We start from the raw sequence: 57,671 nt of genomic DNA, 5'->3' as shown, positions 1-57,671 counted from the left end.
GCGCCAGCCTAACATCCAGGCGTCGTCGATCAGGATTTTAGCGAAGCCTTCGTCATAGGCGTTGCCGGATAACGCGGCATCGCCCTGATAACGGTAATGGGTCAGTCCGGCATCCAGTGCCAGGCCTGAGGTCAGTGGCAGATACCAGCCGGCAAAACCACTCAGTTCGGAATGCGCGCTGTTATTTCGCTGGTCGATATTCGAACCCCATACGCCGCCATACAGGCCCAGATCATTGTGGTAAGTCAGTCCGGCCTGGCCAACGACCTGGCCACGTGACTGGCTGATACCGTCTTTCAGATATTCACTGCCAATACCAATGTCGGCGTTAAAGTCGGCATGGCTCGCGGCGCTGAGCGCCAGGGCAAACGGAATGGCTGCAAAGGGTGCACGTAACATGGATTCAAACTTAGTCAGAAAAAACAGGTCGCTATCATACGCAATTTTTCTCACTTTGTGTGGTGTCTCCGGCTGATTGACCCAAGTTTACTTTTTCAGCCCGCAGCAGGGGCTGTGCGGTGCTGACGTTATGTCTGGCTGTTGCCCGGGCTGCTGTTGAGTGTGGCCGGATACCAGCGTTCTATGGCGCGCCGGTGCAGCAGGGTTTTGCTGTGCGTGTTATCCGGCGCCCAGCCCGGCATGCTGCGGACGGCGGATAATAAAAAATCAAACAGGGTCAGATGACGGCGCAGGATGCGCTGATGGCGATGCGGTAACATCGGGTTAAAAAAGCTGTGGTAGCGCAACAGATGGCGCGGGTTTTTACGCAGCCACAACCAGGACCCCATTTCCAGTGTCAGGGGCAGATACAGGCCGTCTGGCTGGCGCGCACAATAATCGTCGTAGAGATAATCCCAGATATCACCATGGGTGGTGTAGGCGTGGGCCTGGGGCTCAAACAAATAAACGTCATGACTGGGGTAGGTGTGTTCGAAGAGCTGCGTCAGCGCATAGGCCTCTGCAATACTGGGCCAGGGATCGAGGCTTTTGGCGTAGGGAAACCAGATCCGGTCTTTGGAGCCAAAGCCGGAATGGCAATCCAGGCTGATGCAGTGTTTTTGTTGTGTTAATACACGACGCATGGTTTCCGTGAGCGCCTGGTTTTCGGTCTCCATCGGCGCGCCTTTTTTGCCCCGGTACCAGGGCAGGTGTTTGCTGAGCCGCTGACCACCAACCAGCAGGGTATTGTGTTGCGCTTCAACCGGGGCGTTACGCATCAGGTCGACGCCATTCGGGTTGGCGCGGGTGTTGCGCCACATGCCACCGGGGTTTACCAGCGGTATCATCACCAGCCGTACCTGGGCGAGCTGTTCATGTATTGCCGGGTCCCATTCCAGCCGCCGTAATAAGGTGCGCAAAAACGACAGGATCACCTGAGTGCCGATGCGTTCAATGCCGTGCACTCCGCCGATCAGTACCAGAGTTGGTGCCAGTGGCGCATCTGAGCCGGTTTCCAGCACATAAAACGGCAGTGTTAAACTGGCGGGCAGCTGGGCATCATCGAAGGAGATGTCAGCTGCGACACTGACCCGCAAATGTTGATGACCGGTGTCGATCAGTTTTTCCAGCTCGAATAATTCGGGTAATGCACGTTTTATCTGGTAAATGCGTTGAATCACAGGTCTCTGGTCCTTACTCTTCGCTGTGCCGTCGGCAGCATCCCACTATCACATCAGTGAAGAGTAACAATTTGATGAAATCGTTTTCCCAGCCTCCCGTCAGTCAGCCGGAACAACTGCGTATCCGCCGCTGGTTCGTCACGTTATGGCCATACCTGATGGAATACCGCTGGCGGGTGGTGGCGGCTTTGTTGTGCCTGGTGGCGGCCAAACTGGCCAGTGTGGGTATGCCGTTTCTGCTGAAATATCAGGTTGATCACTTATCCGGGCTGCAACAGACGGCGGCCGATAACTGGTGGTTATGGTTTCCGCTGGGGCTGTTATTAGCCTATGGCGCAGTGCGCTTTTTTAATGTGTTGCTCGGGGAAATCCGTGACCTGTTGTTTGGCCGGGTTACCGAGCGGGCCATGCGCCGTATGTCGCTGCGCTTGTTCCGCCATTTGCACAGCCTGAGTCTGAATTTTCACCTCGACCGGCAGACCGGCGCGTTGCAGCGTGATATTGAACGCGGCACCAGTGGTATTAGTTTTTTAATGCGCTTTTTTGTTTTTAATATCGGCCCGACCCTGCTGGAGCTGGTGATGGTGATCGGTGTGTTATTGATTAATTATCCGCCGGTCTTTGCGCTGATTACCTTGCTGGCCGTGGTGTTGTACGTCGCTTACACGGTCAAAATGACCGAATGGCGGACTCATTATGTGCGTCAGGCGGCGCAGGCAGATTCCACCACACATGCCCGGGCGCTCGACAGTTTATTAAATTATGAGACGGTGAAATATTTCACCGCCGAACAACGTGAAGCCAGTGCTTATGACGAAGCCCTGGCTGGCTGGGAACAGGCACGCCGTAAAAATCGCTTAACTCTGTTTGGATTAAACGCGGGCCAGGCGCTGATCATATCGCTGGCGATGTTAGCCATGCTGATGTTTGCCGCTTATTACGTGGTGGTGGGTGAGATGACGTTGGGTGACTTTACCCTGGTGAACGCGTTTATGTTTCAGTTGTTTCTGCCGCTGAATTTTCTCGGGTTTGTCTACCGCGAAATTAAAGCATCGATGGCCAATATCGAGCGCATGTTTGAACTGCTGGATGAAACGCCGGCTGTTGCTGATAACGGCACTGAGCCGTTGCGGATTGGCGCTGGTGAAGTCCGGTTTGACCACATCAGCTTTGCTTACCATGCCGGGCGGCCAATATTGCAACAGCTGGAGCTGACCATTGAAGCGGGTAAAACACTGGCGGTGGTTGGCTCCAGCGGTGCCGGGAAATCGACCCTGACAAAATTATTATTCCGCTTTTATGAGGTTGGCAGCGGCGCTATCCGTATTGATGGTCAGCCGATTGATCAGGTGCCTCAGGACGAATTACGCCGTCAGCTGGGGATTGTGCCGCAGGATACCGTGTTGTTTAACGACACGTTAAAAAATAACCTGCTGTATGCCAAACCCGATGCCAGCGACGCTGAATTGCAGCAGGTGATTCGCCTGGCGCATCTGGAAACTTTGCTGGCTCAGGCGGAACAGGGCTGGGATACCCGGGTCGGTGAGCGCGGTCTGAAATTGTCCGGGGGTGAAAAACAACGTATCGCCATTGCCCGTATGTTGTTAAAGAAACCGGCCATTATGGTCTTTGACGAAGCCACATCGTCACTGGATTCACATACCGAGCGCGGCATTATGGAAGCCATTCGTCAGGTGTCCGCCGGACATACGGCGCTGATTATTGCCCACCGGTTGTCGACGGTGGTGGACGCTGACCGTATTGCTGTACTGGAACAGGGTCAGGTGGTGGAGCAGGGCAGCCACAGTGAGCTGATGGCGCGCCAGGGACGCTATTACCAGCTGTGGCAAATGCAGAAGGAAACGGATAAATGAAACTGTTAATTGTTGATGCGATGAATCTGATACGCCGTATTTATGCGGCGGCGCCGGAAGGCGAACTGCAGATAGAAGCTACCCAAAGCCGTTGTTTAAGCGCCATTGCCCGCAATGCCGAACAATTCCAGGCCACTCATGTGGTGATGGTGTTTGAGCAGAAATGCCAGACCTGGCGCCACGAATTATGGCCGGACTACAAGCTGAACCGACCGCCGATGCCACAGCCGCTGGCGGATCAGCTGGAAGCGGTAACGGCCTATTTCCGCAGTAACGGTTTACCCTGCCTAGATCTGGCTGGCTGGGAAGCCGATGACGTAATTGCCACGCTGGCCGATAAAGCGGCGTTTGCCGGTGTGCCGGTGATGATTTTATCGACCGATAAAGGTTTTTGTCAGTTAGTGAATGGCCGTATTCAGGTACGTAATCACTTTGATCGTTTCAGTTACGACGAGCTGATGGTGGAACAGAAGTTTGCGTTACGGCCGGAGCAGCTGGTGGATTATTGGGCGCTGACCGGTGACAGCACCAATCATCTGCCCGGAGTGGAAGGGATTGGTCCAAAAACCGCAGGTCATTTATTGGATCAGTACGGCTCGCTGGATCATATTCTGGTGCAGCTTGATACGCTTGAACAATCGGCGAATAAAAAGGCGGCCCATAAGCTGCGTCAGCACTGGCAGAGTGCGTTATTAACCCGCATTCTCGCCCGCTTGCGGCTGGATGTGCCGCTGGGGATTAATCTGCATGATTTGCGCTGGCAGGCGCGTTCCTGACAAATTGCGCTCCGTCATTGTCGCCGCCCGGGCTTTTCTCTAGAATCCGCCCGCTTTTCTTTTTTCAGTGGGTTAACTATGAGTATCGATGCAGTATTGGCAGAAATTAATGATTTTCTCGGCTGTGAAACGCCGGACAGCTGGGTGGCCGAGGCTCTGAAACAGCCGGAAATTCTGCTGATCGATCACGCTAACTGTGAAAAAAAAGCCGCCACAACCGCCATGAACCTGCTGTACAAACACATTGAACGTGACGACTTATTAAAAAAGATGAGTCAGCTGGCACGCGAAGAGCTGCTGCACTTTGAGCAGGTGGTTAACATTATGAAGGAGCGCGGTATTCGTTATCGCCATCTGTCGTCATCACGTTATGCGTCGGGGTTGCGCGATGCCGTGCGTAAGGGTGATGCCACCGCTGAGCTGGTGGACGTGTTGATTGTCGGGGCTTTTATCGAAGCGCGTTCGTGTGAGCGATTCGCCAAACTGGCGCCGTTTCTGGATGACAAACTGGAAAAGTTTTACCGCTCGCTGCTACGTTCCGAAGGACGCCATTATCAGGACTACCTGGGTCTGGCAGCGCAATACGCCGGTCAGCCAATTGACGACCGGGTGGCGCTGTTCCGTGAGCTGGAGCAACAGCTGATTGAATCCGAAGATGATGAATTCCGCTTTCACAGCGGTGTTCCGGCGCAGGCCAGCTGACGTGTTGCGTCAGTCGCGGCTGGCGCGGATGATTTTCAGGCAGACATCGGTAATTTCCTGATATTCCTGTTCGTCGATGACCCGGGCATCCAGGTCGCGGCGAGCCTGTGACAGCCGGGCTTCGGCATCTTTTAAATCAGTAAAACGACGGTTGGCTTCCAGTGCGGATAATACGGTGGCAGACGTCATTGTCACGAATCTCCATTCAGGGCTTGAACAACACGCTCCAGCTTAGAGTAATCTGACGGCTGTGCAATATCTGAGCAGTACACTTTTTGAGCCATTTTTCCCATTGCTGACAAATCCGCTAATCCGGCTGCGCAGATCTGATATGGTTTTTGTCAGTTGTGCTGGGTATGATCGCGCGCCTGATAGTTATTGGTTCAATGTTTTATGAGCACCTCCTGCATTCTTGCCCCGGATTCCCTTAATGAATGGACGCTGGCCGACCCGACCAGCCGCCATGGGCATACGCTACATGGTTACCATCGCAGCGGTGATGTAAGGCAAACACCGGTGCATTTTCTGCACGGTAATGGTTTTTCGGCATTAACCCTCAGTGGTGTGGCTGCGGGGTTGCCCGATGACTGGCCGTTATGGCTGACCGATGTGCCCGGTCATGGTGGTTCACAACAACCGAAGCATCGTATGCCCGACTGGCCGGCGATGGCATTATCGGTTGCCCAGGCACTGCGCCAGAACCTTGCTGATCAGGGCCCGGCCATTGGCATTGGCCATTCGATGGGTGGGGTGATCACACTGCTGGCGGCGGCACGCCAGCCACAATTATTTAAGCGCATCATTTTACTCGACCCGGTGTTATTTTCACCGGAACTGATTCTTGGTCAGCAAGTGATGCGGGTCACCGGCGCCTGGAAACGCAGCGCGCTGGTTCGTTCGGTCAGTAATCGTCGCCAGCGCTGGCCGTCGGCAGCGGATATGTTGCGGGATCTGCAGCAGAAAACGTTATACCGTCACTGGCAAACGGAAGTACTGCAGGCATTTGTCGACAGCGGTAGCTTTGATTGTCAGGGCGAACGGCAACTGAGTTGCGATCCGCGCTGGGAAGGCGCTATTTTTGGCTCTTATCCGCGTGGTTTATGGCATGCGGTGCGTCACGTCAAAGTACCGGTGGATATTCTGGTGGCGGATAACAGTTACGGCTTTATTCGCAAATCAGCACGCCGGGCAGCCAGGGTAAATGATCATATTCGCTGGCAGCGTTTTGGCCATAGCCACTGCTTCCCGATGGAACAGCCCGCAGAAACCAGCGAACGTATCCTGGCGATTATCAACGACGGCCGCGTTTAACGGGCATTGGCCACTCCGGCGTTGGTGCCGATTGCGCCAAAACTGACAACATGACTTTTTTGTTGGGCGACCGATAATAAAACCGGCACTGTAAAACCTTTGTCAAACAATAAGGGGTAGGCTATGGTGGCTTAACCCTGACAATAAGAGAGAAACGAGTAACATCTTATGAACATGGAGATTCAGGCGGCACTGGATGTCGCTGATGAAACCGATTCATTTCTGCAGATTACGGATGTGATCTACGACAAGGAAGCAGATTTCGGCTACGACGCCCTGAGTCATTCGGAAAAAGTGGTTTTTTGTATCGACCACTTGTTACGGGAAATGGAAAACGGCGGTTTTGTGCAGTTTATCCATCATGAAGCGGGCGCCAAAACGGACGACACCCTGTTGGCACTGGAAGCCATTAAAGCCAAAGAAACCCATAAATTACTCGATCGGCTGGTCGATTTTTTTAGTGACCGCCGGGTGCCTGCCGATGAAGATGAACGGATTGAGTTGTTCGATCATATCGAAAGTGAACACGCAGACGACATTGCCGAACTGGATGATCGTTTTTACGATGCCGGTGAAAATCTGGTCGAGATGACGTTACGCTTCGTTGCCAAAAACCTGAAAGACTTTCGCTGATTCCGCCACCGCGGATGCTCAGCCCGATGTGGCTGAGCCTGATGGCCTGTGGAGGTCTGATGCACTGGATTCGTACCCGGATAGCCAGTTTCCGCTATGCCTTCAGTGGGGTGGCGCAGTTGTTCCGACACGAAACCCATGCGCAGCTGCATTTGCTGGCGGCGCTGCTGGTGATTGTTGCCGGATTGATCACCGGGCTGGCGCGCTGGGAGTGGCTGGCACTGATATTAAGCATTGCTCTGGTAATGGCAGCTGAAGGACTTAATACCGCACTGGAAGCGCTGGCCGATGCGCTGCATCCGCAGCACCATCCGCTGATCGGTAAGGCCAAAGATATCGCTGCTGGCGCGGTCTTGCTGACGGCGCTGGCATCCCTGGTTGTCGCCTCTCTTGTTTTTTTACCACACTGGTTGTAGCGTGTCGGACGGAAGTCGTTTGGCACAACCCGCGCTTGCATTTCCCGTCGGCGGACACTATAAAACGGCTCCCAGCTAATTGATAAAAACAAACATAAAGGAATCTCCCATGTTGCGTATTCTCCTGAGCCTGGCGTTATTGTTGCCGTTGTCGTTTAGTGCGACAGCCAAAGAAGTCTCTGGTGTTGATGTTGCCGATACCCTGAAGGCCGCCGGTACCTCCCTTTCCCTGAACGGCGTTGGTGTCCGTACCAAATTTTTCATGGACATGTATGTCGCTGCTTTATACCTGCCTGCCAGTGGCCAGAGCGCTGCCGATATTATTGCCGCGGATGAACCGATGGCGATTCGTCTGCATATTGTCTCCGGTATGATCAATCCGAAGCGGATGTCGGACTCTACCCGTGATGGCTTTGTGCGTTCAACCGGTGGTAAAACGGCAGAAATTGAAGACGATATCGAAGAGCTGATCAGCGCTTTCCAGGATGCTGTTGATGAAGGCGATACCTTTGATCTGGTGTATGAACCTCAATCCGGTGTCACTGTGTACCGCAATGGTGAAGCCAAATCGAATGTTAAAGGGCTGAAGTTCAAACAGGCGCTGTTTGGCATCTGGTTATCTGATGACCCGGTTCAGGACAGTCTGAAAGACGACATGCTGAACAGCTGATGTGATAAAAACTCCGCGTCGTACGACCCGGAGTTTTTTTACAAATGTATGACTGTGTAAAAATTGATCGCGGACATTTCGGCTATACTCTCTGGCGTGTCATACTGGTGCGGGTAAATCAGATAGGGACGTTATGAGCGCTGAGCACTATCCGCCGGATCTGCTGCAGGACCGGTTACCTTTATTAGTGGTTGATGATGATGAGTCGGTTCTGAAAGTGACCCGGCTGGTGTTGTCTCGTTTCCGCTATGATGAGCGTAGTCTGGAAATTCTTGAAGCTCAGAGTGCTGCCGAAGCCCGTCAGATTCTCACCCAGCGGCCGGATATTGCCGTGTTGTTGCTGGATGTGGTGATGGAAACCGATGACGCGGGTTTGCGTCTGGTGGAAGCGATCCGTACCCAGCTCGATAATCATAATGTGCGTATCATTTTGCGTACCGGCCAGCCCGGTTATGCGCCCCAGCACGAAGTGATCCGCGATTACGATATTAACGATTACCTGTCCAAATCCGATGCTACTCAGGGACGGCTGTTTTTTTCCCTGACCACGGCGCTGCGCAATTATCACGATATTATTAAAGCTCAGTATCTTGGCCGCCAGGTCGCTCGCGCGGATAAAGCTTCCCAGGCAAAAACCCAGTTTCTGGCTCATATGAGTCATGAAATCCGGACGCCGTTAAATGGCCTGGCGGGGACCGTACAGTTATTGGCGGATACAACCCTGGACGATGAACAGCAACAGCTGCTGGATAACCTGAAATACACCACCGAAGCATTGATGGGGATCGTAAACGATGTGCTGGATGTATCGAAGATAGAAGCCGGTAAGCTGGAATTACATCCGCAGCCATTCGAGCTGGCTGAGCTGGTGAATAAAGTCGGTGCTATTTTTTCTGCCAATATGCAGCTTAAGTCCGTCAGCTTTCATACCGATATTGCCACCGGGCTGCCACGTTTTGTTCAGGGTGATGCGTTACGTATTCAGCAGATCCTGATGAACTACCTCAGTAACGCGTTTAAGTTTACCGCCGAGGGCGGCACTATTACTCTGCGCTTGTCGCCGGCGGTGGCCGGACGTATCCGGTTTGAGGTGATTGATAACGGCGTCGGTATTAACGCTGATCGTCTGACCCATATTTTTGATGCCTACGAGCAGGAGAATGCAACCATTGCCGGGCAGTTTGGCGGGACCGGACTGGGGCTCAGTTTATGTCGCAGTCTGGCTGAGCTGATGGGAGGTGAAGTTGGAGTGGAGAGTCATGAGGGCGATGGCAGTTGTTTCTGGCTGGAACTGGCGCTGGCGGATGCCGGGGCGCTGGACGAGAGCAAGCCAGCAGAGGTGTTATCGCTGAGTGGTAAATACCTGATGTTATGTGAAGACGATGCCACCAGCCGTAAAGTGCTGGCACATATGCTCAGTAAAACCGGAGCGGATGTACAGGCTTTTGATGACGGTTTGCCGTTATTGCAACATGATTTCAGCCTGGCGGATGTCATCATTCTGGATTGTCAAATGCCGCTAAAGGATGGCTTCAGTACCGCCCGGGAACTGCGTAGCCGGGGTTACCTGGGGCCGGTTATTGCGCTCACGGCGGCGGTGACTCAACAAGAAATACAACAGTGTCTGGCCGCTGGTATGGATCAGGTGCTGGCCAAACCGGTGCAGGCCGAGACACTTTATCAGCAACTGGCTGAGCTGCTGAACCCTGCACCGAACTGATCTCGATCTTTCCCTGCCGTGGCTGTCCGGCAAAACGATCTGATCCGGGTTGTTTTTTAAACTAAACTCAGAGTCAGGTGACGGTTGCGGATGGAGCTGGCTATGAAAATTGGTGTGCCCCGGGAAATTAAAAACCACGAATATCGTGTCGGACTGACGCCCAACAGTGTGCGGGAGCTGGTACATCATGGTCATGAAGTGCTGGTGGAGCAGGGCGCGGGTGCAGCCATCGGTTTCAGTGATGATGCGTATCTGGCCAGCGGTGCGCTGATGCTGGAGCGGGCGGCCGATGTATATCGTACGGCGCAGCTGATTGTCAAAGTCAAAGAACCGCAAACTGAAGAAATTCCTCTGCTGCAGCCGCAGCAAACGTTATTTACCTTTCTCCACCTGGCACCGGACCCGCAGTTGACCCGGGCATTGCAGCACAGTGGTGTGATTGCTATCGCCTATGAAACGGTAACAGACCGCAGCGGGAGGCTGCCACTACTGGCGCCGATGTCTGAAATAGCCGGGCGTATCGCGGTACAGGCCGGCGCCCGGAGTCTGGAGATGGAAGCCGGCGGTCGCGGTGTGTTGTTATCCGGAGCACCTGGCGTACCCGCCGGTAACGTTGTGGTGATTGGTGGCGGCGTTGTCGGCCGTAACGCGGTATCGATTGCCTGCGGTATGGGCGCCGATGTGACTGTGCTGGATACTTCGATGCAGACCTTGCGTGAACTTGATCAGCAATTTGGCAATCGCATTCAGACACTGAACTCTACACGCACGGCACTGGATGAAGTATTGCCTCAGGCGGACCTGGTGATTGGGGCTGTGCTTATTCCGGGCGCCGCGGCGCCAAAGTTGGTTAACCGCAATCATCTGGAGTCGATGAAGTCCGGCAGTGTGATTGTTGACGTGGCTATCGATCAGGGCGGTTGCGTGGAAACCGCCCGGCCAACCACCCACAGCGCCCCTACCTTTGTTGAAGAAGGGGTGGTGCATTATTGTGTGGCCAACATGCCGGGCGCAGTGGCCCGTACCTCAACCCAGGCGCTGAACAATGCCACGTTGCCATTTGTGCTGGCGCTGGCCGATAAGGGCACGCGCCAGGCGTTGCTGGATGACCCGTTTTTATTGCAGGGGCTGAATATCTGGTGCGGCCAGTTAACCAGTGCCGAAGTGGCGGCCAGTCAGCAGGTTGATTATTCTTCCCGTGAGTCGCTGTTGTCCTCTTAACGGATGAAACCGGATCGGTTTGAATAATGGTGGCTAAAAAAATAGTCGCGAAAAAGCCCGCCTTGTCGGTGGCGGGCAGTTATGCTGAAAGCTGCGTTTTGTTACTCTAACGGTCGGTTAATTCATCGGCCAGGAAACGCATGTTTCGCTTATACCATTCCAACGATCTTGAAGTTCTGCGCGGCATCTTAGTTAAACTGATGGCCGAGCAACCGCCCACACCTTTCGAACAGGAAGCCATTCTGGTTCAGAGTCAGGGGATGGCGCACTGGCTTAAACTGCAGTTAGCCGATGGCCTGGGCATTGCTGCTCAGCTTGATTTTCCACTGCCATCCAGCTTTGTCTGGACCGTATTTAACCAGCTGAAACCGGAATTACCACAACGCTCGCATTTTGAAAAACAGGCGATGGCGTGGAAATTAATGCGTTTATTACCGCAGTTAATGCAACAGCCTGTATACCAGCCAATTGCCCATTATCTGGATAACGACCATGACGGTCTGCGTTGTTACCAGCTGGCACATAAAATTGCCGATGTCTTTGACCAATATCTGGTGTACCGGCCCGACTGGTTATTAAGCTGGGAAAGCGGAGATGATTCAGTAACCGACACGGATGTTTCGCGTCATCCCTGGCAACCGCATTTATGGCGGGAATTAATTAATGACAGTCAGCAGCTGGGTCATTCACTCGATCACCGGGCGCGGTTATTACAACAGCTGAGCCAGCTGGTGGAGCAACAGCCGCAGCAGCTGGAAAATTTGCCAAAACGCTTGTTTGTGTTTGGTATTGCGGCGTTGCCCGGCAGTTATTGGGATGTGCTACAGGCCATCGCTGCAAAAACCGATGTGCACTTTTTTTTATTAAATCCGTGTAAAAATTTCTGGGGCGATATTATTGATGATCGCCGGCGTTTACAGATTTTAAAAAAACAACCTCAGGCTGCCGATTATTTTGATCGTGGTAACCCGTTACTGGCATCCTGGGGAAAGCTCGGACGCGAGTTTTTAACCCTGGTACATGACAGTGACATCAGCGATATCGAAGCCTGGGTGACGACGGATCAGCCGGCAACGCTGTTGCAACATATTCAGCAGGACATTCTGCAGTTGCAGGATAAACAGCAGGCCGCTTTCAGCGCTGCAGCATTACAGCACAGTCAATTTAAAACGCCGGTTGCTGCGGATGACGACAGCATTCGTTTTGTTTCTGCTCACAGTGCCTTGCGGGAGGTGCAGCAGTTACACGATCAGTTGTTATCCTGGTTCAGCCGCGACCCGCAACTCAAACCGCGCGATGTGGTGGTCATGGTGCCGGATATCGACCAGTACGCCCCCTATATTGATGCGGTGTTTTCGTCAGTCCATGACAGTACCCGTATTCCCTGGGCCATTGCTGACCAGTCGATGGCCCAGGAAAATCCGCTGATCGAAGCCTGGTTATCGTTACTGGCGTTGCCCGATAGCCGCTTGTTGGTCACCGATGTGCAGGACTGGCTGGATGTGGCCGCGATTCGCCGTCGTTTTGAGTTCAGCGATGATGACGTTGAACAATTAAAAGACTGGCTGCTGCGGGCGGAAATCCGCTGGGGACTGGATGGCGAACATCGTCAGCGTCTGGGATTACCGGCTTTTGAGCAGAACAGCTGGCGTAAAGGATTGCGGCAATTAATGCTGGGTCTGATGTTGCCGGATGACGCTGGCCAGTGGCAGCAGGATGTCCCGGTTCCCGCCGTTGAAGGTGCGGCTGCGGAGCTGCTGGGAAAACTGATGGTACTGATCGATACCCTGGAATACTGGCAACAGCAGCTGACAACAGAACGGACGGCAGCGGACTGGCAACAGCAGCTGCTGGATTTAATCGATGCTTTTTGTCTGCCCGATCTGAATGACAGCGCCTCATTGCAGAAAATCCGCGATGCCATTGGCCGCTGGCAGGAAAGTTTACTGGATGCAGGGTTTAACGCCCGGTTAACTCATGTGGTGGTACGCAGCTGGTTTAACGAACAGTTGGGGCAGCAGGGCGGCTGGCAGCGTTTTCTGGCCGGGCCGGTTAACTTCTGTACCCTGATGCCGATGCGTTCTATTCCGTTTAAAGCCGTGTGTATGTTGGGCATGAACGACGAAGATTATCCTCGCCGGGTAACACCGGTCGGGTTTGATCTGATGGTGTCGGGTAATAGCCGTCGTGGTGATCGTTCCCGCCGTGACGACGACCGTTATTTATTCCTTGAGGCGGTGTGTTCGGCGCAGCAGTTTTTATACATCAGTTACCGTGGTCGTGATGCACGGGAAAACAATGAATTACAACCCTCGGTGCTGGTCAGCGAATTACAGGATTATATTTGTGATGGCTACACGCTGACAGAGTGGCAGGCATTACCACATACCAGCAGCCGGCAAAAACTTCACCAACACTTGTTGCATGAATTACCACTGCAACCGTTTAATGCCACGCAGTTCAGCAGTTATCAACCGATCTGGGCGGCCGTCAGCAACAGCCGCGAGCAAACGGACGTCGCCGACTTTGTGTCCCGGGCGCTGAGCATTCCGGCAGAACTGGATCGCCAGGAAATCCTCTGGGACGATGTTAAGCAGGCGTTATTAAATCCGGCCCGTTTTTTTGTTCGTCGCCGGTTGCGCTGTGGGCTGGATTTATTCTGGCAATCACAACAAACGGAAGAACCGTTTGTTCCTGACGGCCTGGAATTATTCCAGTTACGCGAGCGCTGGCTGGAGGATTTTCAGGTACAACACGAAGACCGGTTTTTATCCCGGCAGCAGGCACTGGGTAAATTGCCGGTTAATAATCTTGGCCGGGTCTGGGCTGAGCAGATTGAGCAACAATTATTACCGCTGGGACACACTCTGCAGGCCGAGTGTGATCAGCCGCTGGAAGCCCGGGCGCTGCAGCTGACTCTGGCGGAAGGTCGGGTGATTGGCGAATTACAACAGGCATTTCTGCAGGCAGCCGGGCAGCAGCAACTGATTTTTCATCGCGTGGGTGGTGTGCGCGGGCAACATTTATTATCGGCCTGGCTGGATCTGGTGATGGCCAGTGCCGCGGGAGCCAGTGAGGTACGCCAGGCGGTTATTTATGGTCTGGATAAAAAAAGTGGCGCTGTTATTCAGTACCGGCTGCGGGCTCCGGCCGTCCACGAAGCGCAGGCACTGGTGCAGCGAGCGGTGGACGATTACTGGCAATGCTGGCAACAACCACTGGATTTTATAATTGATGTGTTATGGGAACATCAGCAGTTAATGGCTTCGGGTAAATACGACCAGGCGGATGAACAGCAACAGGCGCGGGAAAAATTATTGCAACAGCATCTGAATAATGAATATTCGCCGTTAGCGGATATTTACCTGCAGCGTTGTTTGCCGCACCTGACTTCACAGTTACAGCAGCCGGAATTTTTTCAGCGCTGGCTGGAGCAATACGACGTGTATGTCAGCTCCATGGCGCAACACCTGCTGGATGACTCGCCAGCCGGTCAGGCTCCGGGAGGTGTCAAGGCATGAAAACACTGAATATTGCGGCTTTCCCGGTGACCGGCCAGGCGCTGATTGAAGCCAGTGCCGGTACCGGTAAAACCTTTACCATTACCGCGTTATACAATCGTTTGTTGCTTGGCCATAACAGTCCACTGCCTCGTCTGGGGTGTGATCAGATTCTGGTGGTGACTTTTACCCGGGCGGCGACGGAAGAATTACGTGGCCGTATCCGTGAGCGGCTGCGCCTCAGTTTTGAAGATTGTTTGCGTCTGGCGGCGGGCAGCGAGGCGCAGGATCCTGCGTTTGCGGCGCTGATCGCTGAGCTGGACGACGCCGAACCGGAAGCATTAAGCCGCTGGCTGCAAGCCAACCTGGCGCAGATGGATGAGGCCGCCGTGTTTACTATTCACGGCTTTTGCCAGCGCATGCTGAAGCAGTTCGCGTTTGATTCCGGTGTGATGTTTGATTCAGAGCTGGTGCTGGATGCTGATGATTATCTGCAACAGGCCTGCGAAGACATCTGGCGTCAGGGGGGCTATCACCTGACGCCGTCTCAGGGACGTTATTGGCTCAACCGCTATGCCGGACCAGAGGCGCTGTTGGCCCGTTTCCGCAACTGGTTATCGCGGCCACAGCTGCAATTTATTCCGTCACCGGAGCATGGCAGTTTTGAAACCCGCTGGCAGCAGCTGCAACAGCAGTTTGAGGCGGTTAAACAAAGCTGGCAGCAGTTGGGCGACAGTGCTGTGGGCGATCTGATCAGTGCATCCGGGGTTGATAAACGCTCTTATAGCACGCGCAATTTACCGCGCTGGCTGGCCCTGGTGAGTGGCTATCTGAACGACGGCTTCCGGTTGCCGGTCGTTAAGGAACTGGAAAAGTTCTGTGCTTCTGTGTTGCAGCAGAAAACCAAAAAAGGGCAGGCGCCACAACAGCCGTTATTTGAGCAAATCGAGCAGTTTTATCAGCAGGCCGAAGCGCTGGCGCTGCAGCTGGATATGCAATTGTTTGAACAGGTGCGTGAGCGCTATTTCCTGTTATTGGAACAGGCCTCAGCACTGACTCCGGACGATTTATTACGCCTGCTCGCCAGTGCCCTGCAGGGGCCGCAGGGGCAGCACCTGGCGCAGCAGATCCGCGCCTGTTACCCGGTTGCCATGATCGACGAATTTCAGGATACCGACCCGCAGCAATATCAGATTTTTAATGCGATTTACCCTCCCGGTGACAGCTGTGATGGCTCGGGGCAGGGTTATGGCCTGACCATGATTGGTGACCCGAAACAGGCGATTTATGGTTTTCGCGGGGCGGATATTTTTACCTATATGCAGGCCCGGCGACAGCTGCCCGAAACGCGCCATTTTACTCTGGGTACTAACTGGCGCAGCCATTCGCAGCTGATTGCGGCGGTTAATCATGTCTGGCAATGCCACCCGAATCCGTTTGTGTTTGCCGCTGATATCGGTTTTCACCCGGTAGCGGCGGCGGGCAACAATGATGGTGGTGGTTTGCGTCAGCAGCAGGTGGATCAATCCTGGCAGCCGCTGCAACCATTACAGTTCTGGCTGCAGCCTGAGCCCGTCAGCCGTGTGCAGGCGCAACAACAGGCGGCCGCACAGTGTGCCCGTCAGATCGCCAGCCTGATCTATGACGATCAGCAGCGGCTCGGAGATCGACCGGTGGCCGCCGGCGACATTGCAGTGCTGGTACGCAGCCGCCGTCAGGCTGGCTGGATCCGCGATGCGCTGAGCGCCGAACAGGTCGGCAGTGTATTCCTGACCCGTGACAGTGTTTATGACAGCCAGGAAGCGCGGGATGTGCTGGCCTGGCTGAATGCCGTGCAACAACCGGCGGATGAACGTGCGGTGCGCACCGCGCTGGCAACCGTGACTCAGGGATTGAGCGCAACCGAGCTGGATCGTCTGTTAAACGACGAGCAGGCCTGGGAACAACAACTGGAACACATGGTGCGTTATCAGCAACTCTGGCAACAGCGCGGCATTATGGCGGCTATCATGGCCTGGCTGGAAACTCCGCTGACGGATACGGATGACAGTGCGCTGGCGGTGTCTCTGCGCCAGCACCCGGATGGCGAGCGGCGGCTGACCAACCTGATACACCTGGGAGAATTGTTGCAAACGGCAGCACGTCGCATTCGTGGCAGTCAGGGGCTGATTCGCTGGTTCAGCGAACGTGTACTGGACCTGCAGCGCAGCGGCGACGAGGCTCAGTTGCGGCTGGAAACCGATGCCAATCTGGTGACTATCGTTACCATTCACAAGTCGAAAGGACTGGAGTATCCGCTGGTCTTTCTGCCGTTTTTGTGGGACGACAGTTATATTCCGGCGCGCCAGACCGAAGCTCAGTATTATCAGGGTTACGACGATGACCGGCCTGCGGCTATGGTGCTGGATCTGGCGCCGGACGAGGATGCCAAAGCGCTGGCGATCCGCGATATTAAAGCGGAATATCTGCGCTTATTGTATGTCGCCCTGACCCGGGCAAAATTTGGCTGTTATATCTGGCTGGCCAATGCCCGTGATGGCCGGCGCAACAAGGCGTTAATTGAACACACCGCGCTGGGCTATTTACTTGGCCTGGACGCTGAGCCGGACTGGCAGGCGCTGCAGCAACAACTGAGTCATGAGGCGATTGCCGTTGCGCCGTTTTGTGCAACCGATTACCCGGGCAGTGCTGCGGCCCGGGGAGCTGTGCCGGCGGTGGTGGCACAGTCATTCAGTGGCCGGTTATGGGACAGCTGGCGGGTCACCAGTTACAGCCAGCTGACCGCCCATTCGGCCGGTCACCCGGTTCACGAAAGTACAACTCCCGACTGGCAGGACCCGGATTTACAACAGCTGGACTGGGAAGTTCAGGCAGCGGGGGTTCAGCCGCGGCCGGAAAACACCACCTCCGGCTTGCCCGCAGCGTTACCTCCAGCCCTGAGTTTCCCCAAAGGTGCCAACCCGGGTACCTGTTTACACGCCATGCTGGAACACTGGGATTTTCGTGATGCCGCCGAGTTACAGCGTATCTGTGCCGAGCAGTTAACCTATTTTTCCATTAACGCCGGGCTGGAGGATGTCTGCCAGTGGCTGCAGCAGGTGGTTAACACGCCGCTGTATGTTGGCGCTCCTGAAGGCACACAGTGTTTTACTCTGGCGCAGCTGGAACGGTCGCAGCGGTTGGATGAAATGGAGTTTCACCTGCCACTGCCCGACACCACCCAGCCACTGACTGCAGCGGCGGTGAATCGCCTGATGGCGGGCAAGCAGCTGCAGTTTGATGCGGTCAGTGGTTATTTAAAAGGATTTATTGATTTAATTTTTTGCCATAACGGGCGTTATTATGTCGCCGATTATAAGTCCAACCATCTGGGTTATCAGGCTCAGGATTATGTTGCCGAGTCTCTGAATCAGGCCATGGAAGAGCACCATTACGATATCCAGGCCTGGATTTATACCCTGGCCCTGGACCGCTTATTACGCCAGCGTTTGCCGGACTATCAGCCGCAGCAACACCTTGGCGGTGTGTTTTATTTTTATCTGCGCGGCATGATCCGTGAATTCGGCGATCAGCCCGCAGGCAGTTTGCAGCAGGACAGCGCAGATGACCTGTTTACCGACAGCGATACCGGTGCAGACGCCGAGCGACTGCAGCAACATGCCGGGGTGTACTATGCAGCGGTTGATTTTGATGCGCTACAGCGCTGGCAACAGACTTTGCTGCCGGAGGTTGGCTGATGCTGCGGATTAATGACGTGAACGCCGACCGTGGCCTGGCCGGGTTACAGCACACCTGTAGACAGTTGCAGCAGGACAATAAATTGCGTGCCATCGACCTGCAACTGGCGCAGCAGCTGTTAAGTTACCAGCCAGATGCCAGTGATGAGGTTGCCCGGCTGCTGTATCTCAGTGGCGTGTTACTCAGTGTGGCACTGGCAAAAGGTCAGGTGTGTCTGCCGTTGCAGCAGTGTCCGCTGGCCGAACTGGCGATTCACTGGCCAAAATCCCAGCGGCTGGTGACGCAGCTGGGGGAGTGTGACTGTGTTTATGTCCGGCATACGCCGGCTGACGAGTTGCTGTGGTGTAATCAGCCGCTGGTACTCGATGTGTGCCAGCCTCAGCCCCGGCTCTATCTGGCGCGCTATTTCTTTTACGAACGGGGTGTTTATCAGGCGATCCGGAGCCGTTTGCAGGCCGGTCATGATCTTTGCGATGCCGCTGAGTCAGCGGTATTACAACAGGCACTGACGGAGTTATTTGTCGCCAGTGAGCGGATTGACTGGCAAAAGGTTGCGGCGGCAACGGCCTGCCTGCAGGGGTTTGCGGTGATCACCGGTGGCCCGGGTACCGGTAAAACCACCACGGTTACCCGTCTGCTCAGTGCCTTGCTGAGTATCAAGCCCGCGATGCACATCGCTCTGGCAGCGCCCACCGGTAAGGCCGCTGCGCGAATGACCGAGTCGATCCGAAACGCCAAACTGGCCGCGCGTGATGGCCGCTTGTTGCCCCACGGTGAGCAGATTCCGGATAACAGCTTCACCTTGCACCGTCTGTTAGGCTGGAGCCCGCGCGGATTTCGTTATCATGCCGGTCACCCTTTACCGTACGATTGTATCGTGGTCGACGAAGCATCGATGATTGACTTGCCGATGATGTACCATCTGATGCAGGCGTTATCGCCGCAGTGCCGGCTGATTCTGCTGGGTGATCGTGATCAGCTGGCCTCGGTTGAAGCGGGCAGTGTGCTGGCTGATTTATGTGATGCCGGCCATGAACACGGCCCGGCGCCCCAATTTGCTGCGCGGCTGCAGCAGGTGTGTGGTGAAGACCTGAGTGGTTTTATCGAACAACGCGACCAGGACTGTGGTATCCAGAATGCGATCGCCCAGCTGCGTGTGTCGCATCGGTTTGACGCCAACAGTGGTATTGGTCAGCTGGCCGCTGCCGTTAACCGGGGTGATTATCAGCAGGCCCTGGATTGTTTCCGCCGTTTTGATGATATTGAGGTCAACTGGCATGACGAAAACAGCCGGCTGACGGTTAATAATGACCACTGGCAACTGGCGGTGAATCAGGGTTACCGCGATTATTGCCGCGCTGTACAGCAGGGTGACAGTGCAGAGATTCTGGAACGGTTTAATGATTTTCAGGTGTTATGTGCCACCCGCCAGGGCAGTTTTGGGGTGGAGGAAATCAATCGCCGTATCGAACGGCTGTTGCGTCCTCAGCTGGACCGGCAGCAGCAATACGATGGTGTAATGTATCCTGGTCGGGCGATTATGATCAGTCGCAACGATTATGACCTGGGTCTGTTTAACGGTGATATCGGGGTTGTGGTGGCGGTCACAGAAGCCGGGCGTGAGCCACGGCTGAAAGTGGCTTTTCGCAGCAGCGATGGTGAGTTGCGGCTGTTATTGCCGAGCCGCTTACCCGATCACGAAACCGCTTTTGCCATGACTGTCCATAAAAGTCAGGGGTCCGAGTTTGGTTCGGTCTTTCTGATGTTGCCGGCAGACTGGCAAAGTGTGATTACCCGCGAACTGATTTACACCGCTATTACCCGGGCGAAACAGCGTTTTCGTTTATTGACCAGTCTGCGCAGCTGGAAAACCGGCGTGGCCAGTCGGGTGGTACGTGCCAGTGGTTTGCGCGACCAGTTATGGCTGAGTGAATGAAACCGTGATGGATGCGGCGCAGGCCGGATCTGACGATGAAGAAACAGGAGCAGGATTTTGACCGCAAAAAGGGTGCTACGGACGTTATTAAAAACCAGTGTTTATCTGGTGCTGGTGATTTCTGTGTTGCTGGGACTGGTGCTGACGGCCGGGCCTATGTTTGCCATTCGTTACGCCGAAGACTGGTATGCCGGGCAATATCCGGGACAAACGCTGCAAATTGCCGACTGGGATCTGCAATTATTGCAGGGGCGCCTGGCGCTGCTGGATATCGCCGTACATCAGCCCGATGGTGGCAGCATTTCGCAATTGCAGCGCTTAACGCTGGAGCAGATACAGCTTAGCTGGCAATACCGGCCATTGCTGGAGTCGCGCTTCAGTGGTGACCTGAGTTTGTCGGGGTTGCAGCTGGAAGCCAGTGACCTGCCGCCAGTGGCATTAGGGGGCTTGCAGCTGGAGGGGATTCGTGCTGATCAGTGGCAGCAACAACTGCAGCAGCTGACACTTTCCGGGCTGCGCCTGGGCGCTGCCGAGCAGCCGCTGCTGACGCTGGAGAGTTACCAGATTGAACACCTTAAGGCTGATCCTCAGGCACAACGCTTCAGCACCGGATTGCACGGTTATCGCGGTCTGGTGGCACAGTTGGAAAAACAGGCTGACGGAACGCTTCGTGGCCTGAGTCCGGCAGGCCACACGCCTCCGGCCGCTGCGCCGTCGGCGGCAGAACACAGCCGGGAGAAGGCAGCGACGACACCGGTGGCCGATGCGCCGTTCAGTGACGGTGATGCTGCCAGCCTAGTAGCCGCCGGGCAGCCAGCCGACGGCGGTGTGCCGATACAGAGTCAGGCCCGTGGGCCCGTTGCAGACGATGTGGATGCTGCTCAGCAGGCCGCCAGTGACGAAAACGAACGGGTCGCCGAGGTGGTCGCTACTGCGGCGGAGGAAAAAACAGCCGACACCACTCCAGAGCTGATTATCGCTGGTATCCGTCAGCTCGGGCAGGAATCACAGCTGCACTTTCACGACGCCAGTGTGACGCCCGCGGCTGAGCTGAGTTTACAGATAAAGACACTGAAGATTGGTCAGATCAACAGTGCCGATCTGACCCAGCCGGTGTTGCTGGAGCTGGAAGCGGCACTGGATGATTACAATCAGCTGCTGGCTGAAGGCACTCTGGCGCTGGTTGAAGGTTATCCGCAAGGGCGGATGGTGGTCGAAATTCGTCAGCTCAACCTGGTGGCGTTTAACGGTTACCTGGCTCAGGCCATGGGTTATCAGGTACATAAAGGATCGTTGCAGCTGGAGGCCGATGTGCGGGTGGACCAGGCTCAGCTGGATGGCAGCAGCAAACTGTTATTGCGCAACAGCAAATTTGTACCGGTTGATGAAGACACCATCGACCGCCTTAGTAAGCAGATTTCTATGCCGGTGGAAACGGCCTTGTCATTATTAAAAGACGATAACAACAATATCCGCTTAAAAGTGCCGTTAACCGGCCGGGTGGATGATCCGGATGTCGGGCTGGATGATCTGACCTCGCAGCTCAGCACCCTGGCATTAAAACAGGCGGCCGGTTATTACCTGAGGCAGGCGTTACAGCCTTATGGCACATTAATTTCGTTATCCAGTTATGCCGGTGATTACCTGCTGGCGATCCGCCTCGACGACTTACGTTACCAGCCATTGCAGGCAGAAGTGAGCGAAGAGCAGGGCGAATACCTGAATAAAGTGGCCGAAATGATGCTGAAAAAACCTGCGCTGGAGCTGCAGGTATGTGGCTTTGCCAGCCACAGCGAAGCCCAGAGCCTGGCAGACAATCCTCAGGCCGGGCTGAAAAACTGGCAACAGCTGGCGCTCAGCCGGGCGCTGTTGGTGAAAAGCTGGTTTAAACAACATCACCCTCAGGCGCTGGAACGGGTAACAACCTGCCAGCCTCAGCAGGGAGATGAGGCGGTGGTCAGTCTGGGGTTTTAAACACTACCCGCCGGGCTTTGTAGCAATCACGGCAGATGGCTTATAGCGCCCGGTTTGGTTGCCAGTCAGCGCCAGAAATTGCCGGGTGCTGCAAAATAATTACTGCCAAAAACGAAACAGTCTGTTTTATTTTGTGTTTGGTGTCCGTTACTCTGAATGGGTGGATTTTTTCCGCTGCTGAAAAGCCGGGGTGTCGGATGCCACTCAAAAAAGAATCTGCACGTTAATCCAGTCGTTGGTTTTGTCTCCGCACTTAACGGAATGACGGGGCTGGAGTCAATCCGACGAACTACAAAGCAGCGGGTTTTCGGCTGCTTATAAATGGCCCGTTTTATGCTCTGAAACAGCGGGGCTATTTGGTCCGGACCCCGGGCCAGGCGTATGCTAGCGCTAATGTATTACCGCATAACGTCCCGGGTCGCTGGCCCGGACAATAATAAAACGGGAGCCTGTATGTCCGATATACGTCCACAATACACGCCGGAAAAAGTACCGGCTGAACCGCTGTTTGATCGCAATCACCTGATCATCCTGATCGATGTGATTGTGTTTGCCGTGTTATACAACAGCCTGCCGTTTGACCCGAAAGTGGTGACCGGCCTGAGCATTCTGGTGTTTATCGCCATTCTCTGGCTGACCGAAGCCATTCACGTCAGTATCACTGCATTACTGGTGCCGTTGCTGGCGGTGGCGTTTGATGTCTTCGATACGCCGAAGGCGCTGTCGAATTTTGCCAACCCGATTATCTTTTTATTCCTGGGGGGCTTTGCCCTGGCCTCAGCGTTACACGCCCAGAAGCTGGATGCAGCTATTGCCAATAAAGTATTACATCTGGCACAGGGCAATCTGATGCTGGCTTTGCTGATGTTGTTTGGGGTGGCTGCCGGTTTGTCGATGTGGATCAGTAATACCGCAACGACGGCGATGATGTTGCCACTGGTACTGGGGATTCTCAGCCAGCTTGATCCGGTAAAACAAAAGCCAACCTATTTGTTTGCGTTATTAGGGGTAGCGTACAGCGCCAGTATCGGTGGTATTGCGACCATGGTGGGCAGTCCGCCGAATGCGATTGCCGCAGCTCAGACCGGGCTGGACTTCTTTGGCTGGATGAAACTGGCCGCACCGGTGGCTCTGATGTTGTTGCCGGTCGCTATTGCTGTGCTCTACTGGGTGACCAAACCGGATTTAAAATACCGCTTTGATGCTGAACATCAAGTGATGGAATGGACGCCGGCGCGGATAATGACACTGGCTATTTTTGCCTTTACTGCGTTGTGCTGGATTTTCAGTGGCAGCCTGAATCAGCTGCTCGGCGGCCTCGCTAAAATTGACAGTATTATTGCCATTAATGCCATTATTCTGCTGGCGCTGTTTGGCGTGGTGCGCTGGCGTGATATCGAACGGACTACCGACTGGGGGGTGTTGTTATTGTTTGGTGGTGGTTTGTGTTTAAGTGCGGTATTAAAAGCCACCGGTACCAGTGTTTTTCTGGCAGAAACCATGGGTGCATTTTTACATCAGGCCGGTGTGCTGGTGGCACTGTTAAGTGTGGTTACCTTTGTTGTCTTCCTGACGGAATTTGCCAGTAATACCGCCAGTGCAGCCTTGCTGGTACCGGTATTTGCTGCGGTAGCTGAAAGCCTGGGAGTGTCTCCGCTGGTGTTATCGACCGTTATTGCGGTGTCCGCTTCCTGTGCTTTTATGTTGCCGGTTGCCACACCACCAAACGCCATCGTGTTTGGCTCCGGTCATGTCGATCAGAAAGATATGATGCGGGTAGGTGTGCGCCTGAATCTGGTCTGTATTGTTCTGATTACTTTTTACGCCTGGTTGTTCTGGTGAAACCGGGTGCCCAGGCCTGTGACTGAAACCGCCTGCGGGCGGTTTTCCTGGGAGGTTATTTCTCTGGCATCTGAGTTATTCCCCTGGTGCCTTGCCGGCTAACGAACTCAGGCCAAATTTCTTACTTAAAATTTTGTCCAGCCATTCCAGTGGTAACCAGCGCCGCATCAGCGGCAGAGCCCGGCTGCCGTTGCCAATGCGGATCACCGCATCCGGTCGACTCAGTAACTGGGCCATCAGCTCAGTTGCAAACAGTTTGGCGGGTGTTGGGTTGTCCTGCGAGGCGGTGGCGCGGGCAGCAATGGATTGCTTCAGTGGCGCATAAATCGATTGTTCGGTGATTAAATCGCCCAGGTTTGCCAGCGAATTTTCACCAAATTTTGATTCGATGGCGCCGGGTTGTACTGTTACAACGCGGATATTAAACGGTGCCAGCTCCATCCGCAGAGCATCCGATAACGCATGCAGTGCTGCCTTGGTGGCACAATAAGCCCCGGAAAACGGCGTCGTTAATATGCCGGATACCGAACCGATATTCACCACCTGGGCATTACCACTGGCGCGCAGCAGCGGTAATAATGCTTTGGTTAACGCCATCGGCGCAAACACGTTGGTGGCAAACTGACGCTGCAGGTCGTCGGCGGATAATTCCACCACCGGGCCCATCGCAGCGTAACCGGCATTGTTTATCAGACAATCCAGCTGGCCGTGTTGTTGCTGTATTTGTTCGGCCGCCGCACTGATCTCGTCAGCGTTATTAACGTCCATTTTGACAAGCGTCAGATGCTCAGCAGTCAGATTGCTCAGGGCGTCGGTGTTCCGTGCCGCAGCGTAGACGTGAAAACCATGGTGCAAAAACGCTTCGGTCAATGCCCGGCCAATACCACTGGAGCATCCGGTAATTAAAACAGTGCGTGGCTTCATGCTGATTCCTTGCGGGTTAAAATCATGTCGGCTTAATTTAAATCGTGGCAACCCGGTTAAACCAGGGTTGTGCCTGTTCCAGCTGTTGAGCCAGTTGCAGCAGGGTGACTTCATCTCCCATCGGTGCCATAAACTGCACTCCTAATGGCAGATTGTTGGCACTCCAGTGTAACGGCACTGACATCGCTGGTGCACCGGTGAGATTCGCCAGCTGAGTAAACGGCAGCTTTTCCAGGTTGTCCATGGCCATCTGTTTCACCATGCCGGTTTTCAGTAATAATTTGTGCAGACCAAAAGCGTTGACCAGTTTCATGCCGGCTTTTTCAAACGCTGGTGGTTCAAACGCCCCAATTGCCACCGGTTCAGAAGCCAGGGTTGGGGTTAATAACAGATCAAACCGCTGGTGATACATGGCCATGGTCTGAGCAAACTGATTCCAGCGGCGTTTGGCACTGACAAAGTCGCCGGCGGAAATATTTTTGCCAATGTAGCCGATGGTTTTTGTTGCGTCTTCGACATCCAGATTGCCAAAGCCGGTGCCTAACAGTTGTGCGGCGTAGTCCATATCGGCGGCAACGTGGCCGAAATACATGGTCAGGTAGCTGTCGGCCAGTGCTTCGGTATCAAACTGCAGTTGTACTTCTTCGACCTGATGGCCCAGTTGCTGTAACAACGTGACGCTGTGCTCAACGGCTTTTACCGCTTCGGCATCAACCGCTTTGCCGACAAACGACTGGCTGGTAAAACCGATTTTTAACGGCCGCAGCGGTTGTTGCAGTGCCTGCAGGTAAGAGGCCGGTTTCGCCATCGGGTACGGGCTGGAGGCGTCCGGGCCAGCGATCACATCCAGCATGGCGGCACTGTCGCGCACGCTGCGGGTTAACACGTGCTCCACGGCTGCGCCATCCCATAATTCTGAGAAATACGGTCCGGTCGGAGTGCGGCCACGGCTGGGTTTTAAGCCGAATAAACCACAACAGGCCGCCGGAATACGAATTGAGCCGCCACCGTCGCCGCCTGAGGCCATTGGCACAATCCCGGCTGCCACGGCCGCACCTGAGCCACCGCTGGAGCCACCCGGAGTGTGGGCGGTATTCCAGGGGTTACGGCTGGCGCCAAAGGCTTTGGGTTCGGTGACGCCCATTAAACCGAATTCCGGAGTGTTGGTTTTGCCAAAAATCACCACGCCGCTGTTTTTATAACGCCGGGTCAGTTCGCTGTCGCTGGGAGAAATCTGCCCTTTGAAGGCATTGCTGCCGTTGCTCATCGGCGTTCCTTCCAGCGCACACAGCAGATCTTTTAATAAAAACGGCACGCCGGTAAAGGGGCCATCGGGCAGGCCGGCACGAATCTGTTGCCGGGCGAAATCGTATAACGGCGTGACGATGGCGTTGATTGCAGGGTTAACCACCTCGGCGCGCTGAATGGCCGCCTGTAACAGTTCTTCGGCGCTGACGTCGCCGCTTTTGACCAGCTGTGCCAGACCCATGGCATCGTAACTCTGGTAATCATCCTGGCTCAGCAGTTTGTGTGGTCGGGCAGAGGAGGGGGCAGCGGAACTGTCCATGGCGATACCTTATCATTATTGTTAACTGGCTGAGATTCTATCAGTGCCACACAATAAAACCATGGTTCCGGTTGCTGTTTTAACGGCGTTGTTGTCAGTGGTTGCGTTGACTGATATGGCTGCCGTCCGGACGGATGGCAAGAAAGTGCAGGCTTTGTTGTTGTAACCAGTCCTGCGCCTGTTGTTGCTTCAGCATCGCAATGGTGGAGAAGCTGCCAGCCAACAGGCAGCTGGGAGCCAGTACGGTGACGGATGCCCAATAGTCCACCGGCCAGCCGCTGCTGGGGTTAAGCAGGTGACAATAACGCCGGCCCTGATGGTCAAAATAACGCTCATAATCGCCGCTGGTGGCCATGCCCCCTTCATAGACCGGTAACTGCGCAAACGCCTTGTCCGGATCGCGCGGATGGCGTACCCCCAGTAACCAGGGAGAACCATCCGGTTTAGGCCCCAGTACCAACAGATCGCCGCCTAAGTCCACCACACCTGAGTGAATGCCATGCTGGCGGCACAGTGCTGCGGCCCGGTCGGCAGCGTATTCTTTACCAATGCCGCCGAAGTCTATTTCCATCTCGGCGGGCATCAGCAACTGGTGCTGTTCGTTATGTTGCAGTAGCTGACAGCGGTCAAAACCAACCCGCGGCAGCAGCGTCTGCAGCTGCTGAGGGTCGGGCAGGCGGGCGTTACGGAAATCCCATTGCTGGCGCAGGACGCCGGAACTGATGTCAAACAGACCATCACTTTGTTGCCAGCAAACCCGGGCGTAATTCAGTAAATAGGCGGTTTCGGCATCGATATTACAGGTTTGGCCGGCGCGCTGATTCAGTTCGCTGAGGACGGAATCGTCGCGGTAACGGCTGTATTTTTGCTCGATCCGGCGCACTTCCTGCTCGACGGCTGCGGCAGCCCGCCGGCATTGTGTATTGTCGCCCAGCAGGTGAAGCTGGCAGGGGGAAGCCATGGCGCTGAAATGGAAGTGCTGAATCTTCATCGTGGCTTGCTCATTGCGCCTTAATAGCGGTATTCAACGCCCAGACTGAGCAGGGTATAGCTTAACAATGAGGGCGTTTCATCAGCGCTGCGCTGCACCAGCGACAGGGTTTCGTCGGCAAAATAATATTGGCCGTCGAGACTGACGATCCAGTTATTCCAGCGTACCCGGCCTTCCAGTCCCAGCGTAATCGCGCCGTAGTTGGAGAGGCGTGCATCTGAGCTGTAAAATTCACCACCGGGATAACGCTCCAGCGTATAAAAATCGGCTTCACTCTGGCGGTAATAGCGCAGTTGCGGAATCAGTTGCCAGCCGACACCGTTGTCCTGACGAATCTGTTGTGCCCAGCGGCCGCTGACGGTGTGAGACCAGATACCCCAGTCATCCGCATAAAAGCGGTAGTCAGCATGCAGTGCGGCACCATCGCCAACGTTCAGAAAATGGCGGTACTGAAAATTGATGGTGAACTGATCACGCTCACCGGGGCGCTGGTCGTAGGTTTTATACGGATCGGATAAATAGCCCGATAAATGGGTCAGGCCCACACCCAGTTGCATGACCCGGTTTTTGTCCAGGATCTGACTGACGCCCTGATAGACAGACACACTGCGTTTGTTTTTACGGTCAAACGCCTGACGTGCCGGGTATTGGTCCTGATCGCTGGGCGATAAGGTGTCGTAGGAGGCACTGATGGCGGCCATCAGGGTGGTGTGTTTATCGAATAATTCCAGGGTGCCGTCGCCGCCCAAAGCCAGCGACTGATAGTCATTTTCCAAAGACAGTGCGGCGTTGCCTGCCAGCGTGCCCTGGCTGAAATAACGTCGCGGAGAGGCTTTGATGTCCAGTCGTTGTTCGTCGATGGTGGCGCCAGACGTCACCAGCACACTTTTACCATCCTGCTGGTAGGTTTGCAGCGGCGACGCCCCCGACAGGGTTTCGTACTGCAACTCACCATCCAGATACCAGTCTTCACCCAACGGCCGGGCGTGGCGGAACTGATGGACATTGATATCGTAGCGCCGGGTTTCCGGGGTAAAGGTCCGTGCTCTGGGATTATCGCTTTCGCTGTAATGGCTGTAGCGATAAGCCATAACTTTTTCTTCCGGGCGGGCTTCTGCCTGAGCCAGCAGCGGCAAAGAGGCGGCAGCCAGAGCGGCTAAGGCGTTGGTTTTATGACTCATCCATTGTTACTCGTCGGTTAATTGCAGCCGCAGCCACCACCAGCGGCCTGGCCGCCACCGGACGAACCTTCCTTGCTGAAATACACATGGTTATCGAGCGAGCTTTTCAGAGGATCGATCTGCCAGGCCATCACCTCCTGCGATAAGTTACCCCGTTCCCAGGGTTTAACCTGAGCGCAGCCGCTGGCCAGTACCACAATGGTGATGATTGCAAAGACACGCATGGCTTATTGCTCCAGCAGTACGCTGACCTGACGGCGGATTTTTTTCATATCCGACGGTTTGAAGCCCGCGTGTACGGCGCGCAACTTGCCCTGTTTGTCGATCAGGTAGGAAGTTGGCATACCGCGTACCTGATACCGTTGGGGGGAGTCGCCCTGGCTGTCATGCAGCGTTGGGTAGCTGACCGGGAATTGTTTCAGAAACTGGCGTGCGTCTTTGATGTCTTCGTCGAGGTTGATGGCGAGCACCTCAAACGGCTGGTCTTGCAGCTGCTGGCGCAGGTCGTTCAGCAACGGCAGGGACTTGCGACACGGGCCACACCAGGATGCCCAGAAATCCAGATACACCACCTTGCCGCGGTATTGCGACAGACTGAGGGTGCCTTTCTGGGTCAGCAACGGCAGCTTAAACCCCGGTGCCGGATCTCCCAGTTCCAGCGCCTGGCTGAGCGGGGCTAACAATAACGACAGTAGCAGGACAAAAATTCGCACGATAATTCCTTATTCAGTTCAGCTGAAGATATCAAACGCCGTAAAGTTTAGCGGATAGTTGGTACTGATGGGGCGATCATGAATGCCCATCAGCTGGCGCAGGGCATTATTAACATGGTGAGGCCCGAGAATATCACCATTCACATCGGCAAGACCGGTCTGGCGATTGATCTTCTGAGCGCGGAAATCAGTGCTGGAGGCCCCAAATACCCGGCCGCCGGTACTGTAACCCTGTGGATGTAATACCATCACGCTGCTGATGGGCCAGTGGTCTTTGCCATTGCCGGAGTTGTAATACGGGGTACGGCCAAAATCTGAGCCGATGACGATGGTGGTACGGTCGGCAATACCGGCGTATTCCAGTGTTTTTTGCAGGAAATGAACGCCTTCCAGTAAATCGCCTAAACGCGGATACGCGTTGGCATCGTGGTTGCCGTGCGTATCAAAACCACCGACATTGAGGTTGGCACTGGCTGCCAGGTTGGCCTTAAATGCAGCACTGACCACTTCCGCCTGGCTTTTTAAGGAGCGGGCGCGGTCGGTGTTCCAGTGCTCGTCGCGCGAGACGTTCTGCTTAATGTCTTCCAGGTGAACGGTCAGTGCCCCCAGATTGCTGTCGCTGCTGCGTACGGTAAATAACTGGCTTAACTGGGCCCGTCGTTGTGGCAAGGCTTCGCGGTTTTGCTGGCGCTGTAAACGCGCCTGTTGCGCTTGCCGGATCTGGCCATAGATATCGGTTTGCTGATCACGGGAGCGGTAGTTCACGCCGTGAACAAAGCCGTCGCCGGCATCGGTATAACGCCGGTTCGGGTCGGCAATTTCACTGATAAACCCCGCACTGTTAGCCCGTGCCCGGGCGACTAATGAGTCGGTAAAATCGTAACCGCCGTTGCTGATAAAGGCCATTGGCAGTGTCGGAGACACGGCCGCTGCGTATAACGCGCTGATTGACGGGTAGCCGATCTCATCATTGCCTGACCAGGTTACCCGGCTGCCGGTATCGTGATTGTTGGTGCCGTTATCGATGCCGTTGATGACCGTGAGGCGGTCGCCATAACCGCGGAAAAACTGATCAAACTGCTGTTCAATGCGGCTGCGTACGGCGTCGTCATTGGAGACAAACTCGGGGATGGCACTCCAGCGGATCTGGCCAAACTGTTTGTTGTTATCCAGTGCGACGGAATTGGTTGACCCCTGATGACGGCTGGAATTATCGCTGTAAGCCTGGTTCAGGCCTTTGGGGTCGCAGATGGAGGTCGGGTCCCAGCCGCCGCCGGCATTGACCACCACCAGATACTGTCCGGGAGCGGTTGCCGCCTGAGCGCGGGCGCTGAAGGCCGGCAGGTTGGTGGTGATTCCGGTGGCGGCCAGCAGCTGTAAGAATTGACGTCGTTTCATGGCAGCCTCCTTATTGGTACACAAAGCGGTAGTCGGATAATAGATAGGTCAGCACAGCGACCCAGCTGCGTACCACGTAGTTGTTGTCATCGGTGATACGCTGGCGCCGGTCTGCAGGCGCAACATCGCTGTTATTGCTGGTGTCCTCAAAGGCTGCAGCGGTGCGGCCATCCTCACGGAAGTCGCGGGTCGCCTGGCATGGGTTACTTCTGGGCCAGGGGTCGAAGTCGTTAGGGGAAGCCATCATGATCTGGCCCTGATTAAAAACGTCCATAAACAGCTGATAGCTGGCATTCAGCTCGGCACTGTTGTCGCTCAGCTGTTCGCCTAATAAGGTCCAGTGCAGGTGTTGCAGATTGCGTCTGATCGCGGCGATGGCCACGGCATCGGGGGCACCGTTTTCGTTCAGTGGGCTGCTGCTGGTTTCGACATAGGGGAATAACCGCCGTTTGCTGTTATGCCAGCTGAAGTCGTAAGGTACCGCGCGGCAGGCCATTTCCACCGCCATGCGATTCTGGATGGCCACCATCAGACCGCTGGGTTCACGGATACGCTCAATAATCGAGTCCGAGTCCATGCCGCCTAACATCAGGCGATTACTTTCGTAACGCAAATCGTCCCAGACAATGCCCAGTGTGGCACGCAATTTCCGCTGCAGTTGTTCCGGGCTGAGGAACTGGCTGGAACCGATGTGCAGGTTGGCTGGCCGGGCCGTGGTATTCACCGCAGCAGCACGGTAATAGGGCGTCATAATGATGCCTTTAATGGCGGTTTTGATGTCCCAGTTGTCGGCCACCATCGCCTGGCCAATGGCGTTCAGTACCGAGCGTTGCTCGTTGAAGGCGCTGATATCGGCATCGCTGGCATGTTCGCCGGGAGATAACAACGGCTCCTGGCCGACCAGGCCTTTATACAGGGTGCGCACTGTGGCACGGATAAAGCGTGGATCGGCGGCAATCTCATTACCCAGCCATTGCAGCATGTTGCGGAAATAACCGGTATCACCGGATAACGGCACTTTTTTCCCGCCCAGACCGGCAGGTTCAATGTCGGAGCTGTCCCAGCGGTTAACTGAAGTATTACCGGTAATAATGTACTGGCCACGGTCGGTCCAGTGCTGGAACGCCGACGCCACCGGATCCATCACCTGATGGCAGGCGTAACAGGCCGGATCCAGCAGGGTTGGGTTGGGCATGCCGTTGCCAATGCCATCGCCGGGGCGATCCCCCTGAATTTTCAGGATATCGGTGTCGAGGAAATAATCGAACACAATTTTTGAGCGATGACGATTACGGTTGGTAAAGGTTGTTGGGTAGCGGTTCAGGAACATAGCTGACGTTAATACGCCGGCATGGGGAATGCCATTGCTTTCATACTGCAGCGCTTTGTTGATGCGTGCCGGGCGGAAATCATCCGGGTCCCAGCTCAGACTCTGGCCGTCAGCTTCGCATACCGGTTGTGGCAGCTGGCGGAAGCTGGCGTTTTTATCCAGCAGTTCGGCCTGGTAAACCTGCTGGCTGTACCAGTTCACCATGATAAAGTCGGCGGTCATAAACAGCGTGTGTGGCAGATCGTTTTTAGCCGCATAACGCACCAGCTCCAGTGGCTCGCGGGCGACGGCATCGTTACTTTGGGTACGGGCGCAGTTGCGCAGGTTTCGTAACGGATCGCTGTCGCCCTGGCTGGGGTACTCATCGTTGTACCATTTGCGGTTCGGGAAATCGTCGTTATCAAGCAGATTGATGCCGCCTTCGTTCAGGTTGCGGCTGAGGTATTTATCGGTCAGCAGCTGCTCGTTAAATATTTCCATTAAGGTCTGGTAAAACGCGTCTTCAGTCATCATGCCGGATAACACCTGGCTTAAACCGCTGTCGCCGCGTTGTTGTACCTGAGCAACTTCAGAAGCATTGGGTAAGCGGCCAACCAGCTGCAGGGCTGCCTGACGTAAGGTGGTTTGCTGACTGCTGTTGCTGACCCCGGTCAGGCTGGTGGTATTGCCATTGAGAATGCGATCGTTAAAGGCCTGGAGGATAAACTCGGCGGTGTCGCTGGCGCAGTCGCCGACGCAGCGTGAGGTTTTGCCCACCGGCATGGTGCGTTCAATTTCATCGGCTAACACACTCAGGGTTGAGCAGGTGGCGCAGCCCACCAGTGACGAGCCGGACGGCGTACCATTGCCATCGGCACCGTGGCAGCTGGCACATTGCGTCAGGTAGTGCTGACGCCCTGACTCGTTGACCTGGCCGGCAACAAAGCCATCACCGCCGGCGGATGCACCGCCAACGTCGCCGGAATAGTCGTTGATACAACCACTGAGGGTCAGACAAGCCAGCAGCAGCCATAAGGCCTGCCAGCCAATGTCGGTGTGTTTGTTCATGAAAGTTCCTCTGCCACCAGAATCCGGCGTCTTCCTGCTGGCGCGTCTGCCAGCGACGTTATCGTTGTTGTCAGCAAACCATAGCAGAGGTGTGGTGCGAATAATGTGACTGATTGTTGAAAAACGCTGGCACTCTGGTACCAGGTTGTCGACTTTGTCGCCTGGCGTGTGTCAGTGGCTGCGGTAACCGATGCGGAAGCCTCCCCAGTGACGGCCGTTGACCTCAATAGGCACGGATAAATCGTGCATCACTTCACCGGTATCGCGTTTGTAAGTTTGCAACAACATAGGCCGCGTATTGGCGCCACAGCGTGAGCCGGTGCGATCGGAAAAAATGCGTTTGGTGCGGTTGTTGGCCAGATCGGTTTGATAGTCGCCGGTTAATGGCTGACTGAAGCATTTGTTGTGGGTGGGGAAGTAGCCGTTATTATCAACTGCGCCAGCGTAGATAAAGGCTGGCTGGCGTTGCAGGATGGGCTCCTGGATCGCCGGTAACACCTGATCGGTAAACTGATCAAAACCACTGCTGTGTTTTTGTGGATTGGTGTTAGCGATAGGCTGGTAGTTACGGTCAAACAGGGCGGACTCGCTGATGCGGCCATCACGCAGTGCCTGCTCGAAACATTCGCTGATGGCCTGGCTGGCTTGCCGGGCTTCAGCCAGGGCCTGTTGATGGACGCCGCTGAGCACCTGTTCGCCCATGGCTTCATAAATATGTTCAGCGCTTTCGGATAACGATAACGAGCGGCGTGAAATCGTACGGATATCCTGTTCGTTGTCGGATAATCGGTGACTGGTTTGTTGCAGAATATCGGAAATCTGATGAATGCTCTGGCTGTTTTGTTCAACGCTGCTGTGAATGGCTTTAATGGCTTGCTCGATGGTATCGGAATAATGAAAGATTTCGTTCAGGTGTTCGCCGATTTCGCGCGTCATCGTCATGCTCTGGTCAATGGTATTGCTGAGTGACTGGCTGTTGGCAACGGTTTGTTTGATTTCCTGGTTAATCTGTAACACGGTTTTGCCGATTTCTTCGGTGGCATTGGACGTTTTAGCCGCCAGGCCACGTACTTCGTCAGCAACCACTGCAAAACCGCGGCCCTGTTCGCCGGCGCGGGCGGCTTCAATCGCGGCATTCAGGGCCAGCAGGTTGGTTTGTTCGGCGATGTCGCTGATAACGCTGGTCACTTTCTGAATCTGTTCGGACTTGGCTTCCAGTTGTGCGACCAGTTCGCCGTTGGCGTGGGTTTGCTGCAGGGTATTTTCCATTTGTGGCAGGATCAGCTCCAGTGCCTGTTTGCCTTTTTGATTGGCTTCTTTGGCGGTATCTGTGGTGCTGGAGGCTTGTTGTGTCTGGCTGGCAATGTTGTTGATGCTGTCGCGAATAGCATCGGTCGAAAAAATCAGTTGCTGGGTGTCGTTCAGTTCATCGTGAATTTTGCGTTGTAGCTGGTCGGCGCCAAAGGCCACTTCGGCGGCGGCGATGGCGATATCGCCGCCATAGCGGGCGATGTTTGTGTGCAGTTCTTCATTCTTGTCAGGCTGGTCGTTGTCCTGTGGCGCCGCTGGTGCGGTGCTGCCGGGCAGTATGCTGACCAGTGTGGCCGTAAGGATTGCCGGTATAGCGATGGCCAGCAGGTTGTTGTCGCTGATAAATGCACTGATGACGGCCAGCAGCAGGGCAGTGGTCAGGGTCAGCAATAGCCTGATGCCAGGGGTGAGGCGGCTCATATCGGATTCCTTGCCAGGGGTTTTCTTCAGTTTAGACAAGGAGTCATTGTTGTGCGCAATCAATCGGCTAAAAACGATCAGGTATAGCGGATTTGGGTTTAACGGATTGAGCGAGGAGTTTTTGTATCAAAGGGGTGGTTTGTATCGAAGGATATGGTGCCCAGGGGGAGACTTGAACTCCCACGGCCGTGAGGCCACTAGCACCTGAAGCTAGCGTGTCTACCAATTCCACCACCTGGGCGAGGTGTTCACCTGTGCTCATAACGTTTGCCATAACCACTGAAGGTTATGGTGCCCAGGGGGAGACTTGAACTCCCACGGCCGTAAGGCCACTAGCACCTGAAGCTAGCGTGTCTACCAATTCCACCACCTGGGCAAGGCGTTCAGCAAAGCTGAATAAAGTGTATCTGCGAAAAATGTGGCACCAACTATCAATTGATAATTGGTGCCCAGGGGGAGACTTGAACTCCCACGGCCGTAAGGCCACTAGCACCTGAAGCTAGCGTGTCTACCAATTCCACCACCTGGGCATTTTTCATTCAGTAACGAGTAGAGAGTTACTGAATCATTGTCACTGACCGAGATACCGAAGCGTACCTGCAATAACTGGTACCAGAGGCCGGACTCGAACCGGCACACCCGTTAAGGCGGGGGATTTTGAATCCCCTGCGTCTACCAATTTCGCCACTCTGGCAAATCGGTGTCTGTTGTGTCAGTGGCGGCGCATTCTACAGATGATATTTGGGCTGTCAACAGTTTTTTCTAAGGATTTCCTTAACTTAGTGGCGCTTATCCGGTAATCTTGGCGCTCTCTGATGTTACCGCTTATTGGTAACCTGAGTCCGGCCTTCCTGAGCGATATGTCATGAGGGTATCCACCACCGATGCAGAATGTACAGACCAGCCGAAACCGATGAAAACCAGTGATTTTAATTTTGACCTGCCGGATGAGCTGATTGCCCGTTATCCGATGGCAGAGCGCAGTGCGTCGCGTTTGTTGTGCCTGGACGGGCGTGATGGCGCTGTTGAGCATAAAATTTTCCGCGATATCGAAGCACTGCTGCAACCGGGGGATTTGCTGGTATTCAATAATACCAAGGTGATTCCGGCGCGCTTGTTCGGCGAAAAAGACAGTGGTGGCAAGCTGGAAGCACTGATCGAACGGGTGCTGAATGACCGCGAAGCACTGGCACATATCAAATGTTCCCGTTCGCCTAAGCCGGGCCAAACGATTTATCTGGGTGGCGGAAAAGCAGAGGGTACGGCGGTAGAGGTACTGGCCCGCCAGGGGGCGTTATTTCATCTGAAATTTGTTGCGGATAAACCCTTACTGACGTTACTGGATGAGGTCGGTCATATGCCGTTGCCGCCCTACATGGAGCGGGATGATGGCGAAGAAGACAAAGACCGCTATCAGACGGTGTATGCAGAAAAACCCGGTGCCGTGGCAGCCCCGACGGCGGGTTTACATTTTGATGATGCATTGATGGCGCGACTGCAGCAAAAGGGCGTCAATTTTGCCTATGTGACGCTGCATGTGGGCGCTGGCACGTTCCAGCCGGTTAAGGTTGATAATATTCACGATCATCAGATGCATTCGGAATACATTGAAGTCTCTCAGGATGTGGCGGATGCCGTGCGTAGCACCCGGGCTGCCGGTAAGCGCGTGATTGCGGTTGGTACAACCTCGGTTCGCAGCCTCGAAAGTGCCAGTCAGAGTGGCGAGATAGCGCCGTTTTATGACGACAGTGAAATTTTTATTTATCCGGGTTATCAGTTCCGCAGTGTGGACGCCATGATCACCAATTTCCACTTGCCGGAATCGACCTTGATTATGCTGGTGTCGGCCTTTGCCGGTCAGCAGGCGGTGATGGCGGCTTATCAGCAGGCGATTGCCGAACGTTACCGTTTTTACAGTTATGGCGATGCCATGTTTGTAACCCCAGCTGGTGAGCCAGCTGTTTCTTCAGATAATTAATCGGGTGTGACTATGACTCGCGAATGTTTTATGAAATTTGAGCTGCACTCGGAAATTACCGATGGCAGCAGTCATGCCCGCCGCGGCACGCTGAAATTCCCCCGTGGCGAGGTGCAGACCCCGGCCTTTATGCCGGTTGGCACCTACGGTACGGTGAAGGGCCTGAATCCGGATCAGATTAATGATCTGGGGGCCGATATTATTCTCGGTAATACTTTTCATCTGATGTTGCGTCCGGGAACGGAAATCATCAAACAACACGGTGATTTACACGATTTTATCGGCTGGGATAAACCCATTCTGACTGACTCCGGTGGTTTTCAGGTGTTCAGTCTGGGGGATATGCGCAAAATCACCGAAGAGGGCGTGACCTTTCAGTCGCCGGTAAATGGCGAAAAAGTGCTGATGACGCCGGAAAGCTCGATGCAGGTGCAGCGTGACCTGGGGTCGGATATCGTGATGATTTTTGATGAATGTACCCCGTATCCGGCCACCGAGCTGGAAGCCGCCACTTCCATGCGGATGTCGTTGCGTTGGGCGCAGCGCTCCAAAGATGCCCATGGTGATAACCCGTCCGCGCTGTTTGGCATTATTCAGGGCGGCATGTATGAAAGCCTGCGCGATGAATCGCTGGCCGGGTTAACGGATATCGGTTTTGATGGTTACGCCATTGGTGGCCTGAGTGTGGGTGAGCCCAAGCCCGATATGATGCGCATCCTGAAACACACGGCGCCGAAAATGCCCCACGACAAACCGCGTTATCTGATGGGGGTTGGCAAGCCGGAAGACTTAGTGGAAGGCGTGCGTCGTGGGGTAGATATGTTCGACTGCGTGATGCCCACCCGTAATGCACGGAATTCACATCTGTTTACCTCAACCGGGGTGTTAAAAATCCGTAATGCTGCCAATCGCACCAGTACCGCACCGGTGGACGATGAATGCGATTGCTACACCTGTAAAAATTTCACCCGCGCTTACCTGCATCATCTGGATAAGTGTAAAGAAATATTGGGTGCCACTTTAAATAGCATTCACAACCTCCATTATTATCAGACGCTGATGGCTGGTTTGCGCCGTTCTCTGGAAGAAGGTACATTTGCCGACTTTGTGGACGAATTTTACGCCAAGCGTGGGCTGGAAACGCCAGCGCTGGACAATAATGAGCCGGACCATAACGAATTGTAATAACCCGGTGTTAGTCTCAACACCGCAATAAACTTGGGGAATTTTAAATGAAAGCATTGTTAGCCGCTCTGGCTTTAGCCACTTCACCTCTGGCCTTCGCAGAAGGTGCTGCCGCTCAGCCAATGGGTATGACCGGCCAGCTGATTTTTCTGGGCGGCTTCCTGCTGATCTTCTACTTCCTGCTGTGGCGCCCGCAAAGCAAACGCCAGAAGGAACATAAAGCGCTGGTGGGTGGCCTGAGCAAGGGCGACGAAGTGGTGACTGCCGGTGGTATGCTGGGCAAAATCACCAAAGTTACCGACGACTTTATTGTGATCGAAGTAGCCAGCGGTGTTGAGCTGCCGGTTCAGAAAGTTGCGGTTACCGCCGCGCTGCCAAAAGGCACCATTAAAGAAATTAAGGCGTAATTACCTTAAAGGCCCGTGCTCAGTAACGCTGAACACGGGCTTCTTTTTATCAGACGGCAACCGCAGCAGGTTAGCCGTCTGTTATCGTTTTTAAGGTTGTAGTTAAGGGATAAGTGCAGTTCTATGCTCAATAAAACACCCATCTGGAAACACATACTGATACTGCTGGTGCTGTTGCTGTCAGCGATTTACGCAGCGCCTAACCTGTATCCACCCGATCCGGCGATTCAGGTGACGCCATCACGTTCCGGTGCGGAAATGAGCGAAGCCACGCTTCAGCGCATCCGCAGCGCATTAAATAACCGCGATATTGAATTCTTTGGTGAAGAGGTTAATGGCAGTACGGCGCTGTTCCGTCTGAAACAAACCGCCAGTCAGCTGCCGGCCAAGGCCGCGGTGCAACGCTTGTTGGGTGATGAATTTGTGGTGGCGTTAAACCTCGCACCGACCACGCCGGAATGGTTATTAAATCTGGGTGCCGGCCCGATGACGCTGGGTCTGGATTTATCCGGTGGTGTGCACTTCCTGATGGAAGTGGATATGGAAGATTATTTGTCGGGTAAATTTAAAAATTATCGCGATGAATTACGTACCCGGTTACGGGAGGAGGGGCTGAAATACCGTCGTATTCAGACTGAAGGTTCTAACCTGCGTATCAGCTTCCGTGACGCCGCGGTGCGCGATGAAGCGTCGTCGTTTATTTCTTCTAACTACAACGAATTTATCCGCCGCAGTGAAGACAAAGACGAATATTTTGATCTGGTTTTGCAGGTGACGGAGCAGCAGGTTAAATCGTTTGAAGACTATGCCATCAAACAAAACCTGACCACCATCCGTAACCGGGTAAACGAACTGGGCGTGGCTGAGCCGCTGGTGCAGCGTCAGGGTCGTAACCGCATTGTGGTGGAACTGCCTGGTGTGCAAGATACCGCGGAAGCGAAAAAGATCCTTGGTAAAGCCGCTAACCTGGAATTCCGTCTTGAGGCGAAGCCGGGTGCCAGTCGTTTCCAGACCGACGAATATCCGTTCCGCAACGATGAGTTCCGTACTGCACGGCTGCAGAAAACCGTCATCACGACCGGCGACAGCGTAACCAATGCCCAGCCGTCGTTTGATGAAAATGGTTTCCCGCAAGTGAATATTGATCTGGACGCCAAGGGTGGCGCGCGGATGAAGCAGGTTACCCGCAAAAATATCAAACGCCGCATGGCGGTATTGTTTGTCGAGCGTAAGCCGAAAACCACCTATGAATTAGTCGATGGCGTCGAAACGCCGAAAACCATTCAGGTGGTGGAGAAGTCGATTATTTCGCTGGCGACTATTCAGAGCACGCTGGGCTCCAGCTTCCGTATTACCGGACTGGAATCGGCGGAAGCGTCTGAGCTGGCCTTGTTGTTACGTGCCGGTGCATTAGCGGCGCCGATGTTCTTTGTTGAAGAACGGACGGTTGGCCCGAGCCTGGGTCAGGAAAACATTGAAATGGGTGTGAACTCGGTACTGGCTGGTCTGGCTCTGGTGCTAGTGGCTATGGTGGTGTTCTACCGCCTGTTCGGCATGGTGGCGAATATTGCGTTGCTGGCTAACCTGGTGATTCTGGTGGCTATGATGTCGATTATCGGCGCGACGCTGACCTTACCGGGTATTGCCGGTATCGTGTTAACCGTGGGTATGGCGGTGGATGCCAACGTCCTGATTTTCTCCCGTATCCGTGAAGAATTATTAGCCGGACGGTCGCCACAACAGGCGATTCACGAAGGCTACGATCGTGCATTTGTCACGATTCTGGATGCCAACCTGACCACCTTGCTGGTGGCGGTTATTCTGTTCGCTGCGGGAACCGGTCCGGTGAAAGGTTTTGCTGTTACTCTGTCGTTCGGCATTATCACATCCATGTTCACCGCCATCGTACTGACCCGTGCGATTATCAATGCCATTTATGGTGGCCGTCGTATTGATTCCCTGTCTATCGGAGGTCAGGCATGAGCAAAGTACCGAATTATGACTTTATGAAACTGCGTCTGGCCGCGATGGCGTTGTCAGCGCTGTTAATTGTGGTTTCTATTGGTTCACTGGCGACCCAGGGATTAAACCTGGGGCTGGATTTTACCGGCGGTACTTTGCTGGAAGTGGAATATCAGCAGCCTGAAGATCTGGATAAAATTACCAGTATTCTGGATGGTGCCGGCTACAAAGACGTGACGGTACAGAACTTCGGTTCTGAAACCGATGTGCTGGTGCGTATGTCGGAAGCGTTCCGCGATGATCTCGGCAACGAAGTTCTGGATGTATTGCAGCAGCAGGCAGAGGGCAATCCGATTGTGCTGAAACGGTCGGAATTTGTTGGTGCTAACGTCGGTGAAGAATTACGCGACCAGGGTGGTCTGGCATTATTGCTGGCGCTGTTTATCGTTATGGTTTACGTAGCGGCCCGTTTCCAGTTTAAGTTCTCAGTCGGTGCCGTGGCGGCGTTGTTTCACGATGTGGTGATTATCCTCGGCTTCTTTTCCCTGTTTCAGTGGGACTTTAACCTCACGGTGCTGGCCGCGTTGCTGGCGGTGATTGGTTATTCGCTTAACGATACCATCGTGGTTGCCGACCGAATCCGGGAGAACTTCCGTATCGTACGTCAGGGTGGTGCGATTACTGTGATTAATGAGTCGCTGAACCAGACACTGGGACGGACCATCATGACCTCGTTAACCACCGCGCTGGTATTGGCCGCGCTGATGGTTGTTGGTGGTGAAATGATTCACAACTTCTCACTGGCATTAATGATTGGTGTGGTTGTGGGGACCTATTCATCGATTTATGTGGCAGCGAATATTCTGCTGTTGATGAATATCAGCCGCGAAGATCTGATGCCGCCGGAGCTGGAAGAAGTGGACGACCGTCCATAATTTCACCCGGCTGGACAACCAAACCCCGCTTCGCCTGAAGCGGGGTTTTTTATTGAGGGAAATAAAATGACGGATGCCTTCACTCTGACGGCTGAACTGCAATTGGTGCTGGTGTTGCTCGGCGTTCTGCTGGTGGTGATTGTCTGGTGGCTGAAGAAACGCCGCACCCGGCTGCGGGCGCGGTTAATCGCCGAACGTATGGCAACCGCAGGGCCGGTTCCGCGGGCGTTATACCAGCGTATGGAATGTGAGTTGCGCAGCTACGACATGAAGGCGTCGCTGGTGGATAAGCTGATTCATTCGGTCTGGCGCCAGGTGGCTGGTCATTTCGGCGATGAGGATATGACGGTTGAGCAACAGGAACAGGCCGCCATGCATATGCTGCAGATGCATCTGGATGTATTGGAAATGTTGTCTGAGGACGGCCTTGATCAGGAGCACCTCGACATCCTGGAACAGAGCCTGGATGCCGGCAAAAGCTGAAGGCAGGCTGGTAAGTACAATATTCATAAGTGGCTGTGGTAGGCTGAGCGGATGACTGTTTAATGGCGTTATTATGCTCCGCAACCTGACCTTAGCTCTGATTGGCTTCGTAGCTTTTTTACCCTGCTTGTATCTGTTGAAAAACCTGGCTGGTTTGCCTCAGCAGCCGGCGTTCTGGCTGGCATTACTGATCAGCTGGCTGGGGCTGCCATTGCTGATCAGCCGTATCTGGCGAACCAAACCCGACCTGGCAGCGCTGGTGGTGGACGCGGATGAGCCGTTGATGCTGGCTCAGGTTCGCCGGGCGCAACAACAGTTGCCGCGTTTTTTAACCGGGCTGGAACAGGGCGAGCTGGAGGCTTATATCAAATACCCGCAGGCATTTGCTGATGAAACCGAGCACCTGTGGGCGCTGGCACATGAGCGACGGGGTGAAGAGATTATTGTATCGCTGGCTTCAGAACCGCTGACCGCTGCGGATCCGGCGTTGCCTGCACGTCAACGGGTGCAGCTGGATGACATCGAGGACTGGATGTTGATTGACAGTCAGGGCAAAACCCAGGGCGGTTACACCCTGCTGGCGATGGCGCAGATTTATCAGCGTGACTATGGTTCGCTGCCGGCGGCTTATGTTCGGGATCTGCAGGACTTTTCTGATTTTCGCTGGCCCGAGGATGGCAAAATTTCATGATAGCTGATGCGGCAACCTTACTGCAGTCCGGACAGTCATTATTGTTATGGCTGGGTGGGGCGGTGCTGTTGTTGTATCCGATGGCTGCGCTGGCCAGTCTGATGGCCCTGGGCAGCAAAAACAACATTCCGTTACCCTGGTTTAACCGCTGCTGTAACCGCCTGTTTCACTGGGGATGTGTGTTGTATCCGTTGTTGTATGGCGGTTGTTATTTCTGGCTGCAGCGGCAGCCTGGCCTGTTTCCGGCTGCGCTGCCGCTGTTGTATCTTGCCTTACTGGCAGGGTGTTTCCGTTTTATGGATGCCCCGGCTAAATAAGCCCGGGAATTCCCACGGATGCTGACTCCTGAGGATGTTTGTCCTGCTCCATGCCGGCGATGATGGCGTCTGCCATCAGACGTGATAACGCCTGAAATTATTGCGGACTGGCCAGGTCGGGTTGCCGGTAATCGCAGACGCCATCCGGGAATGTCTGCAGCAGTTGTTGCCGATAGTCACTGACGTCTAACGGCTGATATAAACCACTGCGGATGGCGTGGTCGATACTGATGCGCAAACAAAACAGCGTGCTGGCCGCTGCGGAGTCTCCGGCAACCTGACGACTGCTCTGAAAAAACGGAAAACGCTGGCTGCAGCGGCCAGTGGCTTGTTGATTCCAGTTACCATGCCAGACGTCAGCGCCACTGGCGATCAGCTGACCATGACGATCAACACAGCGATCCTGGGCAAATAAAGCCCGTCCGGACGGCTGGCCGCCGTCGTGATCCAGCCACTGCTCCAGGGCGGTAAAGGCATCCCAGCGTATCTGTTTGTAGTTTCTTTCGGCCATCCAGATACTCTGGTACAGATTCTCGCCATTGTGATCGAGAATGCGCTGACGGCTGGATAAGGCTGCCCAGGAATGATGGATATCGAGAATATCGTCGCGATAAACCCGGACATCGATAAGCGGAATGGTCAGCCGGCCCTGAAATACATTGCCGGATAAATAGGCTCCGCGGGCTGCAGCCAGATTGCCGGGGGTGCGTGGTGCCAGGGTCATGGCCTGTCCCTGATGGCTGAAGTTGGCGGTTTGGTAGGGAGAAAAATCCAACAGCGAAGAGGCGCCACTGACTAACCAATAACGTTCTGGCTGAAAGACCTGCTGTGGTTGCCAGCCACCAATTTTGCGGTTGATATCAAAGAACTGGCGGGCGCTGATCGCGCCTTTTTTCCAGGCATTTAAACCATATTGGACCCCCTGATTACTCCAGGGTACCGGAGCCCGGCCGTCCTGATCCGTGCCATAAACATCGCGGTTATCCTGCCAGTGGGTCCAGTAATTCTGTTGTTGAACGGTGTTGCTGTAGCGGGCGTAATGGGTATTAAAGCGCGGGTTATTGACCATTTGTACTGTGCCACGCCAGCTGTAATTACATTCGGTTGCCCCCCGGCGCTGCAGCGGTTTTTCCAGCCGCAGCAGGCGGGTGGCATTTTCGATGCTCTGGGCCCGGGCGCTGAATTCAGGGTGATACGCCAGGCCACTGATGAGGTTGCGGTTGGCGGCACTTTGCCAGAAGGTTTTATCCTCTGCCAGATGATCAAAATAATATTCCAGCAACGGACAATCCAGGCCGTATAAAATCTGGCTGGTCATATCCGGGTAGGCCACAATCGCAACGCCACCCTGGATCAGGCCCGGACGGTTTTGCGCTAATAAATACTGCTGTAAAGCACCGCCGGAATCGCCAAACCCCAGGGTATATTCCGGGCGGCCGTAACGGCTGATAAATTGTTGTTTCACCCGTAACGCGGTGTCTTCCTGCAGTAGAATATTATAATGATTGTCGGTTTCATTGCCGCTTGAATAGACAATGGCATAACCTTTTTCCAGTGCCGGGCGCATATCCCGGAGAATACGTTTCAGTCGTGCCTGGCCTTGCTGAAAACCGATGCCGATGGCCCCTTTGAAATGGTAAATTAATTTACCATTCCAGCGGCTGAGATCCGGTTGCTCGCGTTGGTCCTGGCGGCTGGTCGGGATAAATAATGCATAAATAAACCGGTTGATGGTGCCACTTTCCACCCGCACCAGTAGTTGCTGATCATCAGCCGCTGCCGGCAGTTGATCATCGCTGCGTTGCCAGTCCTGTTGCTGATTGCTGTAAAAATAATGCAGCCGGGTGGGTAATAAACAATCCTGACTGTAACCAATAATCTGACGGGTTAACCGGCCATCGTCGTCCTGTTGGTAAACCGGCGTACCGAGACCTTGCTGATTGTCGACCAGTGGCTGGCCCAGGCCGGAATCCAGCCCCTGGCACATAAAGGGATATTGTTTATCGCCGGCAAATAACGCTTGTGCCGGGCCGCTGTCGCCAAAAGCAATCGGGAATGGAAAGGGATCCCGGGGGCGCTGTTGTTGCCAGGGAGGTAACCCCTGGTAGGCGGGCAGGTTGGCACGCAGCGCGTCGGCTGGCATAGACTCTACCAGTGGATAAGAATGGTTCAACTTTAGTTTGTCGCGGACGTACAGGTGCAGGGTGGCGTACAACGCTGTTAACAGCAGCGTCAGAGCGAAGGCGATGAGTAAACTCCGTTTTAACAGGCGCACAACAGTTCCTTGGTTATTTCAGTGAATCGGGGCGGGCAGCGTCCGGCTGACGATAATCACATACGCCCTGCGGAAAAATCTGCTGTAGCCGGGTCAGGTAGGGTGACATATCGCGTGGCTGATAAAACCCTTGCTGCAGTGCCTGTTTAACCGCTATGCGCTGACAGTGTAAGGTATAACCGCGGATATCGTCACCGGCCACTTCCCGGCTGGTGCGGTTAAATGGCATGTGTTGCTGGCACTCACCTTTGGCTTGCTGATTCCAGGGGCCGTTCCAGACGCCTTTGCCGCGGGCAATCAGCTGGCCGGATTGATCAAAGCAGCTGTCTTCGGCGGCGACCGGCTTATGTTTCGGGCGTGCGCTTAACCATTCATCCATGACATCCAGTGCCTGCCACATCGGGTTAAAGTCAGGTTGTGACATCCAGATAACGTGCAGATCGGGATTGTATCCGGCATCAATAATGCGCTGGCGGATGACACCGCTGGCAAAACCGTGGTGGATGTCGAGCTGATGATCGCGGTACTGGCGTACATCAATGGTCGGCGTTGTCAGCCGGCCGAGAAATACCATGCCCGCCTGATAAGCGGCCTGTGCCGCCGCTAAATTGCCCTGATAGCGGGGGGCCAGTGTGCGTATTTTCCCCTGATGCGACATATTGTGTTCGCCGTAAGGGCTGAAACGCGACAGGTTCGGGTCCATGCTGAGGTACCAGTAATGTTCCTGCTGCATTTCCTTGGCGTCGCGCCAGCTGCCGATGCGGCTGTTGAGTTCCAGAAACTGATCGGCGCTGATGTCGCCGTTACGCAGTGCTTCAAGGCCGTATTGCACGCCGGCATTGTTCCACCAGGAGGGCGCCTGGCCGTCGTCGTCAGTGCCATAAATATGAGAGTTTTCCTGCCAGTGAGTCCAGGCCGTGACGTTGCGTACGGCTTCGCTGAAGCGGTGGCCCTCGGTGTGAAACAGCGGATTATTAATCATCGCCACTGAACCACGCCAGCCAGCATTGCATTCCGACCCCGGGGCAGTGTGTTGTGGCCATTGCCAGCGTAACACCTGCGCCAGATTGGTCAGCCCTGCGAGCATCGGGCCACGTGAATAGTTGGTACTCAGGCCCATTACCGCCTGACGTTTAGCGGGCTGACGCCAGAAATCTTTATCACTGGCGAGGTGATCAAAATAATATTCCAGCAACTCACAATCGAGAGTGTAAGGCAGCTGGGTCACCATATCCGCATAGGCCACAACCGCCACTGAACCATCGAGGATGCCGGGGTGATTCTGGTTTAATAAAAACTGTTGAATGGCGCCACCAGAGCCACCAAAACCGATGGTGAACTCTGGTTTGCCGTAACGGCTGATAAACTGATGTTTCAGCCGCAGGGCGGTGTCTTCCTGCAGTTGAATATTGTAGGTGTTATCGGTTTCGGTGGCGCTGGAGAAAATCACGGCATAGCCCTGTTCCAGGGCATAACGCATGTCTTTGGCCATGCGGTACATCAACATCCGTCCCTGCTGGAATCCTATGCTGATACCGCCACGAAAATAATAAATCAGTTTGCCGTTCCAGCGGGATAAATCGGGTTTATCGATCTGATCGTTAAACGTGGTGGGAAGTAAAATACTGTACAGGTGGCGATTGATGGTGCCACTTTCGGCGCGGATTAATAAATGCACATCGCGCGGAATGCCGAGATGATGATCATCCTGGCGGCGCGGAATACGGTGTTTTTGTTTGGCAAAATACAAGTAGTGGTGGCGGGTCGGTAATAAACAATCTTTGCTGTAGCCGATGACCTTGTCGGTGCGTTTGCCATTCAGGGTCATGGCAAACACCGGCACTCCCCAGCGGTGGTGGTTATCAATCAGCGGCTGGCCCAGACGCGAATCTTCAGTCTGGCATAAAAACGGGTAACGCTGGCTGCCGGCGAACAGTGGCCGAACCGGACCCACTTCGCCGTATTTGATCGGAAAGGCGAAGGTTTCGTCGGGGCGGGCAGAGTCAGACGGATGCAGGCCCTGATACGGGGGCAGGTTCGGTTTGACGGCACCGGGTGGCAACGCCATGACCTGCGGGAAGTCGTTGATCAGCCCCAGTTTGGGCAGAATTTTCTGGATATACGCGGCAGCGATGCCAGCGCCTGCAACCAACAACAGGATGGTCAATAAAAACACAGCGAGCCGGGTACGTTTCATAACCTTCTCCGTCAACCAGTCCGGGTGTGCTAACACCTTAAGCCTAGCCGAATTCTGGTTGCCGTCTTTGTTACCTTGTAACCGATGGTGAATGATCTTGCCCGGCCCGGCGTGAGATCGGCGGACCGTGATATTGCCACCGCTGTATTGTTGCTACCGCTGTATTGTTGCCAGCGGTTAAGGGGTTGCCGGATGGGTCTGGCTTTGGCCCGGGTTGTAGGCTTGGGTATTAAATAATGGCACTGTGCTGAGACTGTGTTTATAACTGCCATTAATTTCTTTGGTGGAATAGGAAACGTACATCAGTGTTTGTGACGCGGCGTCGTAAATCCGGCGGGTTTTCAGATTTTTTAAAAACACACTTTTGGATTTGCGGAAAATCACTTCGCCAGACGGGGATTTGTCGATGGTGGCCAGCATCGCGGCGGTAATCGGGCCGGTCTGGCGGCAGGCGATGGAGCTGTCGGACGGATCTGAAAAATCCAGGTCGGCCTCAATGCTGGCGACATGGCAGGTTACACCGCTAACGACCGGGTCCTGTAGTACATTTATTTTAATGTCTTTGGTGGTAAATAATCCCAGTGAGACATCGCCGACTTCAGAATTATCGCAGCCGGTTAATAATAACAATGGGAGTGTCGTGAATAAGCCAATGGCGGCTGATTTTCTGATGTGCATAGTAATCCCTGTCGGTATGTTCAGAAAAACAGAAAGGCCGTTATTTATGCAGGCAGCAACGGGATGTTGCACGAACCACAAAGGCACGGTGAGTGCCCTGGTGGCGAAATACGTAACGGACTTCTGTTGATGGCGATAACCGATAACTATTTCGAATTCAGCTTACGTTGTTGCTCTTTTAATGCAAGCTTCTGTTGCCGGCGCTGGCTGATGACCTGTTGTAAGTCGCTGCCGAGGTGATCTTCGCCACGTTGTTTGGCCAGTTGCATCTGACGTTCACGTTGCTCAAAGCGTGCCCGTTGTTCCGCTGAATATTCATCGTAACAATGGTGGCAGCTGACTCCCTGCTGGTATTTATCCGATTGCTTGTCGGCTTCAGTAATCGGCCGGCGACAGGCGTGGCACTGGTCATAATCGCCTTTTTCCAGCTGATGATTAACCGTGACCCGGTTATCGAAAACAAAACATTCACCCTGCCACAGGGATTCTTCTGCCGGCACGTCTTCCAGGTATTTCAGAATGCCACCTTCCAGGTGGTACACCTCTTCAAAACCCTGTTCTTTCATGTAGGCCGTTGATTTTTCACAGCGGATGCCGCCGGTACAAAACATGGCGACTTTTTTCTGTTTTGCCGGGTCCATGTTGTTCTGCACGTACTGCGGGAATTCACGGAAGGTTTTGGTGCGTGGATCAATTGCGCCTTTAAAGGTACCCACTTCCACTTCGTAATCATTGCGGGTATCCACCAGTACCACATCCGGGTCGGAAATCAGTGCGTTCCAGTCCTGGGGTTTAACATAGGTGCCAACAACTTCTTTCGGGTCGATGCCTTCGACGCCCATGGTGACGATTTCTTTTTTCAGTTTTACCTTGGTGCGGTAAAACGGATTGCTTTCGTCATACGATTCTTTGTAAACGATATTGGCCAGTCGTTCGTCCTGTGCCAGCCAGGCCAGTAAGGCGTCAATCGCGTCCCGGCTGCCGGCAACGGTGCCGTTAATGCCTTCGCTGGCCAGCAACAGGGTGCCTTTGATGTCGTGGCTCAACATCATGTCGAGCAGCGGCTGGCGTAATGCCGTGTGATTATCCAGAGTAACGAACTTGTACAGGGCGCAAACCACCACGGGGTGGTCGGCAGAATATTGGCTATGTGTCATAACAACCTTCGCTGGCCGGAGCGTAAATCCGGTGCTGAGTGATAAAAAGTTGGAGCGGCCCGGGGCCGGGCGCGGATTATAGCGGGCTGCTTCCGGGTTATCACCCGATAAAAATCAAGGTTATTGCCGGATGCCAGCCTTGTCAGCTGGCTTCGTGGATATAGGCTTCGGTGCGCGATGGATCAAGCAGTTCGTCTAACTGAGGTTCGCGCTCGGCGCGCAGTGCCACCCAGGCTCCCACCTCAATCCGCCATTCTTCGACCGTCCGGATACGTGGAGCGGCCAGCAGTTTGGCTTCGGTGCCTTTGGTGGCAAACACCAGCATATCCTGGACTTTATAGGCTTTCAGGGGCATCGGGGCTTGGGGCACGGCGGTCTCTCTGGCGCTGGGGAAATATGGCCGCACTTTATACCAGAGCGCTGGCCGAATACCAGTGCTGCGGCGATCTGTCGCTGAGATGACCGGTTGTGGCAGTGAGTCACCATACGGGACAAAACGGGTGGTAAATGCGGACAGGGGCTGGATTGATGTTGATGCTTGTCATAAAAAAGACTTAATTTTGTAATAAATAAACCCGCCTTGCTTTACAGTTAGGCTACTCAATAACGATTTAGAAAGAGGAAAGATGATGACTCATCTTGCCAGTCAGGTGGCACGGCGGCTGGGCTTCAGTTTGCTGGGTGCACCACTGACCGCGATGGCGATGTCGCAGGCACCAACGCAGCTGGATACCGATATTGTGGTGACCAACAGTACCTTGCAGCCAATCACACTTGCGTTTGCCGGTGATGCCCGTTACCAGTCTCAGGCCACGGAGATTCCGGCGTTAGAAAGCCGTACCGTGGCGGTATTGGGGCGCGACAGCGGCCGTAACAGTGAGCTGGATATGCATCTCAGCAGTGCCGGCTACAACCTCAGCCTGACGCAACAGACTCAGGGGACGGCTCTGCAGTTTTCGGCAGAGGGTAGCGGCTGGGATCTGAATGATTACAGCGATGAAGCGATTCATCGTTTTAATCCTCAGGCCGGCCGCTTTGAGCTGGCGTTTAAAGGTACAGACCTGAGCGACGGTGGTCAGCTGAGGTATGTGATTCAGCAGGCGGATAATAAACCGGAACTGGCCGATGCCGGTTCGCTGAATGTTCTGAGTTATAACATCTGGGCCACCACCATCTACGGCTCGAAAAAAGTCGATAGCCGGCTGGAGCTGATGCCGCAGGTGATGTCGGGTTACGATGTGCTGGTGCTGACCGAAGTGTTTGACCTGGCACCGGCTAATAAGTTGCTGGATGCGCTGCGGGCGGAATACCCGTATCAGAGCGGTGAAATTTTTAAAGCCGGAAAATTAATGTCATCCGGCACCCGAATCGTGTCGCGCTGGCCATTTGAAGTGGAAGATGCCCATATCTATAACGCCTGCGATGGTATTCAGTGTGCTGCCACCCGTGGGGTGATTTATGCCCGGATTAATAAACAGGGTAAGCCGTACCATATTTTTGCCACTCATACTCAGTCATCCGATGATGACGCTAACCGTAATGCGCGTAAAGCTCAGTTGCAGGAGATGGGGGATTATATTCGTCGTCTGAATATTGCTGCGGATGAAGCCGTCATTATGGCCGGTGATTTTAATGTAAATAAAATTGGCCTGCCGCAGGATCGTGATTATATGGAAGCGGTATTGCAGGCGCAGGAGCCAGCGAATCTGGGGCACAACCTGAGCTACGATGCCAACAGTAACCACTGGGCAGAACAACCGTATCTGGAATACCTGGACTACACGCTGTTCAGTCGGGTAAATCAGCAACCATTGCAGGCAACGCAGGAAATTATTGCACCTCGTTCCACTACCGATGTGTTATGGGGGGAGTGGGATTTATCCGATCATTACGCTGCCCGTGGTGTTTTTCGTTTTGATGCCGCTGGCGTCAGTCGTGCAGCATTTCCGTATTTAAATGAAGTGGTTCACCTGAAAACCGCCAACGGTCATTTTGTGCGGGCGATGAGCGGTGGTAACAGCTTTATTTCTGCGGGTTCCGATCAGGTTGGCAGCTGGGAGAGTTTTGTGCTGCAAACACATGATAATGGCAAGGTGTTGCTGCGTGCTCGTGATGGGCATTATGTGGCGCTGGACTCTTATCTGCTGGGTACTCTGAAGGCGAATAATCACGACCGGGGTCCGGCTGCTCAGTTTGAGCTGGTAGAGCGGGGTGATGGCAAAATCGCGCTGAAAGCCGATAACGGTAAATACCTGCGTGCAGACTTTGCCGGGGGCGCGGGTCTGAGTGCCGGTGCGTCAGTGGTCGACAGCTGGGAAACATTTGAGCTGATCCGGCCATAATAGCGGGCAGCGAACGTGAACCGTTCCGACAAATGGCTTACTGGTGATTCAGTAAGCCATTTTTTGTCGTCAGCGATTGCTCATCGACGATCACCAGATTGTAGCGGCGCTTTGCCAGAGAGGTGGCAATTTCGGCGCCGATGCCGGATGACGCTCCGGTTACCCGTGCCCACTTGGTTGTTGTCTCTGTCATCATGTTGTCTCCGGTGACAGCAGAAAATAAAAATGCTGAACAGAGTGTCGCTAAAGCCTGTAGGTAACCCAGGGTTATTTAGCGCCGTTTGTGGCTGCGACAATCTGATCCATCAAAACCGTCTTGCCAAGTGCGGAAAATAGGCGTCTAATTCGGTGCCTGACGCAACTGCTGCCTGTGGTTGTGCCCGATTTTTCCCCGCAATGGGGATGTTTTTTGTGATTATTCAGCCGGATACCCGGAGCCCGAACCCGACATGACACTTGCCATCATACTGATTTCTGCCATTGGTTTTTTATCCATTATTCTGGAAGAAGTGATTAAAATCGACAAAGCCAAGTCGACTCTGTTCTGGGGTACGCTGGCCTGGTTTGTGTATTTTATCGGTAGCCATGATGCACAGAATCCGTTGCTGGCCGAAGGGGTTCACCATACCTTTAAGGAAAACCTGCTTGATATTGCCTCCCTGTGGTTGTTCCTGTTTGCGGCCATGACGTTTGTTGCTTATTTGTCGGAGAAGGGGGTAATTCAGACCGTGGCTTCCTGGTTATTGCCATCGCGAATGGGGCTGAAGTCTCTGTTGTTTTTTATCGGTGGTTTTGCCTTCTTATTCTCTTCTCTGGCCGATAATATTACCGCTACTCTGGTGTGTCTGGCGTTAATTAATGGTCTGAACCTGCAGGCCAGTCAGAAGCTGCGTTATGCTGTGGCGGTGGTGTATGGCGTGAATGCCGGTGGCGTATCGCTGATTACCGGGGATGTGACGACTCTGATGATTTTCCTGGCCGGTAAAGTAGCCATCGCCGATTTATTGGGATTGATTGTGCCATCGTTTATTTCGGTAATGGTGTTGTGCAGTTTGCTGAGTCTGGGGTTAAAAGGGGAGTTGCAGATCGAAAAAAGCACGGCGGTGCTTGATCGGGTTGACTGGACCATTACCGGGCTGTTTTTTCTGACCATTCTGACGGTGATTTTTGCCAACGTATTCTATGGTGTGCCGCCGGTATTAACCTTCCTGTTTGGTCTGGGGCTGATGTTTATGGTGGCGCAGTTTATCGATCGCAATGAACCATTGCTCGACTATATCCGTAAAATTGAATTCGATACCCTGTTGTTTTTCCTGGGGGTATTGCTGCTGGTGGGAGCGCTGAAAGAAGTGCATGCGCTGGATTCCATTCTGCTGATTTACCAGCATTGGTCACCGCTGATAGCGAATTATGTGCTGGGTATTATTTCGGCTATTTTCGACAACGTACCGCTGACCTCAGCATTGCTGAAGTCGGGCATCGATATGTCTGTGAACAACTGGCTGGGTCTGACTTTTTCCGTCGGTGTGGGCGGCGCCATGTTGTCGATTGGCTCCGCCGCCGGGGTGGTTGCTATGAATAAGGTTAAAGGCCTAACCTTTATGAATTATCTGAAATTTACTCCGGTACTGCTGATTGCCTACAGTGTTGGCTTTGCCCTGGTGATGCTCAGCCGACAGTGGCTGGCAGCTTAGCCGGCGCGCAGCTGAGTAAATGTCAGTCCGTACTTGTTGAGATAGGTTTTAATGCGGTGTGAGTCGTTGCTGGATGCTTTCTGGTCGCGGCTGACGTTAAATAACCGCCGACCGGCTTCGGCCATGCTGCTGCATTGGCGACATATCTGAATCACACTGGTTAATTGCAGTTGTTCAAATAAATCCAGTTGTGTTATTGCCTGTTGCGACAGGTAGTGCGACAGCTCAATCGCGCTGTTACTGGTGTCTGGTAGTGTGGTTTGCCAGCGTCGCTGTAAGCGCTGGATTTCGATATCAACATTTTTTTCATCAATGAGTCCGTGATTGCTGAGTGTCGCCATGCGCACCACGCTGGCGTTTAAATCACGGAAGTTGGCTTTCCAGCTGGCATTGTCACTCAAGGCAAATTTCAGGTATCGGCGTTTTGCTCGTGCGTTAAAGCGTATGACTTTATGTTGAATCTGGTTGTATTTTTCCAGCTCAAAATCTAGGTTTGCCTCGATGTCCTGGCGCCGGTCTGCCAGTCCGGGCAGTGCCCATTGCCAGATATTAATGCGCGCTAATAAGTCTTCACGAAAACTTCCGTTAGCTACTTCCTGCTGTAAATCTTTATTGGTACCGGCAATCAGCTGAAACTGGCTGTGGACTTCCTGGTCACTGCCCATTGGGTAAAAGCATTGTTGTTCGATGGCATGCAGCAGCATGGCTTGTTCATCGAGACCAAGTTCGCCAATCTCATCAAGAAACAGAATCCCCCGGTCGGCCTGACGTAAAAAACCGCTGCGGTCTGATGCAGCACCGGTAAAGGCGCCTTTTTTATGGCCGAACAGAGAAGACATTGCACCGTCGCCGACGAGAGTGGCGCAGTTAACCGCCACAAAGCTGCCCTGAGTCAGCCCTTTATTAACCCGCAACTCGTACAGCTTACGTGCCAGCTGGGTTTTGCCGGCGCCGGTTGGCCCGTTTAATAGAATCGGCGCATCAGACAGTTGAGCGACCTGTTCGATTTCAGCAATCATCAGGTTGAAATCGGCATTGCGGGTATTGATGCCTTCTTTCAGAAACTCCTGCGCCGTTTGAGCTTCTTCCTGAAAACGCTTGGCCAGCAGATCGTATTTTCCTAACTCCAGATCAATCGTGAGTAACTGACCTTTGGCTTTGTCATCGGCATCCGGTTGTGGTGATGTCTGAATTAACTGTGCCGGAAACAGTCTGGCTTCAGCCAGCAGGAACATGCATATCTGATGGATATGGGTGCCGGTTGTAATGTGCAGATAATAATTTTCTTTATCCGTGTTAAACGGGTAATGCCGGGCGAACTCTTCCAGCCAGCGATAGCTTTCTGCCAGGTCCCATGGGTCGCTGATGGCCGCTTCTATCAGTGCCACCTCGGTTGCAGGGGAGGTCTGCTGGATATCATCCGCTACCCGCTGAGCCATGCGCAGATAACTGGGCGGATAAAACAACTCAAGCCGATCAACCACAAAATCGTCCTGTTTCACCAGGCCGATGGTTGGTCGCCACATATTCCAGCGTTTGGCGCCGCGGCCCTTGCCATCTTTAACGACGCCTAATGTGCCGATAACGACATTCTGTTTGCCGGAGGAGGCTTTTCTTTGTTTCATGGTGGCTATCAATAAAAATAGGATAATATCTTTAAAGATATTTTAATTCTGATGTAAGGAATGTCAATTTGTTGTTCTGAATGTGTTTTGTTGGTTAAAAGTTCAATTAAAACAATAAGATACGATATTTCTCCTGGGTTTCCTGAAAAGCTGGCACGCCCCTCGCTATAGACGAGATATCAATGTTGATGGTGATGTTTGTATTGCATCCCGGTGCGTCGGCTCTGCCGTAACGTATGCCGCATTGATAAGCGATTTACGTAGCTCAATTGGTAGAGCAGGAAACGTTAATTTCCCTGTTGAGGGTTCGAGTCCCTCCTTGAAATTGGATGATCGAAAGATCTCAGGTTCAACTCCTGATAACACTGTCTTTCCCTGATAGTTAAAAGAAAGGAGAGGTCAGTCGCCCGGGCCGCTGTTATTCAGTCGCCGCTGAAACAGGTTAATGCAGTAGCAAGCAGACAGCATTTTCTCCTTTCGGCAGGCCACTGTTTTTCACGTGTGTGGCACTGATGCTCTTAAAAATTTGCCATTAAAAGGAGTAATACAATGGCTAAGTTAAAACAGAATTTTTTATATACATCCATTGCGGTGGGTGATAACGAAGTAGCGCTGCTATTCCGTGATGAGCGTTTCCAACGTGTGCTGAAGCCCGGTAAGTACCGCGTGTTACATCTTGGTAATAACACGGAAATTCAGGTTTTTGATACTCAGGATATTTTTCCGAATGACGAACTGCTGAATAAGCTGGCCAGAGAAAATACACAGATTGCTGAGCTGTTCGATGAGATCATTACTGATGCTGCGGAGGTTGTCAATATCTACCTGGATAACCAGATGTTAGGTGTTGTGCCACCGGACGAGCGTTTGTTGATGTGGAAAGGTGTTGGCGATCTGCGTGTTGAGCGCTTTGACCTGGACGGATCGTTGGAAGTCGACCATCAGGTTCTGAGCAAAATTAAAGCGCGTGGTTTAAACCAGGCGAATAAATTGTTAACCCGGGAAACGTTAAAGCGTCAGCCTTTGCTGACGACTCAGGTGCCTGAAAAACACGTGGGTATTCTGTATCAGGATGGCGAGCTGAAACGTAAGTTACAACCTGGTGTATATGCCTTCTGGCAGTTAAATAACGACCTTAGGGTGAGTAACTACGATCTGCGTTCGCGCACCCTGGAGGTGAGCGGTCAGGAAATTCTGACCAAAGACCGGGTGAGCATTCGTATCAATCTGACTGCTAACCTGAAAGTGGTTGATCCGATCATGGCGGCACAGCAGGTCGATAAGCTGGACGAGTATTTGTACAAATCTATGCAGTTGGCGTTGCGAGAAGCGGTGGGTACCAAAACTCTGGATCAGTTACTGGAAGATAAGCTGTATGTTAACGATACCGTGAAAGCGCTGGTGGCTGACGAATTTACTCAGGTGGGTGTTGAGTTAGCCCGTGTTGGTGTGAAAGACATTATTTTGCCGGGTGAAATCCGTACGATTTTAAACCAGGTGGTGGAAGCGCAAAAAGCGGCAGAAGCCAATGTGATAAAACGCCGGGAAGAAACCGCAGCAACCCGCAGCTTAAACAACACGGCTAAAATGATGGAAAACAACCCGACGTTACTGCGCCTGAAAGAGCTGGAAGCGCTGGAAAAAGTATCGGAAAAGGTAGACCGAATCAGTGTCTACGGCGGTCTGGATGGCTTAATGAAGGGTACGGTGCAGCTCAGCTAAGTTGTGTGCTGAGTCGTGTATCGCACAGGGATGTGCTGCTGATAAGGAGAAGTGGAGATGGTATGCGAAGCCATGAAAAACGAGGTCAGGCGTGCGCTGACTGATATTGAAAGAGAAGAAACTATTGTCGTGTTATTTGCGGCTGAATCGGGTAGCCGTGCCTGGGGATTTGAATCGGCGAACAGTGATTACGATGTGCGTTTTGTCTATCTTCGGCCAATTGAGTGGTATCTCGATATATCCGTTGAACACAAGCGTGATGTGATCGAGCGACCCATCACGGATGACCTGGATCTGGTGGGTTGGGATTTACGCAAAGCACTAAAGCTATTAGCGAAATCAAATCCATCGATTCTGGAGTGGGTGTCCTCGCCGTTGGTTTATCAGCAGAAAGACGATTTCTCTGTCGCGATAAAAACACTGGCGACATCGTATTTTTCAGTCGTCAGCAGTTTTTATCACTACTTCAGTATGGCGAAGAAAAATTACCGTGGTTATTTGCAGGGTGATGTAGTACGGACCAAAAAGTATTTCTATGTCTTGCGTCCTCTGCTGTGCGTGCGCTGGATAGTGAAATATGGCAGTCAGCCACCTATGTTGTTTGACACGTTATTAAACGACCTGTTACCTGACGGTGAGGTAAGGGAAGCCATTGATGATTTGCTTCGGTTAAAACGCAGTGGTCAGGAGCTGGATCAAATAAATAAGATCCGGGTCTTAAACGATTATATTGAATTGGAATTACAGCAACTGAGTGAGGGAGAGGATTTACAATCTCATCCGGCCTCTTCAGATACCGCGTTAAACGCGTTGTTCTTACAGCAGTTGCAGGAATATGGAGGATTTAAGCATGCCGGTAGTAACGCTGCTTAAAGCGAAAGACAATCAGAAGCCAGTGAAAATCTGGACTGACGAAATTGAATACGATGCGCTGAATCAGTTGCGTAATGTTGCCAGTTTACCGTTTATTTTTGAGCACATTGCGGCGATGCCGGATGTGCACCTGGGTAAAGGCGCAACCGTTGGTTCGGTGATTGCCACAACCGATGCCGTGATTCCGGCGGCGGTTGGTGTCGATATTGGCTGCGGTATGAACGCGGTACGGTTATCCATTAAGGCAAAAGACCTGCCAGATAACCTGAAGCAGATTCGTAATGATATTGAGCGCACTGTGCCATTAGGTGCTGGTGGTGCGCATAAATACGATCA

Annotated in this window: 46 protein-coding genes and 4 tRNA genes (2 of these 50 cut by a window edge); 27 read left to right on the top strand and 23 right to left on the bottom strand. The window is 53.7% G+C overall.

Features of this window, described 5'->3' with window-relative positions; genetic code table 11:
- Positions 1 to 399, bottom strand: the 5' portion of a protein-coding gene (locus ACFOMG_RS09300; RefSeq protein ID WP_376866193.1) for a TorF family putative porin. The gene continues 297 nt to the left of window position 1, outside the view; only the first 399 of its 696 coding nucleotides appear in the window; the start codon lies at positions 397 to 399; its stop codon lies off the left edge, out of view.
- Positions 400 to 527: 128 nt separating this feature from the next.
- A complete protein-coding gene (locus ACFOMG_RS09295) occupies positions 528 to 1,619 on the bottom strand; it encodes a M14 family metallopeptidase (protein WP_376866192.1) in 1,092 nt (363 codons plus the stop codon).
- A 74-nt stretch (positions 1,620 to 1,693) separates the two neighbouring features.
- On the opposite strand from ACFOMG_RS09295, the gene ACFOMG_RS09290 reads away from it, so the two are divergent.
- The 3 genes from ACFOMG_RS09290 to miaE all read left to right on the top strand — a co-directional run bounded on the left by ACFOMG_RS09290 (position 1,694) and on the right by miaE (position 4,971).
- Positions 1,694 to 3,493 (top strand): ABCB family ABC transporter ATP-binding protein/permease, encoded by a 1,800-nt coding sequence (locus ACFOMG_RS09290; protein ID WP_376866191.1) that lies wholly within the window; start codon positions 1,694 to 1,696, stop codon positions 3,491 to 3,493.
- Positions 3,490 to 4,269: a flap endonuclease Xni gene (xni, locus tag ACFOMG_RS09285; protein ID WP_376866189.1), complete on the top strand. Its 780-nt coding sequence runs from the start codon at positions 3,490 to 3,492 to the stop codon at positions 4,267 to 4,269. Before ACFOMG_RS09290 ends, xni begins: the two co-directional genes overlap by 4 nt.
- 78 nt (positions 4,270 to 4,347) lie before the next feature.
- A complete protein-coding gene (miaE, locus tag ACFOMG_RS09280; protein ID WP_376866188.1) occupies positions 4,348 to 4,971 on the top strand; it encodes a tRNA-(ms[2]io[6]A)-hydroxylase in 624 nt (207 codons plus the stop codon).
- A gap of 9 nt (positions 4,972 to 4,980) precedes the next feature.
- Here miaE and ACFOMG_RS09275 read toward each other — a convergent pair whose 3' ends face one another.
- Entirely contained in the window at positions 4,981 to 5,160 is a 180-nt protein-coding gene (locus tag ACFOMG_RS09275; protein WP_376866187.1) for a hypothetical protein, read from the bottom strand.
- Positions 5,161 to 5,364: 204 nt separating this feature from the next.
- On the opposite strand from ACFOMG_RS09275, the gene ACFOMG_RS09270 reads away from it, so the two are divergent.
- The 11 genes from ACFOMG_RS09270 to ACFOMG_RS09220 all read left to right on the top strand — a co-directional run bounded on the left by ACFOMG_RS09270 (position 5,365) and on the right by ACFOMG_RS09220 (position 23,932).
- Positions 5,365 to 6,282, top strand: coding sequence for an alpha/beta fold hydrolase (locus ACFOMG_RS09270; RefSeq protein WP_376866185.1), 918 nt, complete (start codon positions 5,365 to 5,367; stop codon positions 6,280 to 6,282).
- A gap of 168 nt (positions 6,283 to 6,450) precedes the next feature.
- The gene (locus ACFOMG_RS09265; protein ID WP_376866184.1) at positions 6,451 to 6,915 is read left to right on the top strand and encodes a DMP19 family protein; all 465 of its coding nucleotides are present in this window, start codon (positions 6,451 to 6,453) and stop codon (positions 6,913 to 6,915) included.
- Between the two features lie 26 nt (positions 6,916 to 6,941).
- Entirely contained in the window at positions 6,942 to 7,331 is a 390-nt protein-coding gene (locus ACFOMG_RS09260; protein ID WP_376866183.1) for a diacylglycerol kinase, read from the top strand.
- A 109-nt stretch (positions 7,332 to 7,440) separates the two neighbouring features.
- Positions 7,441 to 8,001: a chalcone isomerase family protein gene (locus tag ACFOMG_RS09255; protein ID WP_376866181.1), complete on the top strand. Its 561-nt coding sequence runs from the start codon at positions 7,441 to 7,443 to the stop codon at positions 7,999 to 8,001.
- A gap of 133 nt (positions 8,002 to 8,134) precedes the next feature.
- Entirely contained in the window at positions 8,135 to 9,721 is a 1,587-nt protein-coding gene (locus ACFOMG_RS09250) for a response regulator (RefSeq protein WP_376866179.1), read from the top strand.
- Positions 9,722 to 9,823: 102 nt separating this feature from the next.
- On the top strand, positions 9,824 to 10,942 hold the full coding sequence (gene ald, locus ACFOMG_RS09245) for an alanine dehydrogenase (RefSeq protein ID WP_376866177.1): 1,119 nt from the start codon (positions 9,824 to 9,826) through the stop codon (positions 10,940 to 10,942).
- Between the two features lie 140 nt (positions 10,943 to 11,082).
- The gene (recC, locus tag ACFOMG_RS09240; RefSeq protein WP_376866176.1) at positions 11,083 to 14,463 is read left to right on the top strand and encodes an exodeoxyribonuclease V subunit gamma; all 3,381 of its coding nucleotides are present in this window, start codon (positions 11,083 to 11,085) and stop codon (positions 14,461 to 14,463) included.
- Entirely contained in the window at positions 14,460 to 18,179 is a 3,720-nt protein-coding gene (recB, locus tag ACFOMG_RS09235; RefSeq protein ID WP_376866175.1) for an exodeoxyribonuclease V subunit beta, read from the top strand. Before recC ends, recB begins: the two co-directional genes overlap by 4 nt.
- Positions 18,179 to 20,116: an exodeoxyribonuclease V subunit alpha gene (recD, locus tag ACFOMG_RS09230; RefSeq protein ID WP_376866174.1), complete on the top strand. Its 1,938-nt coding sequence runs from the start codon at positions 18,179 to 18,181 to the stop codon at positions 20,114 to 20,116. Before recB ends, recD begins: the two co-directional genes overlap by 1 nt.
- A gap of 57 nt (positions 20,117 to 20,173) precedes the next feature.
- Entirely contained in the window at positions 20,174 to 22,090 is a 1,917-nt protein-coding gene (locus tag ACFOMG_RS09225) for a DUF748 domain-containing protein (protein ID WP_376866173.1), read from the top strand.
- A gap of 453 nt (positions 22,091 to 22,543) precedes the next feature.
- Positions 22,544 to 23,932 (top strand): SLC13 family permease, encoded by a 1,389-nt coding sequence (locus ACFOMG_RS09220; RefSeq protein ID WP_376866172.1) that lies wholly within the window; start codon positions 22,544 to 22,546, stop codon positions 23,930 to 23,932.
- Between the two features lie 75 nt (positions 23,933 to 24,007).
- On the opposite strand, the gene ACFOMG_RS09215 is transcribed toward ACFOMG_RS09220, so the two are convergent.
- The 13 genes from ACFOMG_RS09215 to ACFOMG_RS09155 form a co-directional block, all read right to left on the bottom strand.
- Positions 24,008 to 24,856, bottom strand: a complete 849-nt coding sequence (locus ACFOMG_RS09215) for an SDR family oxidoreductase (RefSeq protein ID WP_376866171.1) — start codon at positions 24,854 to 24,856, stop codon at positions 24,008 to 24,010.
- A 37-nt stretch (positions 24,857 to 24,893) separates the two neighbouring features.
- A complete protein-coding gene (locus ACFOMG_RS09210; RefSeq protein WP_376866169.1) occupies positions 24,894 to 26,423 on the bottom strand; it encodes an amidase in 1,530 nt (509 codons plus the stop codon).
- Between the two features lie 94 nt (positions 26,424 to 26,517).
- Positions 26,518 to 27,414 (bottom strand): FAD:protein FMN transferase, encoded by an 897-nt coding sequence (locus tag ACFOMG_RS09205; RefSeq protein ID WP_376866168.1) that lies wholly within the window; start codon positions 27,412 to 27,414, stop codon positions 26,518 to 26,520.
- Between the two features lie 20 nt (positions 27,415 to 27,434).
- Complete coding sequence (locus ACFOMG_RS09200; RefSeq protein WP_376866167.1) at positions 27,435 to 28,595, bottom strand: DUF3570 domain-containing protein; 1,161 nt, start codon at positions 28,593 to 28,595, stop codon at positions 27,435 to 27,437.
- A gap of 17 nt (positions 28,596 to 28,612) precedes the next feature.
- Positions 28,613 to 28,819, bottom strand: a complete 207-nt coding sequence (locus ACFOMG_RS09195; RefSeq protein WP_376866166.1) for a DUF4266 domain-containing protein — start codon at positions 28,817 to 28,819, stop codon at positions 28,613 to 28,615.
- Between the two features lie 3 nt (positions 28,820 to 28,822).
- Positions 28,823 to 29,308, bottom strand: a complete 486-nt coding sequence (locus ACFOMG_RS09190; RefSeq protein WP_376866164.1) for a TlpA family protein disulfide reductase — start codon at positions 29,306 to 29,308, stop codon at positions 28,823 to 28,825.
- A gap of 18 nt (positions 29,309 to 29,326) precedes the next feature.
- Positions 29,327 to 30,706, bottom strand: coding sequence for a DUF1501 domain-containing protein (locus ACFOMG_RS09185; protein ID WP_376866163.1), 1,380 nt, complete (start codon positions 30,704 to 30,706; stop codon positions 29,327 to 29,329).
- Positions 30,707 to 30,716: 10 nt separating this feature from the next.
- Complete coding sequence (locus ACFOMG_RS09180; protein ID WP_376866162.1) at positions 30,717 to 33,083, bottom strand: c-type cytochrome; 2,367 nt, start codon at positions 33,081 to 33,083, stop codon at positions 30,717 to 30,719.
- Between the two features lie 171 nt (positions 33,084 to 33,254).
- Positions 33,255 to 34,814 (bottom strand): methyl-accepting chemotaxis protein, encoded by a 1,560-nt coding sequence (locus ACFOMG_RS09175; protein ID WP_376866160.1) that lies wholly within the window; start codon positions 34,812 to 34,814, stop codon positions 33,255 to 33,257.
- 154 nt (positions 34,815 to 34,968) lie between these two features.
- A tRNA-Leu gene (locus tag ACFOMG_RS09170) sits at positions 34,969 to 35,055 on the bottom strand.
- 48 nt (positions 35,056 to 35,103) lie between these two features.
- A tRNA-Leu gene (locus ACFOMG_RS09165) sits at positions 35,104 to 35,190 on the bottom strand.
- A 67-nt stretch (positions 35,191 to 35,257) separates the two neighbouring features.
- Positions 35,258 to 35,344, bottom strand: a tRNA-Leu gene (locus tag ACFOMG_RS09160).
- Between the two features lie 77 nt (positions 35,345 to 35,421).
- Positions 35,422 to 35,508, bottom strand: a tRNA-Leu gene (locus tag ACFOMG_RS09155).
- A 219-nt stretch (positions 35,509 to 35,727) separates the two neighbouring features.
- Between ACFOMG_RS09155 and queA the strand changes: the two genes are divergently transcribed.
- The 8 genes from queA (at position 35,728) to ACFOMG_RS09115 (ending at position 42,772) form a co-directional block, all read left to right on the top strand.
- Positions 35,728 to 36,792, top strand: a complete 1,065-nt coding sequence (gene queA / locus ACFOMG_RS09150; RefSeq protein WP_376866158.1) for a tRNA preQ1(34) S-adenosylmethionine ribosyltransferase-isomerase QueA — start codon at positions 35,728 to 35,730, stop codon at positions 36,790 to 36,792.
- A 30-nt stretch (positions 36,793 to 36,822) separates the two neighbouring features.
- Entirely contained in the window at positions 36,823 to 37,977 is a 1,155-nt protein-coding gene (tgt, locus tag ACFOMG_RS09145; RefSeq protein ID WP_449237027.1) for a tRNA guanosine(34) transglycosylase Tgt, read from the top strand.
- Between the two features lie 47 nt (positions 37,978 to 38,024).
- Positions 38,025 to 38,384 carry a preprotein translocase subunit YajC gene (gene yajC, locus ACFOMG_RS09140; RefSeq protein ID WP_376866155.1) on the top strand — a complete coding sequence of 120 codons (360 nt, stop codon included), beginning with the start codon at positions 38,025 to 38,027 and terminating at the stop codon, positions 38,382 to 38,384.
- Positions 38,385 to 38,507: 123 nt separating this feature from the next.
- On the top strand, positions 38,508 to 40,367 hold the full coding sequence (gene secD / locus ACFOMG_RS09135) for a protein translocase subunit SecD (protein ID WP_376866153.1): 1,860 nt from the start codon (positions 38,508 to 38,510) through the stop codon (positions 40,365 to 40,367).
- Entirely contained in the window at positions 40,364 to 41,281 is a 918-nt protein-coding gene (gene secF, locus ACFOMG_RS09130; RefSeq protein ID WP_376866152.1) for a protein translocase subunit SecF, read from the top strand. The genes secD and secF overlap by 4 nt, the downstream gene beginning before the upstream one ends.
- Before the next feature lie 66 nt (positions 41,282 to 41,347).
- Positions 41,348 to 41,764, top strand: a complete 417-nt coding sequence (locus ACFOMG_RS09125; RefSeq protein WP_376866151.1) for a hypothetical protein — start codon at positions 41,348 to 41,350, stop codon at positions 41,762 to 41,764.
- A 73-nt stretch (positions 41,765 to 41,837) separates the two neighbouring features.
- Positions 41,838 to 42,455, top strand: coding sequence for a DUF2314 domain-containing protein (locus ACFOMG_RS09120; protein ID WP_376866150.1), 618 nt, complete (start codon positions 41,838 to 41,840; stop codon positions 42,453 to 42,455).
- Positions 42,452 to 42,772 (top strand): hypothetical protein, encoded by a 321-nt coding sequence (locus ACFOMG_RS09115; RefSeq protein ID WP_376866149.1) that lies wholly within the window; start codon positions 42,452 to 42,454, stop codon positions 42,770 to 42,772. The genes ACFOMG_RS09120 and ACFOMG_RS09115 overlap by 4 nt, the downstream gene beginning before the upstream one ends.
- Before the next feature lie 97 nt (positions 42,773 to 42,869).
- Here the strand turns inward: ACFOMG_RS09115 and ACFOMG_RS09110 are convergent, their stop codons facing one another.
- From ACFOMG_RS09110 to ACFOMG_RS09090, 5 genes are all read right to left on the bottom strand, one after another.
- A complete protein-coding gene (locus ACFOMG_RS09110; RefSeq protein ID WP_376866148.1) occupies positions 42,870 to 45,047 on the bottom strand; it encodes a DUF6351 family protein in 2,178 nt (725 codons plus the stop codon).
- Positions 45,048 to 45,060: 13 nt separating this feature from the next.
- Positions 45,061 to 47,244, bottom strand: a complete 2,184-nt coding sequence (locus ACFOMG_RS09105) for a DUF6351 family protein (RefSeq protein WP_376866147.1) — start codon at positions 47,242 to 47,244, stop codon at positions 45,061 to 45,063.
- 177 nt (positions 47,245 to 47,421) lie between these two features.
- Positions 47,422 to 47,922, bottom strand: a complete 501-nt coding sequence (locus ACFOMG_RS09100) for a CreA family protein (protein WP_376866146.1) — start codon at positions 47,920 to 47,922, stop codon at positions 47,422 to 47,424.
- Positions 47,923 to 48,068: 146 nt separating this feature from the next.
- A complete protein-coding gene (trhO, locus tag ACFOMG_RS09095) occupies positions 48,069 to 49,079 on the bottom strand; it encodes an oxygen-dependent tRNA uridine(34) hydroxylase TrhO (RefSeq protein ID WP_376866145.1) in 1,011 nt (336 codons plus the stop codon).
- A gap of 142 nt (positions 49,080 to 49,221) precedes the next feature.
- Complete coding sequence (locus ACFOMG_RS09090) at positions 49,222 to 49,449, bottom strand: hypothetical protein (protein ID WP_376866144.1); 228 nt, start codon at positions 49,447 to 49,449, stop codon at positions 49,222 to 49,224.
- Positions 49,450 to 49,705: 256 nt separating this feature from the next.
- On the opposite strand from ACFOMG_RS09090, the gene ACFOMG_RS09085 reads away from it, so the two are divergent.
- The gene (locus ACFOMG_RS09085) at positions 49,706 to 51,421 is read left to right on the top strand and encodes an endonuclease/exonuclease/phosphatase family protein (RefSeq protein ID WP_376866143.1); all 1,716 of its coding nucleotides are present in this window, start codon (positions 49,706 to 49,708) and stop codon (positions 51,419 to 51,421) included.
- 37 nt (positions 51,422 to 51,458) lie between these two features.
- On the opposite strand, the gene ACFOMG_RS09080 is transcribed toward ACFOMG_RS09085, so the two are convergent.
- Positions 51,459 to 51,617, bottom strand: coding sequence for an SDR family NAD(P)-dependent oxidoreductase (locus ACFOMG_RS09080; RefSeq protein ID WP_376866142.1), 159 nt, complete (start codon positions 51,615 to 51,617; stop codon positions 51,459 to 51,461).
- Positions 51,618 to 51,870: 253 nt separating this feature from the next.
- Between ACFOMG_RS09080 and nhaD the strand changes: the two genes are divergently transcribed.
- Positions 51,871 to 53,115, top strand: a complete 1,245-nt coding sequence (nhaD, locus tag ACFOMG_RS09075) for a sodium:proton antiporter NhaD (protein ID WP_376866141.1) — start codon at positions 51,871 to 51,873, stop codon at positions 53,113 to 53,115.
- Here the strand turns inward: nhaD and rtcR are convergent.
- Positions 53,112 to 54,740 (bottom strand): RNA repair transcriptional activator RtcR, encoded by a 1,629-nt coding sequence (gene rtcR / locus ACFOMG_RS09070; RefSeq protein WP_376866140.1) that lies wholly within the window; start codon positions 54,738 to 54,740, stop codon positions 53,112 to 53,114. The genes nhaD and rtcR overlap by 4 nt on opposite strands.
- Positions 54,741 to 55,289: 549 nt before the next feature.
- On the opposite strand from rtcR, the gene ACFOMG_RS09065 reads away from it, so the two are divergent.
- From ACFOMG_RS09065 to ACFOMG_RS09055, 3 genes are all read left to right on the top strand, one after another.
- A complete protein-coding gene (locus tag ACFOMG_RS09065; RefSeq protein WP_376866139.1) occupies positions 55,290 to 56,462 on the top strand; it encodes a slipin family protein in 1,173 nt (390 codons plus the stop codon).
- A 72-nt stretch (positions 56,463 to 56,534) separates the two neighbouring features.
- The gene (locus ACFOMG_RS09060) at positions 56,535 to 57,335 is read left to right on the top strand and encodes a nucleotidyltransferase domain-containing protein (RefSeq protein WP_376866138.1); all 801 of its coding nucleotides are present in this window, start codon (positions 56,535 to 56,537) and stop codon (positions 57,333 to 57,335) included.
- A protein-coding gene (locus ACFOMG_RS09055; RefSeq protein ID WP_376866137.1) for an RtcB family protein crosses the window boundary here: on the top strand, positions 57,313 to 57,671 show its 5' end (the start). Its footprint extends 835 nt past the window's final position; only the first 359 of its 1,194 coding nucleotides appear in the window; its start codon is at positions 57,313 to 57,315; the stop codon falls past the right edge of the window. Before ACFOMG_RS09060 ends, ACFOMG_RS09055 begins: the two co-directional genes overlap by 23 nt.

It is taken from the genome of Bacterioplanoides pacificum, assembly GCF_042648445.1.
Classification (GTDB): Bacteria; Pseudomonadota; Gammaproteobacteria; order Pseudomonadales; family Oceanobacteraceae; genus Bacterioplanoides; species Bacterioplanoides pacificum.
Note: the sequence above shows the minus strand (reverse complement) of the source record. Positions and strands in the feature narration are given on the sequence as shown.

What these genes read in the sequence shown, in the direction of transcription:
- ACFOMG_RS09260 (WP_376866183.1), top strand. Translation starts at nt 6,942, where the DNA reads ATGTGGCTGAGCCTGATGGCCTGTGGAGGTCTGATGCACTGGATTCGT.
- ACFOMG_RS09065 (WP_376866139.1), top strand. Translation starts at nt 55,290, where the DNA reads ATGGCTAAGTTAAAACAGAATTTTTTATATACATCCATTGCGGTGGGT.
- recB (WP_376866175.1), top strand. Translation starts at nt 14,460, where the DNA reads ATGAAAACACTGAATATTGCGGCTTTCCCGGTGACCGGCCAGGCGCTG.
- ACFOMG_RS09060 (WP_376866138.1), top strand. Translation starts at nt 56,535, where the DNA reads ATGAAAAACGAGGTCAGGCGTGCGCTGACTGATATTGAAAGAGAAGAA.
- ACFOMG_RS09100 (WP_376866146.1), bottom strand. Translation starts at nt 47,922, where the DNA reads ATGCACATCAGAAAATCAGCCGCCATTGGCTTATTCACGACACTCCCA.
- rtcR (WP_376866140.1), bottom strand. Translation starts at nt 54,740, where the DNA reads ATGAAACAAAGAAAAGCCTCCTCCGGCAAACAGAATGTCGTTATCGGC.
- ACFOMG_RS09205 (WP_376866168.1), bottom strand. Translation starts at nt 27,414, where the DNA reads ATGAAGATTCAGCACTTCCATTTCAGCGCCATGGCTTCCCCCTGCCAG.
- ACFOMG_RS09275 (WP_376866187.1), bottom strand. Translation starts at nt 5,160, where the DNA reads ATGACGTCTGCCACCGTATTATCCGCACTGGAAGCCAACCGTCGTTTT.
- queA (WP_376866158.1), top strand. Translation starts at nt 35,728, where the DNA reads ATGAAAACCAGTGATTTTAATTTTGACCTGCCGGATGAGCTGATTGCC.
- ACFOMG_RS09250 (WP_376866179.1), top strand. Translation starts at nt 8,135, where the DNA reads ATGAGCGCTGAGCACTATCCGCCGGATCTGCTGCAGGACCGGTTACCT.
- recC (WP_376866176.1), top strand. Translation starts at nt 11,083, where the DNA reads ATGTTTCGCTTATACCATTCCAACGATCTTGAAGTTCTGCGCGGCATC.
- ACFOMG_RS09080 (WP_376866142.1), bottom strand. Translation starts at nt 51,617, where the DNA reads ATGATGACAGAGACAACAACCAAGTGGGCACGGGTAACCGGAGCGTCA.
- trhO (WP_376866145.1), bottom strand. Translation starts at nt 49,079, where the DNA reads ATGACACATAGCCAATATTCTGCCGACCACCCCGTGGTGGTTTGCGCC.
- nhaD (WP_376866141.1), top strand. Translation starts at nt 51,871, where the DNA reads ATGACACTTGCCATCATACTGATTTCTGCCATTGGTTTTTTATCCATT.
- ACFOMG_RS09125 (WP_376866151.1), top strand. Translation starts at nt 41,348, where the DNA reads ATGACGGATGCCTTCACTCTGACGGCTGAACTGCAATTGGTGCTGGTG.
- ACFOMG_RS09175 (WP_376866160.1), bottom strand. Translation starts at nt 34,814, where the DNA reads ATGAGCCGCCTCACCCCTGGCATCAGGCTATTGCTGACCCTGACCACT.
- ACFOMG_RS09220 (WP_376866172.1), top strand. Translation starts at nt 22,544, where the DNA reads ATGTCCGATATACGTCCACAATACACGCCGGAAAAAGTACCGGCTGAA.
- recD (WP_376866174.1), top strand. Translation starts at nt 18,179, where the DNA reads ATGCTGCGGATTAATGACGTGAACGCCGACCGTGGCCTGGCCGGGTTA.
- ACFOMG_RS09085 (WP_376866143.1), top strand. Translation starts at nt 49,706, where the DNA reads ATGATGACTCATCTTGCCAGTCAGGTGGCACGGCGGCTGGGCTTCAGT.
- secD (WP_376866153.1), top strand. Translation starts at nt 38,508, where the DNA reads ATGCTCAATAAAACACCCATCTGGAAACACATACTGATACTGCTGGTG.
- ACFOMG_RS09265 (WP_376866184.1), top strand. Translation starts at nt 6,451, where the DNA reads ATGAACATGGAGATTCAGGCGGCACTGGATGTCGCTGATGAAACCGAT.
- ACFOMG_RS09255 (WP_376866181.1), top strand. Translation starts at nt 7,441, where the DNA reads ATGTTGCGTATTCTCCTGAGCCTGGCGTTATTGTTGCCGTTGTCGTTT.
- tgt (WP_449237027.1), top strand. Translation starts at nt 36,823, where the DNA reads ATGAAATTTGAGCTGCACTCGGAAATTACCGATGGCAGCAGTCATGCC.
- ACFOMG_RS09105 (WP_376866147.1), bottom strand. Translation starts at nt 47,244, where the DNA reads ATGAAACGTACCCGGCTCGCTGTGTTTTTATTGACCATCCTGTTGTTG.
- ACFOMG_RS09120 (WP_376866150.1), top strand. Translation starts at nt 41,838, where the DNA reads ATGCTCCGCAACCTGACCTTAGCTCTGATTGGCTTCGTAGCTTTTTTA.
- ACFOMG_RS09215 (WP_376866171.1), bottom strand. Translation starts at nt 24,856, where the DNA reads ATGAAGCCACGCACTGTTTTAATTACCGGATGCTCCAGTGGTATTGGC.
- yajC (WP_376866155.1), top strand. Translation starts at nt 38,025, where the DNA reads ATGAAAGCATTGTTAGCCGCTCTGGCTTTAGCCACTTCACCTCTGGCC.
- secF (WP_376866152.1), top strand. Translation starts at nt 40,364, where the DNA reads ATGAGCAAAGTACCGAATTATGACTTTATGAAACTGCGTCTGGCCGCG.
- ACFOMG_RS09210 (WP_376866169.1), bottom strand. Translation starts at nt 26,423, where the DNA reads ATGGACAGTTCCGCTGCCCCCTCCTCTGCCCGACCACACAAACTGCTG.
- xni (WP_376866189.1), top strand. Translation starts at nt 3,490, where the DNA reads ATGAAACTGTTAATTGTTGATGCGATGAATCTGATACGCCGTATTTAT.
- ACFOMG_RS09290 (WP_376866191.1), top strand. Translation starts at nt 1,694, where the DNA reads ATGAAATCGTTTTCCCAGCCTCCCGTCAGTCAGCCGGAACAACTGCGT.
- ACFOMG_RS09180 (WP_376866162.1), bottom strand. Translation starts at nt 33,083, where the DNA reads ATGAACAAACACACCGACATTGGCTGGCAGGCCTTATGGCTGCTGCTG.
- ACFOMG_RS09115 (WP_376866149.1), top strand. Translation starts at nt 42,452, where the DNA reads ATGATAGCTGATGCGGCAACCTTACTGCAGTCCGGACAGTCATTATTG.
- ACFOMG_RS09185 (WP_376866163.1), bottom strand. Translation starts at nt 30,706, where the DNA reads ATGAAACGACGTCAATTCTTACAGCTGCTGGCCGCCACCGGAATCACC.
- ACFOMG_RS09195 (WP_376866166.1), bottom strand. Translation starts at nt 28,819, where the DNA reads ATGCGTGTCTTTGCAATCATCACCATTGTGGTACTGGCCAGCGGCTGC.
- miaE (WP_376866188.1), top strand. Translation starts at nt 4,348, where the DNA reads ATGAGTATCGATGCAGTATTGGCAGAAATTAATGATTTTCTCGGCTGT.
- ACFOMG_RS09200 (WP_376866167.1), bottom strand. Translation starts at nt 28,595, where the DNA reads ATGAGTCATAAAACCAACGCCTTAGCCGCTCTGGCTGCCGCCTCTTTG.
- ald (WP_376866177.1), top strand. Translation starts at nt 9,824, where the DNA reads ATGAAAATTGGTGTGCCCCGGGAAATTAAAAACCACGAATATCGTGTC.
- ACFOMG_RS09270 (WP_376866185.1), top strand. Translation starts at nt 5,365, where the DNA reads ATGAGCACCTCCTGCATTCTTGCCCCGGATTCCCTTAATGAATGGACG.